We start from the raw sequence: 57554 nt of genomic DNA on the forward strand, positions 1-57554 counted from the left end.
GCCGCCGCGCCCTCCGTGCTGGAGCGGATGCGCCGCAACCGCATGGGGTCGCTGGTCGCCGCCCTGGTCGTCGGGATCGCGGTGGGGCTGCTGCTCGCGGTGCTCGTGCCGTCGGAGCCGAACCTCTACGCGATGGTGGTGCTCGGCGTGCTGATCACCGCCGCGGTGGGGTTCACGGTGCGCTACCTCTCGCGCTCGCGCGGGATCGGGGCGCAGGCGGTCGCGTTCGTGGGCACGGTGGTCGGGATCCACGTGATGGCCGTGACCGGCGCGGTCGACGGCATCGGCGCGGGCCGCCTGCTGGACATGATCGGCTTGAGCGGACCCGGCTTCGACGATGCGCTGCTCGCCGCGCTCGCGACGCCCGCCGTGTCGACGGGCGGGGTGCTCGCGGGACTGGTGGCCGCGATCATCGCGGGCTGGGGCCCGCGCGACGACGACTCCTAGCGGCTCACGGGCGTGACGCCCAGCGAGCGTCCCGCGAGGCCGCGACGGCGCGACGTGAGGGTGCGCGCGACGCCGCGGAGGGCCTGGGCGGCCGTCGAGTCGGGGTCGGACACCACCACGGGGGTGCCGGCGTCGCCGGCCTCGCGGGCCGCGATGTCGAGCGGGACCTGCCCGAGCAGCGGCACCTGCGTGCCGAGCACGCTCGACAGGCGCGAGGCGACCGTCGAGCCGCCGCCCTCGCCGAACAGGTGGAGGCGCGAGCCGTCGGGCTGCTCGAGCCAGGCCATGTTCTCGATCACGCCGACCACGTTCTGGGACGTCTGGGTCGCGATCGCGCCCGCTCGCTCGGCGACGCCGGCCGCGGCCGACTGGGGCGTGGTCACCACGACGATCTCCGCGTGCGGCAGCAGCTGCGCCGTCGAGATCGCGATGTCGCCGGTGCCCGGCGGCAGGTCGAGCAGGAGGACGTCGAGGTCGCCCCAGTACACGTCGGCGAGGAACTGCTCGATCGCGCGATGCAGCATCGGGCCGCGCCACACGACGGGCTGGCCCTCGGGCACGAACATGCCGATCGAGACGGCCTTCACCTCGTGGGCGATGGGCGGCAGGAGCATGTCGTCGAGCCGGGTCGGCTGGCCGGTCACCCCGAGCATGCCGGGGATCGAGAAGCCGAAGATGTCGGCGTCGAGCACGCCCACCTTCAGGCCGTCCTGCGCCATGGCGGCGGCGAGGTTGGTGGTCACGGTCGACTTGCCGACGCCGCCCTTGCCGGAGGCGATCGCGTAGACCCGCGTCATGTTGCCCGGCTGGGTGAACTGGATGACGGGCTCGGGCTTGCCGCCGCGGAGCTGCGCGCGCAGCCCCTGGCGCTGCTCGTCGCTCATGACGCCGAGCTCGATGCGGACGTCGTCGACCTCGGGAACCGTGCGCGCCGCGGCGTCGACGTCGCCCGTGATCCGGTCGCGCATCGGACAGCCCTGGGTGGTGAGGTCGATACCGATGACCGCGGTGGAGCCGTCGACCTCGACGGAGCGGACCATGCCGATCTCCGTGATGGGCCGGCGGATCTCCGGGTCGATGACCGTCGCGAGGGCGTCGCGGATGAGATCGGCGGTAGGCATGGCGTCCATCGTAGGCCGTGCGCGCCCGGCTCCGGTGCGGACCGGGCGGCGGTCGACGACGCGCCGATGCGGCGTTCGTCACAGGATGCTCGCGCACGACGTCGCGGGACGATACGGTGCGAGAAGTGCCTGAGGGGGCACGTCGTACGCATCGTGGCGTCACCATGCTGGGGGGAACCACATGTCGGAGCATCACTCCGTCGCGCCTGCGAGCGCGCGCGCAGCCGAGCCTGTGCGCGAACGCCCGCCGCGCCTGTTCATGCCCGAGGAGCTGCCGGACGAGCAGCCGGGCATCCGGTCGATGCCGCCCGCGTGGGACGCGGTGCAGCTGCAGATCGACTCGTCTCCGCGGCTCCCGGAGGCGGTGGTGGCGGAGCCTGCGCAGCCCCGGCGCGCGCCCGGGGCCGGCCTGCTCGCCGGTGCGGGTCTGGGGCTCGTCGCCGCCGCGGTGGTGGGCCTCGTCCTGGTGGTCGACACGACGATCGGCGGAGCGGTCTCGCCGCTGATCGGGGCGGCCGTCGGGTTCGGCGTCACCGGGGTGGTCGGCGCGATGCCGGCTCGGCTCGGTCTCGCGGCCGGCGCGATCGCGGCCCTCGAGTACGGCGTCGCGGTGCTGTGGGCCTCGACGCTCGCCGCGAGCGCGGCCGCGGGGCGCGTCGCGGACGGGGCCGTCCAGGTCACCGGGATGGAGGTGCACGCGTTGGTGGTGGACTGGTTCTCGCAGCCCGTCGCCTACGTGTTCCTCGTGATCGCGGTGCTGCCGGTGGTGGTCGCCCAGCTCGTGAGCGAGCGTCGGCGGGGCTGAGCGCGGTTCAGGAGGGGCGCGTCGGCGTGGCCTTGGTACGCCGCGCCGGCTTGCGCGCGGGCTCGGGGCGCTCCCCGGCGTCCTCCTCCGCCTCGTCCTCGGCGCGGAGCTCCTCGAGCAGCGCGCGCAGCTCGGAGCGCACGAAGTCGCGGGTCGCGGTCTCGTTGATCGCCTGACGGAGCGCCGCGACCTCGCGGGCGAGGTACTCGGTGTCCGCGAGGGAGCGCTCGGCCCGCTGACGGTCCTGCTCCGCCGCGACGCGGTCGCGGTCGTCCTGCCGGTTCTGGGCGAGCAGGATGAGCGGGGCGGCGTAGGACGCCTGCAGCGACAGCATCAGGGTGAGCAGGGTGTAGCCGAACTCCGCCGAGTCGAAGCGGAGGCCCTCGGGCGCCCACGTGTTCCACGCGAGCCACGCGGCGCAGAAGACCGTGAGGTACACGAGGAAGCGGGGGGTGCCGAGGAAGCGCGCGATGCCCTCCGACACCACGCCCACGCGGTCGGAGTTGCTGGAGCGGCGCCGGAACAGGCCGCGCTCGGCGCCCTTGGGGCGGTCGAGACGTGCGTCAGCCACGGGCACCTCCCGCCGCGGGCTCGTCCTCGTCCATGTGCTCGCGCCAGTCGCTGGGCAGCAGGTGGTCGAGCACATCGTCGATCGACACGGCGCCGACGAGGCGGTGGTCGTCGCTCACCACGGGCAGCGCGAGGATGTCGTACGCGGCCATGCGGCGGGCGACGTTGGACAGACGGTCGTCCGGGTGCAGCGGTGCGATCGCCGGGTCGACGAAGTTGCCGATCGGGTCATGCGGCGGCTCGCGGAGCAGGCGCTGGATATGCACCATCCCGATGTACCGACCCGTGGGGGTCTCCAGGGGCGGCCGCACCACGAACACCATGGAGGCGAGCGCGGGCGCCAGCTCCTGCTTGCGCACCAGCGCGAGGCATGTGGCGACGGAGGTCTCGGGACCCACGAGGACGGGCTCGGTCGTCATGAGGCCGCCGGCCGTGTCGTCCTCGTAGCCCAGGAGCTGCTCGACGTTGCGGGCCTCCTCGGGCTCCATCAGCTCGAGCAGCGCCGCCGCCTTGGCCGCCGGCAGGTCGCCGAGGAGGTCCGCCGCGTCGTCGGGGTCCATGGCCTCGAGCACGTCCGCGGCACGCTCGGACTTGAGCGTCGAGAGGAGCGTGATCTGGTCCTCCTCGGGCAGCTCCTCGAGCACGTCGGCGAGCCGCTCGTCGTCGAGCGCGGCGGCGATCTCCGCGGAGCGGGACGGCGCCATCTCCATGAGCGCGGCCGCGAGGTCGGCGGGCTTGTGGTCCTGGAACGCCTCGATGACCAGCGCGGCGCCCTGGTTCTTGTCGCGCACGGACAGACCCGTCACCTGGTCGGCATCGACCACCAGGGACTCGCCACGGCGCGAGAAGCCGAGGACGCCCCTGCGCCGCTCCGCCCGGCGCACGTAGAGCTTGGTGACGCGCCAGGTCTTCAGCTTGTCCTGCTCGATCGCGATGTCCTCGATGTACGCCGTCGAGCGGTCCTCCTTGAGCTTCACGGAGCGCTCGAACAGCTCCGCGATCGCGAGGGACTCGCCCTGGCGGGCCTTGAAGCGGCGCAGGTTCACCACCCCGGTGCAGATGACCTGGCCCGGGGAGATGGAGGTGACGCGGGTGAGCGGCATGAAGACGCGCCGGCGACCCGGCACCTCGACCACCAGGCCGACCGCCGTCGGCGGCTGGCCACCGGTGCGCCGGACGACGACGACGACGTCGCGGACGCGGCCCACCGCGTCGCCGATGGGATCGAAGACCGGGGTGCCCGCGAGACGCGCGACGTAGACGCGGTCGACTGCGGTGCTCATGCGCCCAGCGTAGTCCCGCGATCCGGCACGACCGGGGACCCCGGCGCGGGGCCGGACGCGCGCGTCAGCCGCGCACCCGGGTCCACGCGTCGAGGATCGCGGAGGCGCTCACGTGGACATCGTCGCGCGTGGTCGCCTGGTCCGACACGGACAGCCGCATCGCGTGGCGACCCTTCCAGACCGTGCCTCCGGCCCACAGGGCGCCCTCCTGCTGCACGAGGCCGATGACCGCGTCCGTCACCGCATCGTCACCGGTGCCGCCCGTCGCGGCGCCGAAGGCGACCAGCACCTGATTCAGCGCGACCGGCGCCAGGATCTCCGCGCCGCCAGCCTCGAGAAGCGCCGCCAGGTCACGCGCATGGGCGCAGGTGCGCCCGATCAGGTCGGCGACGCCGTCGCGCCCGTTCGCGGCGAGCATCGCCCACGTCTCGATCCCGCGGGCGCGCTGCGACATCTGCATCCCCAGATGCATGGCCTCCCGGTCGCCCGTCTCCGGGAGGTAGGCCGCACGCATCGACATCGCGCGCTCGAGGTCGGCGCGCTCGCGGACGATCGCGATGCCCGAGTCGTACGGCACGTTCAGCCACTTGTGGGCGTCGGTGCCCCAGGAGTCGGCGAGCTCCATGCCGGCGACGGCGTCTCGCAGCCCCGGAGCGACGGCTGCCCACATGCCGAAGGCGCCGTCGACGTGGACCCAGCCGCCGCGCTCCCGAACCCGGGGGATGATCCGCGCGAACGGATCCGAGGCGCCTGTGTTGACGTTGCCGGCCTGCAGCACCACCAGCGTGAGGTGGTCGGTGTCCCCGGGGAAGGCATCGGCGATCACCGCCCCGGTCGCGTCCGTGGGGACCCGCTCCACGCGGTCCACCCCGAGCCCGGCGAGGCGCAGCGCCTTGAGCGCCGAGACGTGGCACTCCTCGCCGGTGATCACGCGGATCGGGGGCGCGCCGAACAGTCCTTGCGCGGACGCGTCCCAGCCGGCGCGGGCGAGGAGCGCGTCGCGGCCGGCGAGGATCCCCGTGAGGTTGGCGAGGGTCGCGCCCGGGGTGAACGTCGCGGTCGCCCCGGCCGGGAGTCCGAGCAGGTCGACCACCCATGCGGCGGCGACCTCGTCGAGCACCGCGGCGACCGGTGACATCACCGGGAGCGCGGCGTTCTGGTCCCACTGTCCGGCGAGGACGGATGCGGCGCCCGCGGCGGCGTCGACACCGCCGTTGACGAACCCGAAGTACCGTCCGCGCGCCTGCGCCATCGTGGCAGGGGAGCCGAGCGCGTCGAGCTCCGCGAGCACGTCGCGGGCGTCGCGCGGCGCCGTCTGGAGAGGTCGGCGGAAGGCCGCCAGCGCCGCGACCGCATCGGCGGGCGGGGCGACGGGACGATGCTCGAGGCCGGTCAGGTACACGCCCGCGCGGCGGGCGGCATCGGCGACGAGCGAGGCGCGCGTGGCGAGACTCGCGGGCACGGCGGCGACGGTGGGTTCCGGGGCGTCCATCTCCCGATCGTATGCCTGCGGTGGCACCGCTGCTCCAGGGCCAGAACCAAAGGTCCTGGCCCTTGTTCTCGGGGGCCACTTCGCGCTGTGATGGACCCATGCGCACCACCGCCGACCAGCTCTCGGGAGTCCTCGACCACTGGCGCTCGGGCACGGGCCCGCTCTACCAGCAGCTCGCGGACGCCATCGTGGCGCTCGCGGAGGCCGGCTCGCTCGAGCACGGCGCGCGGATGCCGTCCGAGCGCGCGCTAGCGACCCGCCTCCACCTCTCCCGCAACACGGTCACTGCCGCGTACCAGCGCTTGCGTGACCAGGGATGGCTCGACGCGTCCCCCGGCTCCGCGCCTCGCCTGGGCACGCGGTCGCGCGGCGTCTCCGCGCTCACCGCGCAGGACCGCTTCTCGCGCATCCTCGTGGGCCAGCAGGAGCCGCTCGTGGCCCTCAACACCGCCTCGCCGCCGCCCGCCCCGGTGGTCGCCGAGGCGCTGGCCCGCCCCGAGGCCTTCCTCGGAGGGCTGGCCGCGATCGGCAACGGCTATGCGGCGCTGGGGGACCGCGACCTCACCCTGGCGATCACCGACCACCTGCGCGCGTCGGGCGTCCCCGCGCGGCCCGACGAGGTGGTGGTGACCGCGGGCGCGCAGCAGGCGCTGTGGCTGGCGCTCACGGCGCTCGCCGGGCCGAACACGCCGGTCGCGCTCGAGGGGGTGACCTACCCCGGGGTCTTCGACGCCATCGCCGCGGCCGGCTCGCGCCCGTTCGCGCTGCCGATGACGGAGCGGGGGCTCGACGTCGACGGCGCGGTCAAGATGCTCCGTGCGGCGCTGCCCGACGTCGCGTACGTCACCACGTTCAACAACCCGACCGGGACGGCTCTCGCCGAGGAGCAGGCCGTCCGCCTGCTCGAGGCCGCCGCGGCGAGCGAGACCACCGTGATCGACGACCGCACCATCGGGGAGCTCGCCCTCGACGGACGTCGGCGGCGCCCGTTCGCCTCGCTGGGCACGCGTGCGTCGGTGGTGACCATCGGCGGGATGTCGAAGGTGTTCTGGGGAGGGCTGCGGATCGGCTGGTTGCACACGAACGCGACCCTGGCGGCGCAGCTGCGTCATCGGCGCGCGGCGATGGATCTCGGCAGCCCGGCAATGTTCCAGCGCATGGGCGCGGTGCTGCTGCGCGAGCACTTCGACGCGGCGCTCGCGTGGCGCCTCGACAGCCTGCGGGAGTCGCTCGCGGCGACCGAGGCCGCGATAGGCGAGGCCGGACTCGACTGGGAGCACGTGCGGCCCGCGGGGGGTCCGAGCCTGTGGGTGCGGATGCCCGGCGTCTCCGCCGAGCGCTTCGCCGAGCGCGCCGAGCGCGCGGGCGTCCCCGTGGTCGCCGGCGCTGCCTTCTGCGTGGTGCCTGGTCAGGGATCGGACCGCTTCCGGCTGCCGTTCTACCTGCCGCCCGAGCAGATGCGGCTCGGCATCAAGACCCTCGCGGAGCGCGCGGCCTGACGTCCGGCCTCACGCGGCGGCGAGCTCCACGGACCGCAGCCGCGCCGCCGGGTCGAGCGACGGGTGCACGGTGATGAGCTCGTCGGCGCGGGCCTCCTCCGCGAACGACTCGAGGCTCGCGCGAACCTCGGCGGGGGTCCCGACCGCCGCCTTCGACATCATCGTGGCGATGGATGCGCCCTGCGGTGTGGCGAGGAACGCGTCGATCTCCTGGTCGCTGTGGTCCCTCGCGACGGGGCCGCGGGCGATCATCGAGCGCACCCGCTGGCGCCGGGCGGCTGCGAGCTGCTCCCGCGCATCGTCCCCGTCCTCGGCGGCGACCACGTTGACCCCGGCGATCACATACGGCGCCGGATGCGCGGGCGACGGCTGGTAGGTGCCGCGGTACAGGGCGACGGCCTCGGTGAGGGCCTGCGGCGCGAAGTGCGAGGCGAACGCGTACGGCAGCCCCAACCGGGCGGCGAGCTGCGCGCCGAACAGCGAGGATCCGAGCACGTACAGCGGGATGCGGGTGTCGGCGCCTGGGGTGGCTCGGACGCCGTCCGAACGGTCGTCGCCCGCGAGCAGCCCCTGCAGCTCGACCACGTCCGCGGGGAAGCGGTCCGAGGCCTCCGGAGACCGTCGCAGCGCCGTGTACACGGCGCGATCGCCGCCCGGCGCGCGCCCCAGCCCGAGGTCGATGCGCCCGGGGTGGAGCTCGGCGAGCGTGCCGAACTGCTCGGCGATCACGAGCGGCGAGTGGTGAGGCAGCATCACGCCTCCGGCCCCCAGGCGGATGGTCGAGGTGTGCGCCGCGACGTGCGCGATGACCACCGCCGGAGCGGACGAGGCGATGGTCGCCATCCCGTGGTGCTCGGCGTACCAGACGCGCGTGTAGCCGGCGCGCTCGGCGACCCGGGCGAGGTCCACCGAGTGGGCGAGGCTGGCGGCGGCGGAGCCGCCGGGCGGGATGAAGGCGAGGTCGAGCATGGAGAGGCGGGGCATGCCCGGCCCAACGCCCGCCCGGCGCGGGCTATGCCCGGGCGGCCGGAGCATCGTCACCGCGCGCCCGATCCCGCCGTGCGGGTAGCGTGCGAGAAGGAGGGCTGACGATGCTGCTGTTCTACGTGGACGAGTCCGGCGGGACGTCGATGAGCTTCACCACCCCGCGGCACGGCCGCACGCGGCCGCAGGGCTCGAGCGACCTGTTCGTGCTCGCGGCGGTGGGCATCCACGACTCGTCCCGCGCGCGGCTCGCGCTCGAGCTGCGGGAGGCGAAGTACCGCTGCTTCGGCGAGGGCGCGATGGACCGGCCGTGGAACGACACCGAGCTCAAGGGCACGTTCCTCGCGCACGTGGTGCGCCACCGCGACGGCGAGCGGATGGGCCGCCTCCCCGCGGGCTACTCGGCGTTGCTGGCGCGCGACAAGGTGGACGAGCTCCTCCACAACCTGGGACAGATCTTCGCGAAGTTCCGTCCGCTGGTGTTCGCGACGGTGGTGGACAAGCTCGCGATGGTCGAGCGGGAGGACACGTCGACGGTGATCGGCGCCGCCTACTCGCGGCTCTACGAGCGTGTCGCCCTCACCCTCGACCAGGTCAACGAGGGCGAGGGCGGGCTCTTCGTGGCCGACCAGCAGGACGAGCACGAGGCGTACTTCAGGTCCGGTGCCATGAAGGGCGACCTCGACGGGCTCGCCGCACGCCGCAGCACCAAGCCCAACTTCCGGCTCCTCATCGACAAGCCCGTGTGGATCGACTCGTCGCTGTCGACGTGGGACCGCGAGCTGATCCAGCTCCCCGACCTGGTGGCCTACGCGACCTACGAGTGGTACAAGGTCGGGGGTCCGCCGCAGGGGGCGAACTTCCTGTGGGACAAGATCGAGCCATGCTTCGCCGAGCACTGGAACACCACCAAGGTGCAGCGTGGCGGGATCATCGTGCATCCGGACCCGGGGCGCTACCCGCCGGTCGCGTGACCGTCAGCCGCGGAGGCTCCGCATCCACGCCTCGACGGCATCGGGGTCGCGCGGCAGCGCCGCGGACAGGTTCTCGACACCGTCCTCGGTCATGAGCACGTCGTCCTCGATGCGGATGCCGATCCCGCGCAGCTCCTCGGGGGCGGCCAGGTCGCCCTCCTGGAAGTACAGGCCCGGCTCGATGGTGAACACCATGCCCGGCTCGAGCACGCCCTCCATGTAGAGCTCGCGCTTCGCCTCGGCGCAGTCGTGGACGTCGATCCCTAGGTGGTGCGAGGTGCCGTGCACCATCCAGCGCCGGAACAGCTTCGACTCCGGGTCCTCGGATGAGGGGGCGATGCCCCACTCCGTGAGGCGCTTCTCGATCACCTCGACCGCGGCGAAGTGCACGTCGAGGAACCGGGCGCCGGGGCGCGCCGCGGCGAACGCCGCGTCGGCCGCCTCGAGGACGATCTGGTAGACGCGGCGCTGGAGCGGCGTGAACTCGCCCCCGATCGGGAACGTGCGCGTGACGTCGGCGGTGTAGAGGCTCTCGACCTCGACACCCGCGTCGAGCAGCAGCAGGTCGCCCTCGCGCACCTGGCCGGTGTTCGCGATCCAATGCAGGGTGGTCGCGTGCGGTCCGGCCGCGGCGATGGTCTCGTAGCCGACCGCGTTGCCCTCCTCGCGAGCATGGCCGTCGAAGGTCGCCTCGATGACCCGCTCGCCGCGCTTGTGGGCGATGGCGCGGGGCAGCTGGCCGATCGCGCGCTCGAAGCCGGCGACCGTGGCGTCCACGGCGTCGCGCAGCTGCTGGACCTCGTACTCGTCCTTCACGAACCGCATCTCCGCGAGCGCGACGCGGACCTTCTTGTGCGGCTGGCTCGCGGTGCGGATCTTGGGCAGCTCGGACAGGCGCGCCGTCGCGATCCCGGTCATGGCCGCGAACTCCTCGAGGCCCGGGCGGCGCCCGATCCAGAACTCGCCCGCGGCGGGGTCGGAGTAGAAGCCCTCGTCGCCGGGCTGCGCGGGCGGGACCAGGTACAGCGTCGAGTCGTGCCCGCCGGCCTCACGCGGCTCCATCACCAGGATCGCGCCGGGCTCGTGGTCCACGCCCAGACCGGTGAGGTACGCGAAGTCCGAGGAGGGGCGGAAACGGTAGTCCGTGTCGTTGGAGCGCGTCTTCAGGGTGCCCGCCGGCACGACGATGCGCTCGCCGGGGAAGCGCGCGCTGAGGCGCTCGCGACGGGCGGCGGCGTAGGGCGCCGCGGCGATCCTGGTGACCTCGACGTCCTCGTGCGGCGCCCAGTGCGCTCCCATGAAGTCCTTGAACTCCGTGGTGGTGGGGCGCCCGGTGCGGGCCTTGTTCGTCTGGTCCTTGTCGCTCACCCGGACATGGTCGCACGAGCGGGACCGGCCCCAGGTCCGAGCGCCTACGCTGGAGCCGTGCGCATCGACCTCCACACCCACTCGACCGTGTCGGACGGGACCGGCACGCCCGAGCAGGTGATGCACGAGGCGTACGAGGCGCGGCTCGACATCGTGGCCCTCACCGACCACGACTCGATCGACGGCTGGGGCGAGGCGTCCGAGGTCGCGTCGGGGCTCGGGCTCGGCTTCGTGCCGGGCATCGAGATCTCCGCCAAGGACCGCTGGGTCTCGATCCACATGCTCGCGCTGTGGCCCCGTCCCTTCGACGAGGACCTGGTGGCGATGCTCGCCCGCACGCGCGCGGCCCGGCTGACCCGGGCGCGGGAGATGGTGGGGCTCATCGCCGCCGACTACCCGATCACCTGGGACGACGTGATGGAGTTCTCGGGCGACGCCGCGACGGTGGGACGGCCGCACATCGCGGACGCGCTGGTCGCGCGGGGGTGCTTCGCGTCCCGCGACGCGGTGTTCGCCGACGTGCTGCACAACGGCTCGGCCTACTACGTGCCGCACTACGCGCCCGACGTCCACGACGCGGTGCGCGTGATCCGCGCCGCGGGCGGGGTGCCGGTGTTCGCCCACCCGGCCGCGCACGCGCGCGGCAAGGTGGTGCCCGACCGGGTGATCCGGTCGCTCGCCGCCGCGGGCCTCGCGGGCCTCGAGATCGATCACCGCGATCACGACGACGCCTCCCGGACCCGGCTGCACGACCTGGCCGCGAAGCACGGACTGGTCCCCACCGGCTCCTCGGACTACCACGGCGACGGCAAGCTCAACCGGCTCGGGGAGAACCTCACGTCACCGGAGGCCTACGAGGCGCTGCGAGCCCAGCGGGGCTAGGGTCCGCGACCCGAGCCCGCCCCGGATCCGCGCCCTCGCGCCTCCGGCCTCGTCCCATGAAGCGGATCGTGTCGATCTCGCGCGCCCGCGGCGCCCCCTGAAGAGATACGTGTCGGCGCAGACGCCGCAGGGGCGGGACCCGTACGGATCCCGCCCCTGCTGGTGCGTGTGCTACTCGCCGGCCGGCTGCGCCTGCGCGGCGTCGCCCGTGCCCGCGCCGCCCGAGCGGCGGCGACGGCGGTTGCGGTTCCGGCGCGGCTTGGCCTCGCCGTCGGCTCCGGCGCCGCCCTCGACGCGGGGCTCGCGCGGTGCGCCGTCGCCCTGGCCGCCCTGGCCGCGACCGCCCTGGCCGCCCCGGCCCGAGCCGCCGCGTCCGCCGCGACCACGGCCGCGCCCGCCGGAACGTCCCGCATCGTCACCCGAACGGCCGCCGCGACCACCGTCGCGACCGCCGTGCGACGGCGCGCCGGTGTGCTTGCCGGTCTCGCCCAGGTCCTCGAGCACCTCGGCCTCGAGGCCGGCACGCGTGCGCGCCTCCTTGGGCAGGCGGCCCTTGGTGCCGGCGGGGATGCCGAGGTCCTCGTACAGGTGCGGTGACGTGGAGTAGGTCTCCTGCGGCTCCGGGTAGCCCAGGTCGAGCGCCTTGTCGATCAGCGACCAGCGCGGGATGTCGTCCCAGTCGACGAACGTGACCGCGGTGCCGGTCTTGCCCGCGCGGCCCGTGCGGCCGATGCGGTGGAGGTAGGTCTTCTCATCCTCGGGGCACTGGTAGTTGACCACGTGCGTCACGTCGTCGACGTCGATGCCGCGCGCCGCGACGTCGGTGGCGACCAGGATGTCGATCTTGCCGGTGCGGAACGCGCGGAGCGCCTGCTCGCGCGCGCCCTGGCCCAGGTCGCCGTGGATCGCGCCGGCGGCGAAACCGCGGTCGCGCAGCTCGTCGGACACCTTCGCGGCGGTGCGCTTGGTCCGTGCGAACACCACGGTGAGGCCGCGGCCGTCGGCCTGCAGCATGCGCGCGAGCACCTCGATCTTGTCGAGCGCGTGCGCACGGTAGACCACCTGCTTGATCGCCTTGACCGTGGCGCCGTCGTCGTCCGGGTCGGCCGCGCGGATGTGGGTGGGCTGGGTCATGTACCGGCGGGCGAGCGCGACCACCGCGCCCGGCATGGTCGCCGAGAACAGCATGGTGTGGCGCGACGCGGGCGTCGCCGCGAGCAGCTTCTCGACGTCGGGGAGGAAGCCCAGGTCGAGCATCTCGTCCGCCTCGTCGAGCACCACGGTCTTGACGTACCGCAGGTCGAGGTGGCCCTGGTTGAGCAGGTCGATCATGCGCCCCGGCGTGCCGACGACCACGTCGACACCCTTCTGCAGGGCCTCGATCTGAGGCTCGTAGGCGCGGCCGCCGTAGATCTGGACGATCCGCACGGTGCGCTTGCGCGACGCGGTCTCGAGGTCGCCGGCGACCTGCACGGCGAGCTCGCGGGTCGGCGCGACGACGAGCACCTGCGGCTTGCCCTGCGCGTCGCCGAGCGCGTCGTACGCGGGCTCGCCCGGCGCGGCGGTCCGCTGGAGCGCGGGGATGCCGAATCCGAGCGTCTTGCCGGTGCCGGTCTTGGCCTGGCCGATGATGTCGTGGCCGGACAGGGCCACGGGCAGGGTCATCGCCTGGATCGGGAAGGGGGTGGTGATGCCCTTGTCGGCGAGGGCCTGGACGATGCGGGGGTCGACATCGAAGTCGGCGAACGTCCGGTCGGGCGTCTGCACGCTGGCGTGCGTCTCGGTCATGGTGCTCCGAATGAGAGGGGGCGCTGGGAAGGCGCCGGTACGGCGGGCAGCCGATCGCGAATCATCCGGGTCGCGGCCAGCGGCCGCGCGCGTCCGCCGTCTTCAGGCGGTTCCGCATTCACACATGACGACCGGTCAGCCCCGGGTCGTGGCCAAGTGTACCGGGTGGCACCCGGGTGCGGATAGGGGCGGTCGCCCTCAGGCGCCGAAACCGACGCGACGCTTGGTCTCCTCGCCGATGTCGACGTAGCCGAGCGCTCCCGAGGGCACGACGATCCGGCGGCCCTTGGTGTCCGTGAGGTCGAGCGTCCCGCCCCCGACCGCGGCGGCGACGGCGTCAGCCACCTGGTCCGCGGTGAGGTCGGTCTCCAGCGAGATCTCGCGGGACACGTTCTGCACGCCGATCCTGATCTCCATCAGGGCCTCCTTCGGTCTTCAGGCGGGGTCTAGGCCCCTATCCTAGAGCGATGGAGCGAGGGTCCAGGGGCCTGTTCGCGGGCAGGCGAATCCGCCGTCCGAGGCTGTGGGTGTCGGTGGTGACGGTGATCGCGGCCTTCGGCCTCGGCATCGGCGCCGGCTACGCGACCGGCCTGGTCCCCGGCCTCTACGCCCGCTGGACCGCGGCGCCGGAGGTGTCAGCGTCGCCGTCGGCGAGCGCGAGCGCGACCCCGACCGTGTCGGTGGGGCCCCTCGCGCCGATCGACCGCGAGCTCGACGAGGCGGACGGGCTCGCGGGCCTCATCTCGCTGGTGGTGCCCGACGAGGGAAACGGCACCTTCTCCGCCGTCCCCGGCACCACCGCGGAGGTCGACGGGGGCGGTCCCGTGCGCTACGTGAGGATCGACGTCGAGGACGGCCTCGACGTCGCCACCACGGCCTTCCGCGACTTCGTCATGGACACCCTGAACGACCCGCGCGGATGGGGATCGGAGGGGCGCCAGCAGTTCGTCCTGACCGACGGCGCCGCCGACATCCGCATCGTCCTCGCGAGCCCGGTCACGGCGGCCGGCCTGTGCGTGCCGACCGACTCCGACGCCGCGGCGGACGCGGACGGCGCGACGAGCCCGTCGTCGACCGCGGACCTGACGTGCGAGGCGCAGGGGATCGTGCCGCTGTCCCTCTACGACTGGGCCGCCGGGCTGTCGCGCTACGAGGACGACCGCACCGGGTCGCGTCGGTACCAGCTCGCCCACTCGGTCGGGTACGTCCTCGGAGACGAGGCAGGGACGTGCACGTCCGGCGAGGCCTCGGTGATGGTGGTCCAGGAGACCATGCCGGCCGAGTGCAGTGTGAATCCCTGGCCGTTCCCGGACGCCCCGGTGCCGGAGCCCTCGGCGTCCGCGTGATGGTCGCGATGTCCGACCCGCGTGCTTCCATGGCCGCATGACCTCGCTGCGGCTCGTGCCCCCGGCCGCGCCGCCACGCGTGCCGGAGCTGGACGCGCACCAGCGCGCGGCGCTCGCGGCGGTGGCCGACGGAGGCCACCACGTGGTGGTCGGCGAGCCGGGCAGCGGCGCCACGACCGTGGCCGCTGCCACCGCGCTGGAGGCGGTGGCAGCGGGCACCCCGGTCGCGCGCGTCCTGGTCCTCGCGGCGACGCGGGCGAGCGCCGCGCGTCTGCGGGACCGGGTCTCCTTGCTGCTGGACCGGCCGGTCGGCGCCCCCGTCGTGCGCACGGCCGCCTCGGCGTCCCATGCGATCCTCACCGCGCTCGCCGTCGCCGGGGGCCAGCCGCCGCCCCGGCTGGTGACCGGAGCCGAGCAGGACCAGATCCTCCGGGAGCTCCTCGACGGGCATGCGCGCGGCGAGGGCGCCGCCCCGGACTGGAACGGACTCGTGCCGCCCGAGGCGACCGCGCTCGCGGGATTCCGTCACGAGCTCCGTGACGTCATCATGCGCGCCAGCGAGGCGGGGCGGATCCCCGACGAGCTGGCCGAGCTCGGGCGCGACGTCGGCAGGCCCGAGTGGGAGGCCGCCGCGGAGGTCATGCGCGAGTACGACCAGGTGCTCGGCTCCTTCGCCTCCACCCCGGATCAGGGTGACCGCTTCGACCCGGCGGTCGTGGTCGCGCAGGCCGCCCACGTGCTGCGGTCCTGGGAGGAGCTGGCCGACGGCGAGGCCCCGGAGTGGGACCTCGTCGTGGTCGACGAGGCGCAGGAGCTGACCGCCGCAGGCGTCGACCTGCTGCGCGCATGCGCGGCGCGGGGCGCGAGTCTTGTCCTGCTCGGCAACGCCGACGTGTCCGTGCAGGGCTACCGCGGCGCGATGCCCCGGGTCCTCGACGATGCGACGGCTCCGGCGCCGCGAGGCTGGGGAGCGCGCCTGCACCGGTTGGGCCCGTCGCACCGCCAGGCGGGAGCCCTCGCGGCGGTGACGGCGGCGGCGACGGCCCGGATCCGCACCGTCGGGGAGGGGTCGCCGCGCGGGCGTGCCGAGACGGTCGACGATGCGCGTGGCGCTGTCAGGATCGTGACCGCCGCGCATCGCCACGCCCAGTCGCGGGCGATCGCGGGCGCGCTGCGTGCGGCCCGCCACGGGCTCGACGGGGCCCCGCCGGTGCCGTGGGGCGAGATGGCGGTGATCGCGCGGTCGACGTCGCGGCTGCGCGAGCTCCGCGCCGACCTCGCCGCGCTCGACATCCCGTGCGAGACGCTGGGCGAGGGCACCGCGCTCCATCTCGAGCCTGCGGTCGCGCCCCTCCTCACGCTGATGCGACGCGCGGCGAGCGCCGCCCGCGGCGACCGTCCCGAGTGGACCGAGGAGCAGTCCGTCGAGCTCCTCACCTCGCGGATCGTCGGACTCGACCCGGTCGCGCTGCGCCGCCTGCGACGCGCCCTCGTCAGGGTCGAGCGCGAGTCCGAGGGCACGCGAGGCTCCGCGGAGCTGCTCGTGGACGCGATGGCACGCGAGGACGGATGGGCGGCCGTGAGGTCCGCGGAGGCACGGATCGCGGAGCGCGCCACGCGCGCGCTCGCCGACGCGACCGAGGCCGCGCGCCTCCCGGGCGCGTCACCGGGAACGGTCGCATGGGCGGCCTGGGCCGCGCTCGGCGTCGCCGACTCCTGGCGCGCCGCCGCGCTCGCGGGCTCCGCGCGGGACGACGCGGACCTCGACGCGGTGATCGCGCTGCTGCGCGCCGCCCAGGGCTTCGCCGAGCGGATGCCGCACGCCTCGGTGGCGTCGTTCGTCGAGCACCTCGAGGGACAGGACTTCGCGGCGGACTCGCTCGGCGCGCGGGCCCGGGTCGAGGATGCCGTCGCGTTCTCGACGGCCGCGTCCGCGTCGGGTCGCGAATGGGACGTGGTCGTGGTCGCGGGGCTCGAGGAGGGCGTGTGGCCGGACCTGCGGCTGCGCGACTCGGTCCTGGGCGCGCAGCACCTCGCCGACGTGCTCGCCGGTCGCGCCGACCGCGCGCCGATCCCCGACGGCGACCGAGCCGTCCGTGCACGGGAGTCCCGCCGCGCCGTGCTCGACGACGAGACGCGGGCCTTCGCGGTGGCGGTGTCCCGGGCACGTCGCATGCTGATCCTCTCGTGCGAGGAGGGCGAGGACGCCCGGCCGTCGCGCTATCTCGCCTGGTGCGGGGAGGCCGCCGGGGTGCGAGCCGAGCGTGCCGACGACATCGTGACCGTGGCGGACCTGCGAGGAGCGGTCGTTCACGCGCGTGTCGCGGCGACGGACCCGGGCCTCGCGCCCACGGAGCGCGACGGGCATGCCGCGCTCGTCGCGCGCCTCGCCGATGCGGACGTCGCCGGCGCCGATCCGCGCGAGTGGCACGGGGTCCCGCCCACGTCCTCCTCGGTCGGCATGTGGGACGACGGCACCCCGGTGCGGGTGTCCCCGTCGAAGCTCGAGTCCCTCGAGACGTGCGCCCTGCGGTGGGCCCTGCAGAGCGTCGGCGGCACGCCGTCGGCGACTGAGAAGCAGACGCTCGGCACGGTGGTCCACGAGATCGCCGCGGAGCTCCCGCACGGGACCGCCGTCGAGCTGCTCGACGCGCTCGACGAGCGATGGGGCGACGTGGCCGGGACGGAGACGTGGCCCGATCGACGCCTCCGCGAGCGCGCAGAGGACATGGTCAGGCGCCTCGCGGGCTATGTCGCGACAGTCCCCGGCGAGGTGCGCGTCGAGCAGCCGTTCGCCGTCGACATCGGCGGGGCGAGGCTCGCGGGCAGCGCCGACCGGGTCGAGGTCGACGACGCCGCCGCGCGCATCGTGGACCTCAAGACCGGGAGCCCCGTGACTCAGAAGGAGGCCGAGGATCACGCCCAGCTCGCGATGTACCAGCTCGCCGCCGCCCACGGTGCGTTCCCCGGTGTCGAGGCCGCCTCGGGAGCGTCGCTGGTCTTCCTCGGCACGACGGCGCAGGCGGCGGGGGAGCGCGCGCAGCCGCCCGTGGATCTCGAGGCGACGCGTGCCCGCCTCGCGGACGCGGTCGAGGTGATGGCGCGGCCCGAGTTCCTCGCCACGCCCAACCCGAGCTGCACATTCTGCCCGGTGAGGCGCAGCTGCCCGGCGTGGCCGGAGGGGCGTCAGGTGAGCGACGGATGACGGCCCAGGACCCGGTGGAGGACGGGACCGTTCGCGGGCGCGCGCGCACCGCCGCCGAGCTGATGGCCCTGGTCGATCCCGACATCTCCGTCACGGCCGAGCAGGCGCGCGTGATCGAGGCGGGCCTCGAGCCGATGCTCGTGGTCGCCGGGGCCGGATCGGGCAAGACGGCGACGCTGTCGATGCGGATCGTCGCGCTCCTCGACCATGCGGAGCGCCTCTTCGGCACCCCCATCGCGCCGGACGAGATCCTGTGCCTGACGTTCACGCGCAAGGCCGCGGCCGAGATCGCCGAACGCGCGGAACGGCGGATCGCCACGGTCTTCGGGGCGGACGCCGGGCGCCCCCCGGTCGCTGTCTCGACGTACAACGCCTACGCCGCCCAGCTGGTCGCCGAGCACGGCCTGCGTCTCGGCATCGACCCGGACGCCGCCACGCTGACGCAGGCAGCGCTGTGGCAGCTGGCCGACGACGTGGTCGGCTCGTGGACCGAGGACCTCGATGTCGACGCCGCGCTGAGCACGCTCACGGCCGCGATCCCCAGGCTCGCGGGCCAGCTCCGCGATCACGAGAGCACCCCCGCCGAGCTGCGGAGCTGGGCGCGGGAGGCGATCGCCTGGATCGAGGCGCTGCCGGGGAAGGGTGATGACACGGTGCCCGGCCCGCTCGTGACCCGCAACGGCACGCCGAACGCCCATGCGAAGTCCCTGACCCGGTTCCGCACCCTTGCGGGCATGGCCGACCTGGTCGCCGAGTTCCAGCGGCGCAAGCGCGCGGCGTCGCAGCTGGACTTCGCGGACCAGGTCGGGTTCGCGGTCGACCTGTCGCGCCTGCCCGCGGTCCGGGCGATCGAGAGGGGCCGCTATCGGGCGATCCTGCTCGACGAGTTCCAGGACACGTCGCCCGGCCAGCTCCGGCTGTTCGCCCGGCTGTTCGGCCGGTCGCACCACGTGATGGCGGTGGGCGATCCCCACCAGGCCATCTACGGATTCCGTGGTGCGTCGGAGAGCGCCCTGCCGATGTTCGTCGAGGAGTTCGGCGGCCCCGGTGAGGTGCAGGTGGCGAGCCTGTCCGTCTCGTGGCGCAACGAGCGCGCGGTCCTGGACGTCGCCAACGCCGCCGCACGACCGCTCCGTGAGTCCTCACGGGTCCACGTCGACCCGCTCCGGTCGCGCGGCGAGGAGCTCGGGCGTCCCGAGCCCACCCGCCGCGCACCCGCCGTCGCGAGCCTCGTCGCCGAGGACCACGTGGTCGAGGCGTCGCGGATGGTCGAGTGGCTCAAGGCGCGCCTCGCGGAGCTGACGGATGACGAGGCCACCGCCACGGCCGCGGTCCTGTGCCGGCGCAAGGCGCAGTTCACGCCCGTGGTCGAGGCCCTGGCCGCCGCCGGGCTCGACTACGAGGTGGTCGGCCTCGGCGGGCTGGTCGACACCCCGGAGGTCGCGGACCTGGTCGCGCTCCTGGAGGTCGCGCACGACCCCTCCCGCGGAGACTCGGCGATGCGCCTGCTCACGTCGGAGCGCATGGCGCTCGGGATCCGAGATCTCGCGGCGCTGCATGACTGGGCGGAGGAGCTCGCCGGCCCGCGCGAGCAGCGCGAGACCGAGGCGGGGATCGTCGACGCGATCGCCTCGCCGCCGCCGCCGGGCTGGCGGTCCCGTCACGGACGCGAGCTCGGCGTCGTCGCACGCGCCAGGCTCGTCGCCCTCCACCACGCGATCGACGCGATCCGCACCCGTACCTACCTGCCCCTCGGCGAGCTCATCCTCACCGCGGAGCGCGCCTGGGGCCTCGACATCGAGGCCGCCGTCGCTCGCCCCGACGGTCGTGCGGCGCGCAACGTCGACGCCTTCATCGATGCCGCGCGCCAGTTCGCCGCCGGCGCGGACCACGTGACGCTCGGGGCCTTCCTCGCCTGGCTCGACGCCGCCCGGGGCGAGGAGTCCGGGCTCGAGCTGCCGGTCAAGGAGCCCGAGCCCGGCGCCGTCCAGGTGCTGACCGTGCACGCCTCGAAGGGTCTGGAGTGGGACGTCGTCGCGGTGCCGGGGCTGGTCGACGGGCACTTCCCGTCCGTCGACGCGCCCACCCCCACCCGCGACTGGTACTCCGACGGCGGCTGGTACTCGGGTCGGGGGCTCGAGCTCCCCTACGAGCTCCGGCTGGACCGGGACGACCTGCCGCTGTGGGAGTGGCGCGAGGCGATCGATCAGCAGACGTTCGCCGCGTCGATCGGCGAGTTCAAGCGCGAGTGCGGGTCCCACCGCGTCGAGGAGGAGCGCCGACTCTTCTACGTCGCGGTGACGCGCGCGCGGTCGCACGTGCTGCTCTCGGCCTCCTGGTTCACCGACGGGGTCAAGCCGCGCCGGCCCTCGAGCTACCTCGAGGAGCTCGTCGAGGCAGGCCTCATCGATACCTCGGCGTGGGCGCCGGCGCCAGCGGACGACGCGCGCAACGAGCGCCACGCGCCGCCCGAGACGTGGCCGCGTCCGCCGACCCCGGCCCAGCTCGCGAGGCGGGAGCTGGCGGGCCGCGTCGAGCGCATCCGGGCGTCCGGCGACCCGTCGCCTGCATGGGCCGCGCTCCCATCCGGCGCGCAGGTGGAGGCCATGCTCACCGAGCGCGCTCAGCGTCGCGCCGGGGCGGGCGACGTGCGCACGCCCGCCCACCTCTCGACGTCCGCGCTCGTGTCCATCCGACGTGATCGCGAGGCGTTCGCCGCCCAGCTGCGCCGCCCGCTCCCGTCGGAGCCGACCGATGCCGCCCGCCGCGGAAGCCTCATCCACGCCTGGATCGAGTCGCGCTACGGCCACACGCCGCTGATCGAGCTGGCGGACCTCGGCCCGGGCGAGGACGACGACGCCATCGAGGAGCTCAAGGCCGCGTTCGAGGCGTCGCCGTGGCGGCTCCGCACGCCGAGCCACATCGAGGTCGACGTGGAGGTCCCCCTCGCCGGCGTGACCGTCCGCTCGCGGATCGACGCGGTGTTCCCGCCCGGCGACGGGCTCGAGCGCGTCACCGTGGTCGACTGGAAGTCGGGGGCACCCCCGCGCGACCCGGCCGAGCGCGCCGCACGCGAGGTGCAGCTCTCCGTCTACCGCCTGGCCTGGGCGACCTACACGGGCGCGGCGCTGGAGGACGTGGACGCGGCCTTCCACTACGTCAGGGACGGGCGCACCGTGTTCCCGGAGCAGCTGCTCTCGCGCGACCAGATCGAGGGCCTGATCCGCGGCAGGAGCTGACCGGCTCAGTCCTCGGTGTCGAACAGCATCGCCTCGAGATCGGCGAGCATGCCCTCGCCGTCGGCGATCACGTCGGCGTTGTCGGTGCGGACGCCGTACATCAGCCAGCGCATCAGGGCCATCTCCGACGCGAGCCGCGCCCTGTCGATCAGGTGAGGATCGCGCATCTCGCGCCGGCTCACGGTGTAGGCCTCGACCACCGAGTCGAGGACGTCCTCGCCTGCGGACGCCACCAGCCACGCCAGGTCGTCCGCCGGGTCGGCGACGCGGGCGTCCATCCAGTCGACGATCCCCACCACCTCGTCGTCGGCGACGTACAGCTGGTGCTCGCCCATGTCGCCGTGCACCACGGTCGGGTCGAAGCGCCACCAGGAGACGTTCTCGAGCTGGTGCTCCCAGCGGTCGGCGAGCCGTGGCGGGACCTTGCCGGTCTGGATCCCGGCGTCGAGCTCCGCGAGCCGGCGCTCGCGGTACTCCTCGGCGGAGTACGACGCGAGGCCCTGGTCCTCGACCACGGCGATCGGGAGCTCGTGGATCTGCGCGAGCGCGCGTCCGAGCGACGCCGCCAGTCCTGGTCCGGGCTGCACGGCCGCCAGCATGAGGTGAGCGCCGCGCACCTCCGTGTAGACCACGGCCCGTCCTTCGTCGCGACCGAGCTCGACCGCCCCGACGGGATGGGGGACGTCGAAGGTCACCAGCCCGGCCTCCTTCGCCCGGGCCAGGGCGGACAGCAGCCCCTTCTCGGCCTCGAGCGCCGCGCCCGCCGCGGCCCGCTTGGGAGCACGCACCAGCCAGCGCTTGCCGGTGGCGTCCTTCACCACGACCACCTCGAAGTCGGCGTCGGTGTGCGGGCTGCGCAGCACGTCGTAGACGTCGAGCCCGGGCACGGCGACCGAGGCCAGGGCGGCGAGCGCGAGAGGTGAGCGGGGCACGCCCTCACGGTAGAGCGTGAACGGGGTGCACGCCACGCTCCACGCCGCACGGGTCCCGCACGGTCCGGGAGGAGGCGACGGGTACGGTGATCGGGTGAGGAATCCCTGGCCACTGGACCTGCCCTCGACCGTCGACCGCGCCGCGGAGCGCCGAGACGCCGTCGACCTCGCCGCATGCGACGCGATCGTGGTCCGCGACGGGCGCGTGCTTGCTGCGGAGGGGCGGCTCATCGAGCTCGCGCCCGCATCGCAGCCCCCCGCGGATCTGCGCGTCTACCTGGGACGGGACGGCACCCGCGACCTGGTCGCGCTCGTGCCCTCCGACCCCGCGTTCGGAACGGACCACGACGGGATCGGCGGGGAGACGATGCGGGGGCTCAGGGACCTCCTCGCGGGCTTCTGGGACCGGGGCGCCGAGGGCGCGCGCGATCACGAGCTCGCGACCACCGCGATCGCGATCTCCCAGTGGCACGCGAGCCACCCGCGGTGCTCGCTCTGCGGCGAACCGACCGCCCCGACCCTGGGCGGCTGGGTACGCCGGTGCGACGCCTGCGGACGCGACCACTACCCGCGGACCGACCCGGCGATGATCGTCGCGGTCACCGACCCGGACGACCGGCTGCTCCTCGCTCATGCCGCGCACTGGTCCCCACGACGGTTCTCGCACCTCGCGGGATTCGTCGAACCAGGTGAGACCTTCGAGCAGGCGGTCCACCGTGAGGTGTGGGAGGAGGCGCGGCTCGAGGTGACCGACGTCGAGTACCTCGGCTCCCAGCCCTGGCCGTTCCCGGCCTCGGTCATGGTCGCGTTCCGCGCCCGCACCGCGACGACAGCGATCGAGGTCGACGGCCTCGAGATCGCGGAGGCGAGATTCGTGGCGCGCGAGGAGATCGGTCCCCAGGTGCGCGACGGGATCATCGTGCTCGCGCCCAAGGGGTCGGTCGCGCGCCGGATGCTGGAGGAGTGGTACGGCGGGCCGCTTCCGGAACCGCGCGCCGGAGGCCCGGTCGACGTCTAGACCGGTACCCTCGCCGCACGGCCCGCGCGCGTGGGGACGGACACGACGGGTGCGACGGGAGGGGCCATGATCGAGCTCGGCGCGTTCGCCAGCGTGATGGCCGTGGTGACGGGGCCCCTGGCCGCAGGCGTCGAGGGACGCGGATACGGCGTCGCGGCAGTCCAGAACGGCGCGTCGGCGCACGAGCTCCGGGTGTTCATCGAGAACGGACTGCTCGGCTTCTGCGTCGCCACGGACTGGGAGATCGTCAGCATCGCGGCGTACCCGGCCGTGGAGCGTGCGGCGTGGAACCGATGGTCGATCACGCCCGACGCCTTCGCGCGGTGGCGCGGCGAGCCCCCGCCCGCCGACCAGGCAGGTGCCGAGACCGTCGCGCGGTTCGTGGCCCGCGTCGGCGAGCTCGAGGCGCTCGCGCGCGACATCGGCCGGTGGCAGGACGTGCGTCGCGGCCGGCTGCCCCGATAGGTCGCCGCGGCCGTCCCCCGCTCGCCGTCCGAGGGCATCGAGTGTCCGACGGTCCTGACACAATGACCGCGATGTCCGCCGATCAGATCCTCGACGCCCTCGACCCCGAGCAGAGGGAGGTCGCCACCGCGCTCCACGGGCCCGTGTGCGTGCTCGCGGGCGCGGGCACGGGCAAGACCCGCGCGATCACCCATCGCATCGCGTACGGGGTCCGCGTCAACGCCTACGCGCCCCAGTCCGTGCTCGCCGTGACGTTCACGGCTCGCGCGGCGGGGGAGATGCGTCAGCGCCTGCGCGCGCTCGGCGTCGCGGGGGTCCAGGCCCGTACCTTCCACGCCGCGGCGCTGCGCCAGCTCAGCTACTTCTGGCCCGAGGTCGTCGGCGGTCAGATGCCGTCGCTGGTCGAGCAGAAGGCGCCGCTGGTGGGACGCGCCGCGAACGCGTCGGGGCTTCGTGTCGACCGGCTCATGGTGCGTGACCTCGCGGCCGAGATCGAGTGGGCCAAGGTCTCGCTCGTCGACCCGGCCGACTACGCGTCGACCATCGCACGGCAGGGCCGACCGTCGCCCGCGGGCCTCGCACCCGCGCAGGTCGTGGACGTGATGCGCGCCTACGAGGAGGCGAAGACCGACGCGGTCGTGCTCGACTTCGAGGACATCCTGCTGCTGCTCGCCGATGTGATCGGGCGCCACCACGAGGTCGGCGATCAGATCCGCCGGCAGTACCGCCACTTCGTGGTGGACGAGTACCAGGACGTCTCTCCGCTGCAGCAGTTCCTGCTCGAGCAGTGGCTGGGCGGCCGGCGGGAGCTGTGCGTGGTGGGCGACCCCGCGCAGACCATCTACTCGTTCGCCGGCGCGAGCCCGCAGCACCTGCTCGGCTTCGGTCGCACCTACACGGACGCCACGCAGGTCCGGCTGGTGCGGGACTACCGCTCGACGCCGCAGGTCGTGAGCCTCGCCAACGGCCTCATGAGGCGCCGCGGGGCGGCGGGCGCGGGCGTCGAGCTCGTGGCCCAGCGGCCCTCGGGGCCGGCGCCGTCGTTCACCGCGTACGACGACGACGAGTCGGAGGCCGCGGGCGTCGCCACCCGCATCGAGGCGCTGATCTCCGCCGGGGTTCCGGCCTCGGAGATCGCCGTCCTCTACCGCGCGAACAGCCAGTCGGAGGCGCTCGAGGAGGCGCTCGCCGAGCGCGGCATCGGCTACCTCGTGCGCGGCGGGCAGCGGTTCTTCGCCCGCGAGGAGGTGCGGCGGGCGATCGTCCTCCTGCGGGGGGCCGCGGTCGCCGCGGACGACCGCCCTCTGGGCGAGCAGGTGCGGGATGCGCTCACCGGGGTCGGCTGGACCGAGGAGCCGCCGACAGCGCGCGGCGCGGTGCGCGAGCGCTGGGACGCCCTGCAGGCGCTGGTGAACCTCGCGGACGACGTGGCGGCCGATGCCGGGGGAGCGGCGACCATGCGGGAGTACGTCGAGCACCTCGCGGAGCGGGCCCAGGCGCAGCACGCCCCCGCGGTGGAGGGGGTCACGCTCTCCTCGATGCACGCCGCCAAGGGCCTCGAGTGGGACGCCGTCTTCATCGTCGGCTGCTCGGAGGGCCTCCTGCCCATCTCCCTCGCCGAGACCGACGAGGCGGTGGAGGAGGAGCGGCGCCTGCTCTACGTGGCGATCACGCGCGCGCGTGAGCACCTCGCCTTGAGCTTCGCCCGCGCCCGCAAGTCGGGCGGCAAGGCCACCCGGTCCCGCACGCGGTTCCTCGAGCAGCAGTGGCCCGACGTGCGGCCGGGTCGCACGCCCCGCAAGGCGGCGAACGCCAGGCTCGCCGACCTGGGCCCGGACGACCTGCGCCTGTTCGAGACGCTGAAGGCGTGGCGGCTCGAGACCGCGACGGCGGACGCCAAGCCCGCCTTCACGGTGCTCGTGGACACATCCCTCGTGGAGATCGCGCGCTCCCGGCCGTCCACCCTGGGCGACCTCGCCCGCGTGCAGGGGATCGGGGCTTCGAAGCTCGACCGGTACGGCAGGGCGATCCTCGAGATCGTCGAGCAGCATCACGCCGAGCGGGCGTAGCCGTCGGGCTCACGTTCCGCCGCGCCGCACCCGCAGGCCGGCTCCGCCGCGAGCGACAGCGGTGAGGGGCGCCCGGCCTCGACCCGCCATCCCGGGGGCAGGCCGCCTCGCGCCAGCGTGAGCGCCGCTGCCGCGGCGAGCCCGCCCGCGACCGCAGCGTCGCGGGGATCGGCACGCGGGGCGAGGGGCTCGCACTGGCGCAGCAGGAGCGGCCACACCGGGTCGAGCCGGGTGCGGACGATGTCGCGGCACCGCACGCACGCGGTGATCCCCGGCGTGACCGGCAGCAGGGTCACCCCGCGCTCGTCCACGAGCACGGCCACGTGGGGGACGTCCGCCACCATCAGGCGGTGCAGGTCGACCGGAGGCAGCGATCCGACCGCGACCGCCACCTCGCTGTCGACCGCGCGGGAGCGGTCGAGATCCACGCGGACCCCGGGGCGCAGCTCCCGGACCAGGCGCGAGGCGCGCTCGGCGCGGGTGCCCCGGCCGAGCGCGGGAAGCACGCCGGGCTCGGCCGTGCCCGCATCGTCCACCGCCGGGTCCACGAGGGTGAGCGAGGCGCCCGCGCGCGCCAGCGCCTCGGCGGCGGCGACCCCGGAAGCCGACAGTCCGCTGACCCGGACCCGGACCGGTGCGAGCGGCTCCGGCGCCACGAGCCCGGCGCGCGACAGCCGCGCCGCCAAGCGGGGCCTGTCCCGCGGCACGGCGCCACCGGATCGCGCGAGCGCGCGCGCATCGTCGCTGTCCAGCGGGAGCGCGCGAGCGAGCCCCACCTGGTGACGATCGCCGCCGCGCCACAGGAGCGCGGCGCCCGGGAGCAGCCGCATGCCCTCACGCTGGCACGGGCCGGGCACATGGGACCGGCTGTCCACAGGGTCATGTGCCCCGGAGACGAGGGAAGGCCCGGCCCCCTGAGGGGCCGGGCCTTCGCCTGAGATCCTGGGGCGCTTACGCCTTGCCGAGGATGCGGTTGAGCTTGGTGCCGCAGACCGGGCAGGTCGCCTTCGCCATGCGACGGCCGTTCTCCGAGATGACCACGTCACCCTCGGTCTCGCGCTTCTCCTTGCACTTCACGCAGTAGAACTCGCCCGAGTACTTGTCAGCCATGTGGCTCTCCTTCTTCTCGTTGGCGCGGCGGAACGCGCCGCACGTCGATGGGCTGAGGGCCCTTGGTCCCTCAGCGTAGACGTGCGACGCACCTTTTTCGCTCGATGCGCGCCGGGTGTCGCCGCACGGTCCGCCGCATACCTTACGCGCACGATCCGACGCCGCAACCCCGGTTCAGGACGTGGGCGGCTCCTCGTCCCCGCCGAGCAGGCGCTCGAGCTCGCGGTCCACCTCGTCCGAGGCGCCCTCGCCGCGCGCCACGTAGGCGTCGACCCAGGCGGCGTACGAGGCCAGGTCGTCCGACGTCGGCAGCAGGTCCGGGTGCGACCAGACGCCGTCCCGTCCCTCGGGGCCGATCCGCGATGCGAGCAGCGCCCACAGGGCGGCCGCGTCGCGCATGCGGCGCGGCCGCAGCTCGAGCGACAGCAGGTTCGCGAACGTGTCCTCGGCGGGTCCGCCGGTGGCCCGTCGGCGGCGCATCATCTCGCGCAGGGCGCCGATCTCGGGCAGGTGGGGAGCCGCGGCGCGCACCGTGACGTCGTCGACCCAGCCCTCGATCAGGGCGAGCAGGGTCTCGATGCGCTCGAGCGTCTCCTTCTGCTCCTCGGTGTGGTGCGACGCGAAGATCCCGCGGTTGAGGGCCTGCTGGAGCTTCGCGGGATCACCCATGCCGGCGTCGCGCACGGCGTCCTCGAGAGCCTCCAGGTCGATCGTGATGCCCTGCGCGTAGCGCTCGACCAGCCCGTGCAGCTGCCCGGGCAGCCAGGGTGAGGCCTGGAACAGCCGGACGTGGGCGGCCTCGCGGAGCGCCAGGTACGACCGCACCTGGTCCTCGTCGATCCCGAGCCCGTCGGCGAACTCGGCGATCGCGGACGGGACCATCACCACGCGGGCCTCGTCGAGCAGCGGGATCCCGAGGTCGGTGACGCCGAACGCCTCGCGCGCCATCCCGCCGGCCGCCTGACCCATGTGCATCCCGCAGACCGTCGGGCTCACGGAGGAGATCAGCCCGGCGGGGTCGATGCCGCCACGCACCTCGTCGCCCAGCGCGTCGTCCCGATCGAGCTCGCCGCGCAGGATCCCGGTGAGGGCTCGCGACACGCTCACGGCGACGGGGCCGGCCAGCGTGCGCCAGACGGGCAGAGTGGCCTCCACCCACTCCGCGCGGCTCCACACGCGTGGCTCGAGCCGCGACGGGTCGAAGTCCGTCGCGGCGTCGAGCCACAGTTCGGCGCGCGACACGGCGGCGCGGTGGGCCGATGCCTGGGCCGCGCTCACGGTCGGGTCGCCGCCCTGGGCGGCGACGCCCCGCGCGACGTCGTGCGCGAGGGCCCAGTTCACGTCCTCGCCGGCGGACTGCGCCACCAGCGCGCGGATCTGCCCCAGGACGTGCTCCATCATCGCGGGGCTCGCGGCCATCCCGGAGGTCGCGGCGAGCGCCTCGGGGTCCATGCCCATGCGCTTGAGCTCCTCGAGGGCCATCTCCGCGTCGTCCCCGAAGAGCTCGCGCAGCAGCCGCATCCACGGCGTCGATTCGTCGCTCACGCTCACTCCGTCCGGGCGCGCGTCTCACGCCCTCTCCACGGTAACGAAGGAGGCGCCGTCGGCGCGTCCACGTTCGCTACCAGCATTGCCCCAGGTGTCGGTCGTGCCGCCGCGATGGGGGAGAATGGCCCGGTGACCACCTCCGAGGCCATGCCCCCCGTCCCCGGGACGGAGGACGCCCCGAGCCGGCGGTCCACCGTCATGTCGGTCACGGGGCTGGCGGCGAGCGCGCTGATCGCGGTGCTCACGGTGCTGCCGGCGGCCTACGCGATCGGCGGCGCCGGACCCACCTTCGACACCCTCGGCGAGGTCGACGGCGAGCCGCTCGTCAGCATCTCCGGTGCCCCGACCTACGACTCGTCGGGAGAGTTGCGCCTCACCACCGTCTCGGTGTCGCGGGCGGGGTCGCAGCCGTTCACGCTGGGTCGCGTGCTCGCGGGATGGGCCTCGCCGCGGCAGTACGTGGTGCCGGAGGAGCAGGTGTTCGGCACGCCAGAGGAGGAGGAGCAGGTCGAGGAGCAGGCCCAGGTGGACTGGGTGACCTCCCAGGAGTCCGCGACCGTCTCCGCCCTCGAGGCGCTCGGCGTCGACGTGCCGGCCACGCTCACCGTCCGCGGGACGTCGAGCGACTCGCTCGCCGACGGGCTGCTCGTCGACGGCGACGTCATCACGGCGGTCGACGGCGCGGAGGTGACCTCGTTCTCCGCGCTCGCCGACGCGGTCGGCGGCCGCGCTCCGGGCGAGGACATCACGGTGACCTACGTGCGCGACGGCGCCGAGCGCAGCGAGACGTTCGCGACCATCGACGACGGCGCGGGCGGCGCGGTGATCGGCGTCTACGTCGATCCGGACTTCGACCTGCCGATCGACGTGACCGTCGCGATCGACTCCGTCGGCGGCCCGAGCGCAGGCCTGATGTTCTCGCTCGGGATCATGGACCGGCTCACCCCCGAGGACGAGCTCGCCGGTGCCCTGGTCGCGGGCACGGGCACCATCAGCGCCGCGGGCGATGTGGGCGCGATCGGCGGCATCCGCATGAAGATGTACGGCGCGCTCGACGACGGCGCCGACTGGTTCCTCGCCCCCGTGGCGAACTGCGCCGACGTGCGCGGCAACATCCCCGACGGCCTGACCGTTGTCGCGGTGGACACCCTCGACGAGGCGTACGACGCGATCGTGCGCATCGGCGAGGGGGACACCGCGGGTCTGCCGTCCTGCTGACTGTGGCACGCTGGTAGCCACGCCGACCGAGTCCCACCAACCATGAAGGACCCGCTGTGACGTTCGACGACGACCGATTCTCCCGACCGATGCGCCCCGCGCCGGTGCCGCAGCGACGCTCGCCGCTCGCGATCACCGCCGTCGTGGTCGGTGCGCTCGTGCTCGCGGCCATCGCCACCGCCAACGTGTGGACCGAGGTGGTGTGGTTCGACCAGCTGGGATTCAGCGAGGTGTGGCGCACCCAGTGGATCGCACGGATCCTGCTGTTCGCGGCGGGTGCCGTGATCGCCGGCGGGGCCGTCTGGCTCAACCTGTGGATCGCCAAGCGGGTGCGGCCCGCGCGCCTCGGCGGACGGACCCAGCTCGACCAGCTCCGCGAGCAGATCGCACCGCTCGAGCGGTTCGTGATGCTGCTGCTGCCGGCGGTCGTCGGGCTCGTCGCCGGGCTCGCGCTGTCCTCGCAGTGGTCCATGGTGCTGGCGTTCCTCAACCGGCAGGAGTTCGGCGAGGCCGACCCGATCTTCGGTCTCGACGCGTCGTTCTACGTCTTCACCCTGCCGGTCCTGGACCTGGTGCTCACCATGATCCTGACGCTCGCGGTCGTGTGCGCGGTGATCGCGGCGTTCGTCCACCTGCTCTACGGCGGCATCGCGGGCTCCGGACGGTCCTTCATCGCGTCCCGCGGCGCGCGCATCCAGCTCGCGATCCTCGGCGCGATCGTGATGCTGGCGATCGCCGCGAACTACTGGCTCGACCGCTACGGCCTGCTGACCAGCTCCGGCGAGAAGTTCTACGGCGCGTCCTACACCGACGTGAACGCGATCCTCCCGTCGCGATCGATCCTCGCGGGCATCGCGATCGTGGTCGCGCTCGTGTTCCTCGTCGTGATCTGGCGCGGCGACTGGCGCATCCCGGCGGTCGGCATCGCGCTCATGATCGTCGCGGCGATCGCCGTCGGAGGCATCTACCCGTCGATCGTGCAGCGCTTCCAGGTGAGCCCGAACGAGCAGGAGCTCGAGACTCCCTACATCCAGAACAACATCGACGCGACGCTGTACGCGTACGGGCTGGACGGCATCGAGACCACCCCGTACCGCGCCACCACGGAGGCCACGGCCGGCGCGCTCCGGGCCGACGCGGAGACGACCGCCCAGATCCGCCTGCTCGACCCCAACGTGGTGTCTCCGGCGTTCCAGCAGCTCCAGCAGAACAAGCAGTACTACAACTTCTCGGACCTGCTCGCGGTGGACCGCTACATGATCGACGGCGAGCTGCAGGACACCGTGATCGCGGTCCGCGAGCTCAACCTCGACGGCCTGTCGAACGAGAACCGCAACTGGGTGAACGACCACACCGTGTTCACGCACGGCTTCGGCGTGGTCGCCGCCTACGGCAACCGCACCACGTCCGACGGCCAGCCCAGCTTCTTCGAGGGCGGGATCCCGTCGAGCGGCCTGCTCGGCGAGTACGAGCCGCGCGTGTACTTCGGCACCACCCTCCCCGACTACTCGATCGTGGGCGCCCCCGACGGCACGGCGCCGTGGGAGCTCGACTACCCCGACGACGACTCCGCGAACGGCCAGGTCAACACCACCTACACCGGCGACGGCGGGCCCGGGATCGGCAACATCTTCGCCAAGCTGATGTACGCGATCCGGCTCGGCGAGGAGCAGCTCCTCTTCTCCGACCGCGTCACCACCGAGTCGCAGATCCTGTACTACCGCGACCCGCTCGAGCGTGTCGCGCGCGTCGCCCCGTACCTCGAGCTCGACAAGACCACCTACCCCGCGGTGGTGGACGGCAAGATCGTCTGGGTGGTCGACGGCTACACCACGACGGACCAGTACCCGTACTCGGCGCCCGTCACGGCGACCACGCTCTTCGCGGACGCCGCCTCCTCGCCGCTCGGCACCACGCTGAACTACATGCGCAACTCCGTGAAGGCGACCGTCGACGCCTACGACGGCTCGGTGACGCTCTACGTGTGGGACGAGGACGACCCGATCATCGAGACCTGGGCGAACGTGTTCCCCGCGTCGTTCGAGCCGATGAGCGAGATCTCAGGGTCGCTCATGAGCCACCTTCGCTACCCCGAGGACATGTTCACCGTGCAGCGGTACCAGCTGACCCGGTACCACGTCACGGACGCCGCGGCCTTCTACTCCGGCCAGGATGTGTGGGAGAACCCCGACGACCCGACCGACAGCACGCGCAAGCAGCCGCCGTACTACCTGACGCTGCAGATGCCGGGGCAGGAGTCCTCGACGTTCTCGCTCACGAGCACGTTCATCCCCGGCGGAAACAGCAACCGCAACATCCTGACGGGCTTCCTCGCGGTCGACTCCGAGACGGGCTCGTCGGACGGTCAGGTCGCTGAAGGGTACGGCACCCTCAGGCTGCTCGAGCTGCCGCGTGACACGACCATCCCCGGCCCCGGCCAGGTCCAGAACACGTTCAACTCGGACTCCGAGGCGCAGACCACGCTGAACCTGCTCCGCCAGGGCGAGACGGACGTGATCAGCGGCAACCTGCTCACGCTCCCCGTGGGCGGCGGCCTGCTCTACGTCCAGCCCGTCTACGTGCAGGCCAGCACCGGCACCCAGGTGCCGCTGCTGCGCAAGGTGTTCGTGGCGTTCGGCGACGAGGTCGGCTTCGCGGACACCCTGCCCGAGGCGCTCGACCAGGTCTTCGGCGACGGCGCGGGCGACGGTGCCGCCGGCAGCGAGACAGACGGCGGCACCACGGACGAGGGCACGACCGACGAGGGCACCACCGACCCGACCACGGAGGCGGCGCTGCGCGACGCGCTCGATCGGGCGAACCAGGCGCTCGTCGACGGTCAGGCCGCGCTGGCGGACAACGACTGGGCCGCGTACGGCGAGGCGCAGCAGCGCCTGCAGTCGGCGCTGGAGGACGCGATCGCGGCCGAGGCGGCGCTCAGCGGCGAGCCCGAGGTGTCGGCGTCCGCCGAGCCGTCGGCCTCGCCGAGTCCGACCCCGGAGGCGACGTCCACCGAGGAGTCGACGCCGACCGACGAGTCGACCACCGACGCCCTCTGACGCGACGGCGCGACGCGGCCCGCATCCCGATCGGGATGCGGGCCGCAGCGGTCTCCGGTGCCGGCCGCGGTGCGGCCCGGCGGTGTCAGGGCTCGAGGTGCGCGGTGGTGGACCGTCGGATCAGCAGGACGAAGAGCACGAGCGCGAGCACCAGCACCGGCGCGGAGGCCCACATGAGCGGGGCGTACGCGTCGACCAGCTCGGGCCGGACCAGCTCGCCCGACGTGGCGTCGATCGCGAAGCTGGGCACGGCTCCCGCGATCCCGCTCAGCGCCTGCGCGACGGTCCACGACGCCATCCAGCCGACCAGGAGGCCGACCGGAGCCTTGTGACCTGACACGCGGCGCAGACCCATGGGCACCAGCACGAGGCCGACGAGCGGCACGAACCAGCCCCACCACTCGACGCCGGCGAGGCCCGGCTTGTCGCCCATCGCGACGCGGTTGCCGCGCATCCGACCGGCCCAGAGCCCGTATGCGATGAAGGACAGGATGAGCACGGGCGTCGACAGCAGCGAGATGAGCAGGCCGACGGGCAGCGACGCGAACTCGCCCGTCTCGAGCGCGTCGAGCAGGACCGCGGCGTCGTTGCCGGCGAGCGACGCGACCACGAGGCCGATGAGCGTGTAGGCCCCGGCCGATCCGATCAGGGCCCACGACAGCGACGTGGGGGCCGTCAGCGGGTTGCCGCGTGCGTCCCGCAACGGGCCTGTGGTCGACTGCTGCCAGGGCGCGGGGGTCGCGTCCGCCGGTGCCGCCGCACCGGGGATGAGGCCCGGGGCGGACGCGCTCGCAGGGGCTGGCGGGGCGGGCGGCTGGGCGCCGGGGATGATGCCGGGAGGGGTCGGTTCGGTGTTGTCCGTCATGTCCTCGACCCTAGCGACGGGAGGGCGATTTGGTCGGAGGCGGCGGCTCGGGTACAGTTATCAGGCCGACGCGGGGTGGAGCAGTTCGGTAGCTCGCCGGGCTCATAACCCGGAGGTCGCAGGTTCAAATCCTGTCCCCGCTACGAATCGACGAAGGCCCGGACCTCAGGTCCGGGCCTTCGTCGTCTCCGCGGGGAGCGTCGCGCCCGGGCCGCGCGGCAGCGCCGGGGATGGGACGATGCGGGGGACGGCGGGCGCGAGGGGGCACCCGGGACCTCCGGTCGCCGCGCAGGCTTGTCGAGCGTTAACATTGCTTGCGTACCGGGGGAGCCCCAGAACACGAAGGAGTGGTGGCACGATGGCTCAGCAGCAGGTGGACGCGGTCGACGCGATCCAGTCGGGACAGACGTCGCTGGGCATCGAGCTCGGCTCGACCCGCATCAAGGCGTGCCTCATCGGGCCGGACCACGCGGTGATCGCGACGGGCAGCCACGGCTGGGAGAACCAGTTCGTCGACCGCATGTGGACCTACTCGGTGGAGGCGATCTGGGAGGGTCTCCAGGCGGCGTTCGCCGACCTGGTCGCGAACGTCGAGGCGGCGCACGGCGTCCGGTTGACGTCGGTCGGCGCCCTCGGAGTCTCGGCGATGATGCACGGCTACCTCGCCTTCGACGCCGCGGACGAGCTCCTGGTGCCCTTCCGGACCTGGCGCAACACCACCACCGAGGCGGCCGCCGCGGAGCTCACCGAGGAGCTCGGCTTCAACTTCCCGCTCCGATGGTCCGCGTCGCACCTCTACCAGGCCGTCATCGACCAGGAGCCGCACGTGGGCGAGGTCGCGTTCTTCACCACGCTCGCGGGATACGTCCACTGGCGCCTCACCGGCCGCAAGGTGCTCGGCGTGGGCGACGCGTCCGGCATGTTCCCCATCGACCCTGCGACGCGCGACTACGACGCGGCGATGCTCGAGCGCTTCGACGCCCTCGTCGCCGGCAGGCAGCCGGGGATGACCGCATCGTCCCTCCTCCCGGAGGTGCTCGTCGCGGGTCAGGATGCCGGCGCGCTCACCGCCGCCGGCGCCGCACTGCTCGACCCGACGGGAGGGCTCCAGCCGGGCGCCGTCGTGTGCCCGCCCGAGGGCGACGCCGGCACCGGCATGATCGCGACCAACGCGGTCGCCCCGCGCACGGGCAACATCTCCGCCGGCACCTCGATCTTCGCGATGGTGGTCCTCGAGAGGCCGCTGACGAGCGTCCACGAGGAGCTCGACATCGTCACCACGCCCGCGGGCGACCTGGTCGCGATGGTGCACTGCAACAACGGCGCGTCGGAGCTGGGCACGTGGGCGGGCGTCTTCACCGAGTTCGCCGCCGCGATGGGCGTCGATGGCGGCCCCGACGCGGTCTTCGAGACCCTGTTCCGCGCCGCGCTCGAGGGCGAGGCAGACGGCGGCGGCCTGCTCGCCTACAACTACCTGTCCGGCGAGCCGATCACCGGCCTGGCCGAGGGCCGGCCGCTCGTGGTGCGCACGCCGGGCAGCCGCCTCACCCTGGCGAACTTCATGCGCACTCAGCTGTACGCCGCCTTCGGCACCCTGAGCCTGGGCATGCGGGTCCTGCACGACGAGGGCGTCGAGCTCGACTCGATGTTCGCGCACGGCGGCATGTTCCGCACCGCCGGCGTGGCGCAGCGGCTCCTCGCGGCGGCGATCGACGCCCCTGTCACCGTGGGCGACACCGCCTCGGAGGGTGGTGCGTGGGGCATCGCGGTGCTCGCCGAGCACCTGCGCGCCGGTGCGGGCGCGGACCTCAGCTCCTACCTGGCGGGGCAGGTCTTCGCGGATGCGGCGCTGGACGTCGCGGCGCCTGTCGCGGCGGACGTCGAGGGCTACGGAGCCTGGCTCGCGCAGTACGAGGCGGGTCTCGCCATCGAGCGCGCTGCCACGCAGGCGATCCACTAGCCTCGCCGGCCTCTCCGTCGGGCCCGCGGGCGGGCCCGGCCGTCAGATCGTGACGCGGAACCGACAGGTTGGTCCGTGGCGGCGTCGCGACGGTCTCGCGCTCGCTAGCGTCCCTCGGGTCGCGCCTCGTCGGCGTGCACGACGAGGACCGGAGGGACGATGCACGGGTCAGAGGGAGTCCGAGGATGGTGGGGGCGCGTCGCCGCCGCGCATCCGCTGATCGCGGAGATGGCGACGTTCGGAGGGCTGTCGTTCCTGATCGCCGCGCTGCAGTACCTGCTGCTGACGTTCCTCCCGGAGCTGCTCTTCCGCACCACCGGGTGGGGAGCCGTCCCGGCCCAGTACCTGCACGTCAGCCTCGGCCCGATCGACACCTACGTCTTCGACCACCCTGTCACCGGGGACGCGCTCGGCGGGCTCAGCTACTTCGTGGCGTTCGTGCTGATGCTGGTGATCTCGCAGGGCGTGAACTTCCCGCTGCAGCGCAACGTCACCTTCCGGTCGCGCGGCAACGTGTGGTTCCAGCTCGGCTGGTACGTGGTGGCGCTCGTGCTCATCACGATCGCGTGCAGCCTGCTGATGAGCCTCTACGTGCCGGTGCTCCAGCAGCACCTCGACCCGACCGTGTACAACCTGGCGGTGACGGTCATCAACGGCGGGGTGCAGCTCGTGATCTACTTCCCGGTGTTCAAGATCATCTTCCCGGCCGAGACCACCGCCCCCACCGCCCCCGCCGCCGCCGAGGAGCGCGAGCCGGTCGCGGCTTGACGGGTGTCCTCCCTGGACCCGTCGGGGTTAGCCTGAGCCGGTGACGGACACCTCGACCCGGCCCCGGATCGCTCTCGCGCTGGGCAGCGGCGGCGCGCGCGGCTACGCCCACATGGGGGTGCTCGACGAGATCGCGGCCCGCGGCTGGGAGGTGGTCGCGGTCGCGGGCACGTCGATGGGTGCGGTCGTCGGCGCGCTGCACGCCGTCGGCGGGGTCGAGGCGTACCGCGCGTGGGTCGAGCCGATGGGCCGCCGCGAGGTGCTCCGGTGGATGGACCCCGCGTTCAAGGGGGCGGGGGCGATCCGCGCGGACCGGCTCATGTCGCGGCTCGACGGGATCCTCGGCTCGAGCAGGATCGAGGATCTGCCGATCCCCTACACCGCGGTCGCCACCGACCTGCTGTCCCAGACCGAGGTGTGGTTCACCTCCGGGCCGGTGATCGAGGCGATCCGCGCCTCGATCGCGATCCCGACGGTGTTCACCCCCGTCCAGCGGGACGGCATGCTGCTCGCCGACGGCGGCATCCTCAACCCGGTCCCCGTGATCCCGCTCGCCTCGGTGCGTGCGGACGCGATCATCGCCGTCAACCTCGCCGGCACCACGCGGGGCGGCAACGCCGCCCAGCCCCCCGTCGACTCCGGAGGGCCGCTCGTCCGCCTGCCGCGGCTGCGGCTGCCGTCCTTCCACGTCGCCGAGCCGCGCCTGGTCGGCATGATCACGGACCGCCTGCGGGCCCGCGGCGAGCAGGGGGACGATGCGCTGGTCGAGGCCTCTCCGGTCGAGGCCGAGCCCGGGGGGCCGACGCTCGCGGTCAGCACGCTCGACGTGATCGACCGCTCGCTCCAGACGCTGCAGAACACGGTGCAGCGGTACCGGCTCGCCGGCTACCCGCCCGACGTCATGGTCACGGTGCCGTCCGACGCGTGCGGGACCCTCGACTTCCACCGCGCGACGGAGATGATCGCGCTCGGACGGGCGCTCGCCCGTGAGGCCTTCGATGCCTGGGAGGGCGCGCCCGGCTGAGCCTGGGAGATGAGTCCCGGGGGGCGCCCCCGGGGAGGTCTAGGGTGTCCTACGGTGCAGACGCGACGCGCTGCCCGACGTCCGACAGATGGAAGGGGTCGCGTGACCCGTCCCACCGCGCAACGCGCCGGCTCCCGCTGGCTGCATGGGCGCACCGCGCTCCTCCTCGCGTTCGCCTTCTCCGTGATGGCGGATCCCGTGTCCTCGGTGGCGTACGCCATCGAGGCGGCCCTGCGTGCGCTCGACGGCAATCTGGCGCTGCTGCTGCCGGCGATGGCCGCCGTGGTCCTCGTGGTCGGCCTGGTGGTGGCGAGCTACCACCAGCTGGTCGCCCGGTTCCCGGAGGGCGGCGGTTCCGCGGCCGCCGCGGGCCGGGCCTTCGGCGAGGGGTTCTCGTTCGTGCCGATGGGCGCGCTGGTGGTCGACTTCGTGCTCACCATCGCGATCTCCGTCTCCGCCGGCTCCGCGGCGATCATCGCCTACCTGCCGTCGCTGGCCCCGCACCGCGTGCTGCTGGCGCTGGCGTTGCTGCTCGTGGTCGCCGGGCTCATGTGGTTCGGGCATCTCGGGCGGGCGGTGTTCGCGCTCCTCACCCTGATCTTCATCGGTGCGGCCGTCGCGGTGCTGCTGCCCATGCTGGGCGTGACCGAGGCGCCGACAGCGCCGGTGACGGGCCTGACCCACTCCGCGCCGATCGCGGTCGCGCTGGCCTTCCCCGTCGCGATGGCGCTCGCGACGGGCATCGAGGCGCCCTCGTCGGCGATCGCCCAGCTGGGCCAGCTCGATGACGACGGCCGTCGCAGCTTCGGGCGCTGGGCGCTCTGGCTCACCCTCGGGATCGTCGGCACCCTCACCCTCGCGATCACCGCCGCCGTCGTGCGGCTCGGCCTCGAGGTGCCCCACGAGGACACCACGCTCGTCGCCGAGCTCGCGCGCGCCATCGGCAGCCCCGCGATCTTCGCCGCGTTCCAGGGCGCGACGGCGCTGCTGCTGCTCTCCGCCGCATCGTCCTCGTTCCAGGCCGGCCCCGGCCTCCTCAAGGCCCTCGCGCGCTCCGAGGACGGGAGCGCCCGTCACGGGGTGCTCCCCGCGGTGCTGGGACGCACCAACGTCCATCACGTCCCCGTGGTGGGCGTGCTGGTCTTCCTGGTGATCTCCGCCTGCGTGGTGGCCATCGGAGGCGCGAGCGAGCAGCGGCTGGTGCTCTTCTACGCCGTCGCCGTGTTCGTGAGCTTCCTCATGGGCCTGATCGCGATGGCCACGTTCGCCTGGAGTGAGCGCCGGCCCGGCTGGGTGGTCCTCAACGGCGTCGCGGCCCTCGCGGTGGCCTTCACGCTGGTCGCCAACATGACCCGGCCGGCTGCGGTCGGCTCGCTGGCCGCCACCCTCGTGGTCGCGGGCGGCCTGTACTGGGCATGGGTGCGCGCGGGCCGGCCCCGCGGCGCGGCCAACGCCGTGGCGGAGTCCGAGGCCGCCGAGACGCACGGGGACGAGCAGATCCACGACCAGGTCGCCCCGCCCGCCGGGGTCGAGACCCGCTGAGGGGAGCGGCCATGTCCACCAGGCGCGTCGGGCTGGTCGGGGCCACCGCCATCGGCGTCGGCTCGATGCTCGGCGCCGGAGTGTTCGTGGTGTGGGGTCCGGCGGCGTCCCTCGCGGGAGCGCTGCTGCCCGCGGCCGTGCTGGTCGCCGGGCTGGTCGCGCTGCTCAACGCGGGGTCGACGGCGCAGCTGGCGGCCGTGCACCCGGTGGCCGGCGGGGCGTACGCCTACGGCCGCGCGGAGCTCGGCGCATGGCCCGGCTTCCTCGCCGGCGCCGGCTTCGTGCTGGGCAAGACGGCGTCCGTGGCGGCGGTGGCGCTCGCGATCGGGCGCTACCTCGCTCCCGATCACGCCGCGCTCGTCGCGACGGCCGCGATCATCGCCTCGTGGCTCCTCAACTCCCGGGGCGTCACCCGGACCGCGGGCGCCGCCGTGGTGCTGGCGTCGGTGGTGGTCGCGGTGCTCGTGGCCGCGGTCTACGCGATCGCGGCCGCGGGGCCGGCCGACGCCGCGTTCCTCGGGATCGTCGGACCCGAGGGGGGCGCGGTGCCGGGCGTCGTCGGCGGGGTGCTGGCGGCCGCCGCGCTCGTCTTCTTCGCCTTCGCGGGCTATGCGCGCATCGCCACGCTGGGCGAGGAGGTCAGCCGCCCGGCGCGCACCATCCCATGGGCGATCGCGGGGGCGCTCGTCGTGGCGCTCACCGCCTACCTGCTGCTGTCCCTCGCGCTGCCCGCACGGCTCGGCGAGGGCCTCGTCACCTCGACCGCGCCGATCGCCGACGCCGTCGACGGCACGTGGCTGCCGGTGCCGCTGGTGACGTTCGCCGCCGTGGCGGCGGCCGCCGGCTCGCTGCTCGCCCTCACGGCGGGCGTAGGACGCACCGCGATGGCGATGGCCAGGGAGGGCGACCTGCCCCGCGCGCTCGCGCGTGCGAACGGGCGCGGCGTGCCCGCGCTCGCCGAGGGGCTCTCCGGGCTGGTGGCGATCGGCCTCGTCTGGGTGGGCAGCCTCACCTTCGTGATCGCGATGTCCTCGTTCGCGGTCCTGCTGTACTACGCCGTCGCGGGTGCCGCGGCCTTCCGGGCGGCGGGCGCCGGTCACCTCGAGGGATGGCGCATGCCGCGGGCGGCCAGCGCCTCGGGCGCGGTCCTGTGCGTGCTCCTCATGATCGCCCTGCCGTGGCCCGCGCTGGTCGCCGCCGTCGCGACCCTCGCGCTCGCGGCGGCCGTGCGCATGGCCGCGACCCGCGCATCGTCCCGCTGACGGGCTACGCCAGCGCGTCGGCGACGGCGAAGCCCGCCGCCGCGGAGACGAGGCCGAGGACCAGCGTGCCCGCGAGGTACGCGGTGGCCGCCGTGCGGCGGCCGTCGCGCCACAGCACGAGCGCGTCGACCGCGAGCGAGGAGAAGGTCGACAGGCCCCCCGCGACGCCGGTGCCGAGCGCGAAGGTCGCGCCGGGGGAGAGCGCGCCGCCATCGCTCAGCGCGAGCACCGCGCCGAGCAGAGCCGAGCCGAGCAGGTTCGCCAGGATGGTGGGCCACGGGAACGTCTTGGGGCGGTCGAGCCACCCGAGCGAGAACCGCACGCACGCGCCCACGCCGACGCCGAGCGTCGCCGCCAGGTACGCCCACACGCTCACTCGTTCTCCTCCTCGAAGATCGCGCGCTCGTCGATCGGGGTCGGCGGCCGGTCGCCGAACCACCATCCGACCGCCGCGCCGAGCACCGCCGCCGCCATGGTCGCGGCCAGGACCCCGGCCGAGGCTGCGGTGCCGAGGCCGGCCGACCACTGCAGGCAGGCGATCGAGGAGAACGTGGTGAAGCCGCCGAAGAACCCCGGACCGATCGCGGGGAAGTACGGCAGCGGCCCCTGCGACCGCGAGTAGGCGACGGCGGCGCCGAGCCCGGCCGAGCCGATCACGTTGATGAGGAGCAGGTCCCAGGGGAGGGTCGCGGCCAGGTGCGGGAACAGCTCGCCCACCGCGATGCGGGCGGCGCCGCCGAGGGTCCCGCCCACCAGGACCAGGGCGAGCTCGCGCGCGCGGCTCACCCGGCGAGCCAGGCGTCGGCCGCGGCCATCTCGGCGGCCATCGCCTTCTCGACCGCGCCCCCGACGGCCTTCTCGATCATCGCGCCGACCAGCGGCACGTTGGAGATCACGTCGCCGGCGGCGAGGATCTCGGTCCCGGACCCGTCCGCGGTGATGCCGATCGCGCCCGCGACGTGGCCCGGTGCGCCCGCGACGTCCACCGCGAACGTCCCGACACGGTCCGTCTCGCCCAGCGGCTCCCAGGCCTCCGTGTAGGTGATCGCGAGGTCCGTGCCGACGAACGACCTGAACTCCGCGGGGATCGAGCTCGCGGGTACGGAGGCCTTCAGACAGACGACCAGGGCGCCGCTCGAGCGGCGGTCGACATCGATGTCGAGCACCGCCGAGCCCATCGCCTCGGCACGCACCCGCGCGAAGTCCTCGTCCTCGAGCATCGCGCTCACACGCGCGAGCTCCGCGTCGAACCGGTGCCGGTGGATCAGCTTCACGTCTACCCCCTGGTGACAGGCTATCGCGGCGCGCGGGTCGGCTTAGGCTGGTCCCCGTGGCAACCTTGCGCGAGACCATCGAGGAGCACGGACCGATCACGGACGCCGAGGCCGACTGGCTGGCGATGCTGGTCGCCGACTGGCAGATCATCGCGGACCTGTCGTTCGCGGATCTGGTGATGTGGCGGCAGGACGGCGACGGCTTCGTCGCGGTCGCCCAGTGTCGACCGTCGACCGGACCGACCGTCCATCTGGACGATGTGGTGGGCTCGGCAGCGCCCGGGGGTCGCGTCGCGCACCTGAGCCGCGCGCTCGAGGAGGGCGGGATCGTCGCGTCGCGGGAGCCGCGCTGGGATGAGACGTACGCGGTCCGCGAGGACGCGCTGCCCGTCGTGATGGACGGGCGACCCATCGCGGTGGTGACCCGCGAGGTGTCGCAGGCCGTGTCCCGCTCCTCCAGCCGCCTCGAGCTGAACTACAAGGGCGCCGCGGACGATCTTCTCCGGATGGTGACGCGCGGCGAGTTCCCGTTGCGGAGCTCGGCTACCGGACCACGACGCGGTGCGCCGCGCGTCGGCGACGGTGTGCTCCGGCTCGACGCGGTGGGCCACGTCACCTACGCGTCTCCCAACGCGCTGTCGTGCTTCCATCGCCTGGGAGTCCACGGCTCGCTCATGAACAAGTCGCTCCCGCGCGTGACGAGCGAGCTGCTCGAGGACCAGGGCGTGGTCGACGAGACGCTCGCGATGGTGGTCGCCGGCCGCGCCGCGTGGCGCACCGACCTCGAGGCGAACGGCGCCTGCCTGTCGCTCCGCGCGATCCCCGTGACGGAGCGCGGCACCCGGGTGGGCGCGGTGCTGCTCTGCCGCGACGTGTCCGACCTGCGCCGCCGCGAGCGTGAGCTGGTCACCAAGGACGCGACCATCCGCGAGATCCACCACCGCGTCAAGAACAACCTGCAGACCGTGGCGGCGCTGCTGAGGCTGCAGTCGCGCCGTGTCGAGGCGCCGGAGGCCAAGGAGGCGCTCGCGGAGGCGATGCGCCGCGTCGCCACCATCGCGCTCGTGCACGAGACGCTGTCGGGAACGCTCGACGAGCTGGTGAACTTCGACGAGCTGGTCTCGCGCTCGATCCGGATGGCGGCCGATGTCGCGTCGCCCGACACCCAGGTGAGGATCATCAACTCGGGGGAGTTCGGGCTCATCCCCGCGCAGTACGCGTCGTCGCTCGCGCTGGTCATCACGGAGCTCGTGACCAACGCCGTCGAGCACGGCTTCGACGGCCGCGAGCGCGGCACCATCACGGTGGACGCGCAGCGCGACGGGCATGCGCTCCACGTCACCATCGCCGACGACGGCGTGGGCCTCGCGGGCGAGCCGACAGGGCTGGGGTCGCAGATCGTCCGGACCCTGGTCCAGAACGAGCTCTCGGGCTCGATCGACTGGACCCGGGCGGAGGTCGGCTCGGTGGTCGACGTCCGGGTCCGGGTAGAGGAGAAGGCCTCCGATCCGCGTCTGTGACGGGATCGAAGGCCTTCTGACGGGGTGCGTGCCTACTTGGCGGCGCGGCGGGCGCGCGCGGCGCGCCGCTTGAGCGAGCGACGCTCGTCCTCGGACAGCCCGCCCCAGACGCCGGAGTCCTGGTTGTGCTCCATCGCCCACTGGAGGCAGGTGTCCCTCACGGTGCAACCGTTGCAGACGGTCTTGGCCTTCTCGATCTGCACCAGCGCGGGGCCGGTGTTGCCGACCGGGAAGAACAGCTCCGGGTCGTCGACTTCAAGGCAGGCTGCGCGGTCGCGCCAATCCATGGGTGCTCCTCAGGGTTCGCAGGGGACGACGACACCTACGGGGGTATGGGGGGTGGTGCCGTCGCGTCATCGCGTTTCGACTTCCTTTAGGTTCGCATAAGTAACGAACATGTTTCAAGAGTCTTTTTCTGTGGGTTCGCTCACAGCATGAAGGGAGAGCCCATGTCGGGCACCGAAACCGGACCCGGGTCCCGGGTCCAGAGCCTCCGGACGGCCGCCGCGGTGGCCCTCTGGATCGAGGCCGCGGGGCTCGCGGCGGCGGGCGTCGCGTACGGCGTGCATGCCTTCTCGCTCCCGCAGCCCATGTTCGCGATCGGGCTCGCGATCTTCGCGGTGTGCATCGCGGTCGGGCTCGCCTTCGCGGGCCGCGGGCTCCGTCGCGGCGCACGGTGGTCCGTCTCGGCGGCGGTGACCTGGCAGGCCCTGCTCACGCTCGCGGGCGTGTCGCTGGTGCAGTCACGACCCGCGGTCGGCCTGCCCGCGGCCGCCGTCGGCGCGGCGATCGGCGTGCTCGTGATCGTCGCGTCACGGGACGTGGTCGCGCCTCGCGGCTGACGCGGGTGCGCTCGTCTCGACGCGGAGCTGAGCCGCCTCCCAGCCTCCCGAGGTGAGCAGCAGCACCCGTCCGGTCACCGGCTGGGGGTCGATCAGCCCGGGTGGCACGCGCACGCCCCAGCCGCGCAGCAGCGCGGGCGAGGGCGCCGGCACGATCGTCGCGTCGACCACGCCGGCTCCTCCGGGCGCCGCCGCGACCCGCGGCTCGATGCCGTGACGGCGGAGGGTCTCGACGGTCAGCGACCGGTGGGGGTGCGGCGGACCCGCCACCTCGACCTCCCCCGCGAGCCGGAGGGGTGCCGCTTCATCGCCTCGCACGCCGAGCGCGTCCGCCGCGAGACCCGGGCCGCACCGTAGAGGCGCGACCAGGGGCGTGGCAGGCCGCCACGGGCCGGCCGCCCGGAGCGCGACCGCCGCCGCCCCGCCGGCGCCGATCGCGACGGAGCACGCGTCGGCCGCCCCGTCGGCCTGCAGCTCGGCGGGCACCCCCCAGAGCGACCGCTCGGTGGCGTCCACCTCGGGCAGCACCACCCGCAGCGCGGCACGCGCGCTCCAGCGCACGGGCCAGCCGGGTGCGCATCCGAGGATCAGCGGCACGCGCCGCGCCAGCTCCTCCAGGGCCTGCTCGCCCGGCGCACGAAGGCAGTCCTCGAGCGCCTGCCGCGCACGTTCGGCATCCTCGACGGCCACCGCCCGCACGGCGCCGGAGGCCGCGAGCTCGAGCGTCCGGACCGCCTCGCGGGGATCCTCCGGCAGGGCGAGCGTGCCCGGGGTCGAGGCGGCGAGCGCCGCGATCGCCGCCGCCCGGCGCGCGCCGCGGGGCCCGAGCACCAGCGCCGGTCCCTCGCCCGGATCCCAGACCAGCGGCGCGCGACGCCGCTCGGCGGGGAGGTCGAGCCAGCCCGCCGAGCCGGGCAGGGGATCCGTGTCGAGCGACGCCGGAGGCAGCCACAGCGCTGTCGCAGGCGCGTGCTGCGCCCACCGTCGCGCGGCCTCCGACGCGAGCGCCGTCCCTGGGGCCGCGGGGCTTCCGACCAGGCGTGCGGGTGGTCGCGGCTCGACCACCGGAACCGCGGCACGGAACACCGTGCGGCGGCGGGCGGTGAGCAGCACGGCCGCGCCCGGCGCGTCGGCGGGCAGCCGGTGCGCGGCGTCGTCGCCGAGCAGGTCGTGGGACTCGGCCGCGCCCGATACGCGCAACGCGATCACCGCGCTCACATTCGCGCGGATCTGCGGCGTGACGACCCCGGCGGGTCGTTGCGTCGCGAGCACCAGGTGCATCCCCAGCGAGCGCCCCTGCGCGGCGAGCGTCGCCGCCTGCGTGAGGAACCCGGGGTCCGCGGCGGCGAGCTCCTGGAACTCGTCGATCACCACCACGAGCCGCGGCGGCGCGCCACCCGCGGCCTCCCAGGCGTGCCAGGAGGGCAGCCCGGCCTGCCGCAGCGCTCCCTTCCGCTGGCGGAGCTCGTGAGCGAGGCCCTGCAGCGCGCGCCGCGCGAGTCGTGGCTCGAGGTCCGTGAGCAGCCCGCCCACGTGGGGCAGGCCCGCGCAGGGGCCCAGGCCGGCGCCGCCCTTGAAGTCGATGAGGGCGAGCGCGAGGTCCTCAGGGGCGTGGTCGTGGGCGAGCGCGGAGACCAGCGTCTCGAGCAGGAGCGACTTGCCGGATCCCGTGGTCCCGGCCACCAGCAGGTGGGGGCCGTCGGCGTCGAGGTCGAGGATCACATCGCCGCTCGCGTCCCTCCCGATCGCCGCCCGCAGCGTCCGTGCCCGTGCCGGACCCGACCGGGTGACCGCGGCGAGCTCACCCCAACGTACGTCGCGCACGGGCTCGGTCCCCGTCCCGCGGGCGGCGCGCGCGAGCGTCTCCGCGGTGCGTGCGCTCATCGACGCCGGCGTCCAGGCGCGCGGCTCGCCGCGCACCGTCAGCAGTCCTCGGTCGAGGTCGAGCACGGTGACGGCCTCGGAGGGCACGAGGTCCGGCGAGGCCACGAGGACCAGGCTCCCCGGCGCGGCGTCCGAGGCCAGCCAGCGCTCCCACCGTTCGCCGGCCTCGCGATCCCACGCGCGATCCGCGACCACGGCGACCGCCCGTGCCGCCGCCGCGGCCCGGTGCCGCGGTCCGACGATGGCGAGGGGCAGCGGGAGCGAGCCGAGCCGCTCCAGCCCGTCGCGATCGCGGGCGGCGTGGCGCGGCCGGCCCCGCGCCCACGCCACCGCCGCCGATGCGGCCGTCGCCGCTGCCAGCAGCGCGCCGAGCCACCAGCGGCCCGACATCACGCCCATCGCGGCCGCGCCGACCGTAGCGCCGGCCAGCGAGCCGAGGGACCGCCCGTGCGGGATCGACGACCGTGGGCCCGGGGCGTCGGCGAGCGGCTCCCTCCAGGCGAGGACGCTCGCCCCGACCGAGATCACGTCGTCGTGGCGCAGGGCGATCCGGCGTCGCCCGACCCGCCGCCGGCGGCCCCGCCGCACCAGGACCGTCCCGTTGCCGGATCCCAGGTCCCGGAGGCGTCCGCGCTCGTCCACCTCCGCGTGGCGGCGGCTGACGGCGGGGTCCGCGATCACCAGCGCGGCGTCCGGGGACCGGCCCACGGCGGCCCGCGCGGCCGGCGCGAGCCCGAGCCCCGCATCGGGGCCGGCGATGACGGCGAGGTGCGGCCGGCCGTCGGGCGGCGGCGACGCCTGAGGTCCGGAGGTGAGCAGGGCGGCGTGGACCAGCGGCGGCCGGCCGGCGCGATGCCGCGGGTCGAGACGTGCGCCGCCGCACCACCGCGCGGCCGGGGCGCCCGCCGCCGCGAGGATCAGGCTGACGGGGGTGCCGGGCTCGACCTCGAGGTCGCCCACGCCGTCGACGGAGATGATCACCCCGCAAGTCGACGCGGTGGCGCGGCGGGCCACCGCGCGGACGCCGTCCGCTGTGGACGGGGCCGGGGCCGATCAGGGGCTGGTGACGACCGCCTGCCCGCCCGGCGCGACCGGCTCGAGGGTCCCGTCGGCCTGCACGATGCCCGCGTACCAGTCGTAGGTGCGGGTGAAGTAGGTCCGTGGGATCTGCTGGAGGTCGTAGCTCGCCTGGTCGATGGTCGAGTGCTGCACCACCACGGGATCCGCGGACCAGGTGAACCACTCCGGGTTCCGCGTCAGGACCACCGGCGCCACGTCCCAGACGGCGGCCATGTCCGCCACCTGGGCGGGAGCGAGCTCGGCGAGTGCGAGCACGGTGGGCTCGTCGCATGTCACCCGGAGCGACCCGAAGTGCGACGACGTCCCGGCGAGGATGATCGGCCGGCCCGGCGCGAGCGCGCACAGGTCGGCCAGCTGGTCGCGCGCGCCGCCCATCTCGCGCACGAACACGGGCACCGCGGCCGCCACGGGCTGCGTGTCGCCTGGCTTGATCGACACCCACGTGGTCAGCGGCAGCACCGCGAACGATGCGGCGGCCACCAGACGCAGGCGCTGCTCCGTGCGAGGACGCGCGTAGCGCGCGACGAGCCACCACGCTGCGATCGCCGCCGCGATGGCGAATCCCGGCAGCGTGGCCGGTTCGAATCGCCGGAACGCCCACAGCTGGTCGGGGACCACCTCCGGGTTCCAGAAGTACAGGAGCGACGTGGGGAGCGCGGCGCCCAGCAGGAGCGCCCACTCGGGACGGCGCCGCAGCGTCCAGGCCGTGGCGAGGCCGAAGCCGAGGATCCCCAGCAGCACCAGGGGCCACGTGAGGTAGTAGGAGAGCCACGCGACGGTGTGCTCGGCATACGTGCGTGTCGGGTCGATCTCGAGGCCCTGCGACGCCTGGAAGGCCTCGACGACCGAGTTGGTGAAGCGGTCGACGCTGGTCTCGGTCCCGCGGTGCGACACCCACCACAGCGGACGCGATGCCAGCACCGCGAGCACCGCCATGACGGCGACGCCGGCGCCGATCGCGCCGCGCCGGCCGAGCCTGTCCCGTACCCGGGTCGCGATCCGGTCCCCGCCGGCCAGCCACGACAGCACCCACGCCGCGAGCACGAGCGTGATGCCGCCGTACGCGAGCATGATGCGCTCCGCCTGGTCGCCCAGCCGCTCCGCGTAGGCCTCGCTCCACCGCCAGAGCGCCGCATAGCTCCCGGCGAGCACGGCGGCCTGGAGCACCAGCAGCACGAGGGCGTCCCGCGCGCGGCGGCCCCGCGGGCCGTCGCCGAGCGCCAGCGCGAGGACCCCGGTCGCGAGCAGTCCGAGCGCGAAGGCCGCGCCGTCGATCCGGATCAGCGCGATCGCTCCGCTGGTCACCGCGCCGAGGGCGACCAGCGCCGCGCGCCGGTCCGCGATGCCGCGCCAGAGCCACAGCGTCGCCGCGAGCAGGGTCACGAGGGTGAGCGGCTCGCTGTAGGCCGACCGCGACAGGCCGATGTGGGAGACGGAGACGGCGACGGCCGCCATCGGCGCCAGGGAGGCCAGCGGACCGAGCATGCGACGGGAGAGCGCGTACACCGCGAGCAGGCCCACCGCGCCGATCACCACGTTCGCCACCAGCACGCCGCGGTCGCCGCCGATCCAGCCGCCCACGGCGATGACCGCGGGGAGCATCTTCGCACCCTGAGGCTGCACCGTGTCGCCCCGCAGGTTCCACGCCTCCGAGGCATCGGCGAGAACCGTGCCGTCGACCGCCGCGGCGTCGACGGCGCCGAGCGACGGGATGTCGGTGCTCGGGTGGTCGACGAGCCACAGCCCGGACAGGGTCAGGAAGCCGGGGTCGCGCACGACCACCAGGTACTCGGCGGAGAGCACGGCGTTGGCGACGGCCCAGACCGCCGCCCCGGACAGCGCCGCGATCGCACCGGTGCGTTCCGCCGGGGCCACGGCCGCCGGGCGCGGCACCAGCCGCCACGTCACCGCCACGCCGATCAGCGCGGTGGGGAGCACGGTCCACGGCTCGTGGGCGCCGACCGACACCCAGAGCCCGGCGGACAGCGCGAGCATCACGAGCGTGAGGACGATGCGCTCGGGGGCGGCCACCAGGCCCGCGGCGGCGCGCTCGCCCGTCAGCAGGGTCCCGAGGTCCGGGCGGCGACGCGTCACGCGACCCAAGCGTAGTGGCGGGGCACCGCGCGCCCGCGCGGTGCGGCGGCGCGGCGCGGCCGGCGTTGATTTCCGGCAAAGGGCGGGTAATGTATCGGCATGACGCGAATTGTTTTGGTCGAGGATGACCCGACCATTTCAGAACCCTTGACCCGTGCTTTGGGTCGCGAGGGGTACGACGTCGAGTGGCACGGCACCGGCGTGGGAGGGGTCGACGCCGCGGACGACGCGGACCTCGTCATCCTCGACCTCGGGCTGCCGGACATCGACGGTGTCGACGTGGCTCGACGCATCCGGGACAAGGGCCTCCAGGTGCCGATCCTGATGCTCACGGCGCGCGCCGACGAGGTGGATCTCGTGGTGGGCCTCGACGCCGGCGCCGACGACTACGTGACCAAGCCCTTCCGGCTCGCGGAGCTGCTGGCGCGCGTGCGCGCGTTGCTGCGCCGTCGCACCGGCGCCGAGCCCGGCGGCGAGCTCGAGGTGGGACGGGTCCGCATCGACGTCGCGGGCCACCGCGCCTACCTCGGGTCCGACGAGCTCCAGCTCAGCGGCAAGGAGTTCGACCTGCTCCACGTCCTCGTGCAGCACGCGGGCTCCGTGGTGTCGCGGGAGCAGCTCATGCGCGAGGTGTGGTCGGCGGATGCCGGGGCGCCGTCGAAGACCCTCGACATGCACGTGTCGTGGCTGCGCCGCAAGCTCGGGGACGATGCCGCGAGCCCCCAGTACATCACCACCGTTCGCGGCATGGGCTTCCGCTTCGAGAACGACGCCTAGGCGGGGCGCGTGCGCCGCCGCGTCCTCGCCGCGACCGTCTCCGCGCTCGCGGTCGCGGTCATCATGCTGGGCATCCCCCTGGCGGTCGCCGTGGTGCAGATCATCCGCGACGACGCCCTCCGTGACCTCGAGTCGCGCGCGTCGACCGCGGCCCGCGCGCTCGACGTCCGCTACCAGTCGGGCGAGTCGATCACCGAGGAGAACGTCAACTCGTTCGTGAGCCGCACGCCCGGCTCGCCGTCCTACATCCAGGTCACCCTGCCTGACGGCACGGTCGTGACCGGCGGCGAGGAGCCGTCTCCCGCGTACTCCGAGAGCTACGCCACCGAGTCGGGGATCCGCGTGCTCGCGTACATCTCGTGGTGGGACGTGTTCTGGCAGGGCGCCAGGATGATCGCGCTCGTGGTCGCCTCCGGCACCGTCGCGATCGTCGCCGGGATCGCGATGGCCGTCTGGCAGGCGAACCGTCTGGCGGCGCCGCTGGTGTATCTCGCGGCGTCGGCGGAGCAGCTCGGATCCGGCCAGGTGCGGCCACGGCTCGAGGCCACGGGGATCGAGGAGATCGACATGGTGGCGGACGAGCTCGCGCGGAGCGCCGACCGCATGGCCGCCCGGCTCGCGACCGAGCGCCAGTTCGCCGCCGACGCCTCGCACCAGCTCCGGACGCCGCTCACCGCGCTCACGATGCGGCTCGAGGAGATCACGTTCATGACGGATCAGGCCGAGGTCCGCGAGGAGGCGGAGCGCTCCCTCGAGCAGGTCGAGCGCCTGGTCGGAGTCGTGGACGAGCTGCTCGGCAGGTCGCGCCGCGCCCTCGGGTCCGGCACCGAGCTGGTGCAGCTCGACGAGGTCTTCGAGCAGCAGCGCGAGGAGTGGTCGGGGCCCTTCCACCAGGCCGGCCGCACCCTGGTGATCGAGCCGACTCACTCGACCGTGTTCGCGACCCCCGGCGGGCTCGCGCAGGTCCTGGCCACGCTCATCGAGAACTCGCTCAAGCACGGCGGCGGGGTGACCCGGGTGGTCGCGCGGGAGTCCGGACAGAACCACGCCGTGGTGATCGAGGTCGGGGATCAGGGGGACGGCGTCCCCGAGGACCTCGCCGGTCGCATCTTCGAGCGCGAGGTGACATCGGGGAAGGGCACGGGGCTCGGCCTCGCGCTCGCGCGCGACCTCGTCACCGCCGACGGCGGACGGCTCGAGCTCGCGCAGCGCGTCCCCGCCATGTTCGCGGTCTTCCTCCAGGGGGTGCCCCGCATGGTCGACCTCGAGGAGATCGTGCCGCACGGACGCGCGGTGGACCCGCGGCGCCGGCGGCGCTGAGGCGCGCGCGGCGCTCGGCCTCAGGAGGCGTCGGACGCCTGTCCCGTGCGTGCCGCGTCGTCCGCATCCGCGAACACGAACAGCGAGTAGCCCGCGTAGCGGGTGATGGTCCCGAGGCCGATGCCGATCACCGAGGCGACGTTGTCCGCCCAGAGGCTGGTGAGGCCCCACCAGTGATGGCTCACCGCCACCGCACCGGCCTCCACGGCCAGGGCGGCGGCGTTGACCAGGCCGAACAGCACCAGCTCGCGGGCCGGGCGGTGCCGTCGGCGCCCTCGGAAGGTCCAGCCGCGATGCGCGACCCAGGCGAACAGGATCGACACGAGCGTCGCCACCACCTTCGCCGTCACCACCCGGTCGTCGTCGCCCGCGACGGTCGAGTCGGGCGCCAGCGGACCGAGCCGCAGCAGGTTGAAGACGCCGAGGTTGACGACCACGCCGGCGACGCCGACGACGGAGAAGCGGGTCAGCTCGCCCGCGCGCCTGCGCACCCAGCCCGTGATGGTCACGAGGGTCGAGCCTAGCGCCGCCCGGACCCCGGTAGGTTTGACCCCATGACCCCGATCGTCGCCGTCGTCGGCGGCGGGCAGCTCGCCCGCATGATGGCCGCACCCGCCACCGCGCTGGGCCTGACCCTGCGCGTCCTGGTCGAGTCGCCCGAGGCCGCCTCCGCCCTGCCCGCGCACCAGACGGTGGTGGGCCTGCCGACGGATCCCGATGCGATCCAGCGGCTGCTCGCGCATCCCCGCCCCGCCGCGCTGACGTGGGAGCACGAGCACATCCCGGCGGACGTCTTCGACGCCGCCGAGGAGTGCGGCGTGCCCGCGCGTCCCGGGCTCCACGCCCTGCTCTTCGCACAGGACAAGATCGAGATGCGCACGCGGATGGATGCGCTCGGCCTGCCGAACCCGGCGTGGACCCACGTCGACACCGAAGGCGACGTCGAGGACTTCCTCGCCGTGCACGGCGGAGCGGGCGTGCTCAAGACCTCCCGCGGCGGCTACGACGGCAAGGGCGTGCGGGTGATCCACGCCCCGCACGAGGCCGCCGACTGGCTGCGCGCCGCGGCCGACGGCGGCCCGCGCGTGCTGCTCGAGGAGAAGGTGCCGTTCGACCGCGAGCTCGCCGTGCTCGTCGCGCGACGTCCATCGGGCGAGATGCGGGCGTGGCCGACCGTCGAGTCGATCCAGCGGGCCGGGGTGTGCTCCGAGGTGATCGCGCCGGCTCCCGACCTTCCCGGCGACGTGGCGGCCGAGGCCGCGCGCATCGGCGAGGCCGTCGCGGAGGGCCTCGGCGTCACCGGCGTGCTCGCGGTGGAGCTCTTCCTCGCCGGCGACCGCATCCTGGTCAACGAGCTGGCGATGCGTCCCCACAACTCGGGCCACTGGACCATCGACGGCGCGGTCACCAGCCAGTTCGAGCAGCACCTGCGTGCGGTGCTGGACCTGCCGCTCGGCGACACCGCCCCGACGGCCCCCTGGACCGTGATGGCCAACGTGCTCGGCGGTGCCCGCGCCACCCTCACCGATGCGCTGGCGGAGATCGGCGACCCGGGCGCGAAGGTGCAGCTCTACGGCAAGGGCGTACGCGCGGGGAGGAAGGTCGGCCACGTCAACGTCTCGGCCGCCACGCGGGACGAGGCGTACGGCCGCGCCGTCGCCGCCGCCGCTATCGTGAGGGACGGAGGTGCGGCATGAGCGCGATTCGGGTGGGCATCGTCATGGGCTCGGACTCCGACTGGCCGACCATGAAGGCCGCAGGGGAGGCGCTCGCGGAGTTCGGCATCGCCTTCGAGAAGGACGTCGTCTCCGCCCACCGCATGCCCGAGCAGATGATCGCCTACGGTCGCGAGGCCGAGTCGCGGGGCCTGCAGGTGATCATCGCGGGTGCCGGCGGCGCCGCGCACCTGCCGGGCATGCTCGCCTCCGTGACCACGCTGCCCGTGATCGGCGTGCCGGTGCCGCTGAAGCACCTCGACGGCATGGACTCGCTGCTCAGCATCGTCCAGATGCCCGCGGGCGTGCCGGTCGCCACCGTGTCGATCGGAGGAGCGCGCAACGCGGGCCTGCTCGCCGCCCGCATCCTGGGGGCGGGCGAGGGCGCCGAGGCGGCGCGACTGCGCGAGCGCATGCGGGAGTTCCAGGAGGAGCTCCGCGATCTGGCCTACGCCAAGGGCGAGGCCCTGCGCCGCGCCTGACCCGCATCGTCCCCCGACGCGAGAGGGGCCGCCCCGACGCTCGGGGCGGCCCCTCTCACGCGCGGCGGGCTACTGGTCGATCACGCAGGAGTCGAGGATGTCCTGCTCGGTCTCGCGCTCGGGGCTGGGCGTGATGCTGGGCGTCGCCGACGCGCTCGAGGTCGCGGACGGCGAGGCCTCCGGCGATGCCGTCGCGCTCGCGCTCGCGGTCGGGTCGGTGGCGTCGGCCTCGGGGATGATCGACTCGTCGGCCATGATGGCGTCGAACATCGCCTGCGCCTCGGCCTCCTTCCACACGACGTCGCCGGTGCCGTCGCCGGGGTACTCCCACGGGATGGTCGTCATGTAGAGATTCTCGGTGTCGAAGTTGCGCAGGCTCCACGCGAGTCCGAGCAGGTAGTGCGAGTCGCCGAACTCGGGGTCCATGGTGAGCGACTCCGCCACCGCGGTGATGAAGGCGGTGCCCTTGGTCGCGTCGGTCAGCAGGTTCAGTCCGAGGGCCTTGCGCGCGATGTTCGTCAGCAGCTCGTGCTGACGGTCGATGCGCATCAGGTCGGAGCCGTCCCCGAGCCCGGTGCCGGTCCGGGCCCGCGCCCACGCGAGCGCGGTCTCGCCGTCGAGCACCTGCGCCCCGGCCTCCAGATCGAGGTGCGCCTTCTTCGAGTACACGTCGTTGGGGATGCACATCGGCACGCCGCCCAGCGCGTCGACGACCTCCGTGAAGCCCTCCATGTCGACCACCGCATAGTGGTCGATCTCGAGGCCCAGGAGGTCGTACAGGGTGGTCGCCACGCATGCCGCCGCCTCGGCGACGTTGCCGTTCCTGCCGCCGTTCGCGAAGGCGATGTTGAACTTGCCGGTCCAGCCCTTCACGGTGCTGCCGTCGAGCATCCTGCAGTCCGAGATCGCCACCCGCGAGTCGCGCGGGATCGACACCATCTCGATCCTGCTGCGGTCGGCGGAGATGTGCATCACGATCGTCGTGTCGTTGCGCATGCCCTCGACGTCGCCGCCGCCGAGCTCCTGGTTGTCCTCGCCGAGGCGGGTGTCGGAGCCGAGCAGGAGGATGTTCAGGGCCTGGCCCGCGGCCGCGTCCTCGGGGTCGGCCGAGGCTGTGGGGGTCACCTTGGGCAGGAGCGCCGAGATGTCCTGCGTCGTGAAGCTGTCGTTGATCCGGTTGAGGCTGGTCTCGACGAACACGATGCCGAACCCGGCGAACGCGGCGATCACCGACAGCACCGCCGCGAGCGCGCGATGAGCGGGGATGCGCGTGGCATGCCTGAGGCGGCGGCTGCTTCGAGGGTCGGTCACCTCGGCGGTCATTCATGCTCCTGTGGTCGGCGTGCGGGCACGCTGCGGTGGTCCGGCGACACAACGCCCGATGCGTGCCTCGGGTTCCGAGCCGTGCTCAGCGGCACTCCAGCAGGAGGTCGGCTGCCCCGGATCCCGAGCCACCGTCGCCGTCATCGGGGTCGGTCGAGGCGGCCGGCGCGGGGGTCTCGGAGGTCTTCCTGCCGTCGTCCCACGCGGAGCTCGCATCTCCCTCGGCGGTGACGGACAGCGGGCGGTCGTTCCGGATATCGTCCCACATCTGCTCCGCCTCGGGCAGGAGCTCCACGTCGAGGAAGTCCGGGGTGTACTGCCAGGGGACCGTCGCGAAGGTGATCTCGCCGGGATCGATGCCGCGCAGCGCGTAGGCAAGACCGATGATGTACGAGGTATCCGCCAGCTCGGGATCCATGGTGAGAGACTCCGCCGCCGCGCGCACGAACTGTGTGAGATCGCCCACGTCGGTGAGCAGGTTCTTCGCGAGCACCGTCCTCGCCACCTGGCTGAGCAGCTGCTGCTGCCGGGTCACCCGTTGGAGGTCGGAGCCGGAGACGCCGCCGACCTCCGCCTTCCTGAGCCGGGCGTAGCCGAGCGCCTCGTGACCGTCGAGGATCTGCGGCCCTGCCTCGAGGTCGAGGTCGGCCTCGCGGGAGACGATCCTGGTCGGGATGCACATGGGGACCCCGCCGATCGCGTCGACCATGCGGATGAAGCCGTCGAAGTCCGCGACGGCGTAGTGGTCGATGTAGACGCCGGTCAGCTGCTCGACCGTCTTGATGGTGCACGCCGCGGCCTCGGCCGCGTTGCCCTGCGCGCCCCCGTTCGAGAACGCGATGTTGAAGTCGCCGGTGCCGCCCGGGTGGGTGCCGCCGTCGAGGTAGGTGCACTCCGGGATCTCCACCTGGGCGTCGCGCGGGATCGACACGGCGTCGATGCGGGTGCGGTCACCGGAGACGTGGACCAGGATGGTCGTGTCGTTGCGCATGCCCTCGACGTCGCCGCCGCCCACCGCCTGGTTGCCGGCGCCGATGCGCGTGTCGGACCCCATGAGGAGGATGGTCAGCGGTTCGCCCGCCGCACCGTCGGTCGGCGTCGCCGACTTGCTCGGGCGGGCGCCGACGATGTGGTCGACGTCCTGCGCGTTGGCGGTGAGGGTGGTGTCCAGCTGGGTGACCAGGGTGTTCGCGTACACCGCGAGGAACCCGAGGACGGCCACCCCGGCCATGGCGCCCCACCACAGCCATCGGCGCCACCTGTCGCCGCGGGAGTGCCGCGCCGCGACCAGCACCTCGTCGAGCATCGTCCGCCTCCGGCCCCCGTCCTGCCGGTCAGTGTAGGCGTGGGCGAGCGCGATCCCGGCCGCGCCCCACCGCGGCTCGGAGATGCTCGATGCGCGCATCACGGCGCTATGGCGCGGTGCCGGGCGGCGGGGCCGCGCGACACGCCCGGGCGCGCGTGCGGGACCGTCGTGACGGATCGCGCACTTCGACTTGACGGGGCGTGCTTACACGGGTGTAATTCCTCTAGGCGGGAGGTACGTCCCGTCAGCGAGATCGGCAGTTCTCGTGGTGAACGGAGGTGGGGGCCATGTGGAATATCTACGACGGTTCGATGCCCTCCGACGCAGGCAAGCCGGCCTCGACGCTCGCGTCGGTGGTCGACATCTTCGACGGGACGGACGATGACGGTCCGCTCTCGTGGCAGGAGCGCGCGCTGTGCGCCCAGACCGATCCCGAGGCGTTCTTCCCCGAGAAGGGCGGCTCGACCCGCGAGGCCAAGAAGGTGTGCGCGTCGTGCGACGTGCGCTCCGAGTGCCTCGACTACGCGCTCGCGAACGATGAGCGCTTCGGCATCTGGGGCGGCCTCTCCGAGCGTGAGCGCCGCAAGCTCAAGCGGCGCGCTGTCTGAGCGGAGAGTCTGCGTGGGAGCGCGATGAGCTCTGCGCGCCTGCTGGTGCGCGCCGTCGTCGTCTCCGACGGTCGCTCCACCCTGCTTCCCGAGGTGCTCGCGGCCGTGGCCGCCCAGTCGGTGAGACCCGACGTCGTGCACGTCGTGACCCCCGCCGGCGAGGACCACGGGGCGGCGCCTGAGGGCCTCGAGGTCGACCGGAGCGTCGACCTGGCCGCCGACTACGGCGCGTCCGTCGACGCGGTGCTCGCCGCCCACCCCGCGCACTCCCGCGAGCTGCTGTGGCTGCTGCACGACGACACCGCGCCCCTGCCCGACGCGCTGGCGCTGCTGGTCGCCGCGGCGAAGCGGCGCACGGCCGCGGCGGTGATCGCTCCCGCGCAGGTGCGGTGGGACGACACCAGCAGGCTGGTGGGTCTCGGCATCAGCACCACCCGCGTGGGCGCCCGCCGCATCGATCTGGTCGACGAGGACGACATCAACCAGGGCCAGTACGACGAGCGCGAGGACGTGCTCGGGGCCTCGCTCGCGGGCGCGCTCGTGCGTCGGGAGGCCTGGGAGCGGCTCGGCGGTGTCGAGCCCGCGTACCGCGGCTACGGGTCCAGCCTCCATCTGTGCCGCCGCGCCTGGAGCGCCGGCGACGACGTCGTGATCGTGCCGACCGCGCTGATGCGTCACGCGCAGGAGGGCCTCGACGGGCTGCGCCATGGCGGCCGCGGCCGTGCCGCGACCTACGGGCTCCGGCGCACCGGCGAATGGCTCCACGCGCTGTCCTGGAGCCGGCTGCCCTGGGTGCCGGTGCTGCTCGTGTGGATGTTCCTCTCGGCGCTGGCGCGCGCGGTGCTCCGGATCGCGCAGAACGAGTCCCGGATGGTCGGGGCCGACCTGGCCGTGCCGTGGCGCGTGCTGGCGCGCCTGCCCGCCGTCCCCGGCATGCGCGCGCGGATCCGCCGCGGCGCATCGCGCCCGCGCTCGGCCGTGCGCCCGTTCCTGGTGGGCGTCCGTGGCGTCGCGACGCACGTGAGGTCGCGCGAGCTGCGCGCGTACGACCGCTGGAAGGCGGCGTCCGCGCCCACCGACATGGTCGCGCAGGAGATCGCTGCGGCCGGCCTGCGGCGGCGTGCCGCGCTGGGCGCCGTGCTGGTCGCGGCGATCACGGTCTCCGTGCTGCTGCACGGCACCTGGCTGCGCGCGCTCATCGGCGGACGCATGCTGGCCGGCGAGGCGCTCGGGGTGACAGACGTGCCGCTGTCGTACCTGTGGGAGCGCACCTGGTCGGGCTGGACCGTCGAGGGCCTGGGCGCCCCTTCGCTCGACGGCGCGTTCGCCGCCCTGATGCTCCCCGCCGCCGCCCTTCCCGGCGGGACCCGCGTGTGGATCGGCCTGCTGCTGGGTCTCGGGGTCGCCCTCGCGGCGATGTCCGCCTGGTTCGCCTCGGGCGCCGCGACGCGCTCGCTGTGGGCACGCGCCCTGATCGCGCTCGCGT

The 57554-nt window shown here is 73.9% G+C and carries 48 protein-coding genes and 1 tRNA gene (2 of these 49 only partly in view); 27 read left to right on the plus strand and 22 right to left on the minus strand.

Translation table 11 applies throughout. The features are described from left to right. Positions 1 to 447 carry the 3' portion of a hypothetical protein gene (locus QQX13_RS04690; RefSeq protein WP_301119786.1) on the plus strand. It extends 132 nt beyond the left edge of the window, so 447 of the gene's 579 nt are visible here — the last part of the coding sequence; its start codon lies off the left edge, out of view; it ends in the stop codon at positions 445 to 447. Here the strand turns inward: QQX13_RS04690 and QQX13_RS04695 are convergent. Then, on the minus strand, positions 444 to 1568 hold the full coding sequence (locus QQX13_RS04695) for an Mrp/NBP35 family ATP-binding protein (protein ID WP_301152636.1): 1125 nt from the start codon (positions 1566 to 1568) through the stop codon (positions 444 to 446). The genes QQX13_RS04690 and QQX13_RS04695 overlap by 4 nt on opposite strands. A gap of 181 nt (positions 1569 to 1749) precedes the next feature. Here QQX13_RS04695 and QQX13_RS04700 point away from each other — a divergent pair, with 181 nt between their 5' ends. Continuing rightward, positions 1750 to 2373 (plus strand): hypothetical protein, encoded by a 624-nt coding sequence (locus QQX13_RS04700; RefSeq protein WP_301152638.1) that lies wholly within the window; start codon positions 1750 to 1752, stop codon positions 2371 to 2373. A gap of 7 nt (positions 2374 to 2380) precedes the next feature. On the opposite strand, the gene QQX13_RS04705 is transcribed toward QQX13_RS04700, so the two are convergent. From QQX13_RS04705 to QQX13_RS04715, 3 genes are all read right to left on the minus strand, one after another. Beyond that, positions 2381 to 2944: a DUF1003 domain-containing protein gene (locus tag QQX13_RS04705; RefSeq protein WP_301119792.1), complete on the minus strand. Its 564-nt coding sequence runs from the start codon at positions 2942 to 2944 to the stop codon at positions 2381 to 2383. Further along, positions 2937 to 4226 carry a magnesium transporter MgtE N-terminal domain-containing protein gene (locus QQX13_RS04710; RefSeq protein ID WP_301119794.1) on the minus strand — a complete coding sequence of 430 codons (1290 nt, stop codon included), beginning with the start codon at positions 4224 to 4226 and terminating at the stop codon, positions 2937 to 2939. Before QQX13_RS04710 ends, QQX13_RS04705 begins: the two co-directional genes overlap by 8 nt. A 64-nt stretch (positions 4227 to 4290) precedes the next feature. After that, positions 4291 to 5718 (minus strand): pyridoxal phosphate-dependent decarboxylase family protein, encoded by a 1428-nt coding sequence (locus tag QQX13_RS04715; RefSeq protein WP_301152640.1) that lies wholly within the window; start codon positions 5716 to 5718, stop codon positions 4291 to 4293. A 98-nt stretch (positions 5719 to 5816) separates the two neighbouring features. Between QQX13_RS04715 and QQX13_RS04720 the strand changes: the two genes are divergently transcribed. After that, complete coding sequence (locus QQX13_RS04720; RefSeq protein WP_301119798.1) at positions 5817 to 7217, plus strand: aminotransferase-like domain-containing protein; 1401 nt, start codon at positions 5817 to 5819, stop codon at positions 7215 to 7217. 9 nt (positions 7218 to 7226) lie between these two features. On the opposite strand, the gene QQX13_RS04725 is transcribed toward QQX13_RS04720, so the two are convergent. Continuing rightward, on the minus strand, positions 7227 to 8201 hold the full coding sequence (locus QQX13_RS04725) for an LLM class flavin-dependent oxidoreductase (protein WP_301152642.1): 975 nt from the start codon (positions 8199 to 8201) through the stop codon (positions 7227 to 7229). Positions 8202 to 8308: 107 nt separating this feature from the next. On the opposite strand from QQX13_RS04725, the gene QQX13_RS04730 reads away from it, so the two are divergent. Continuing rightward, positions 8309 to 9175 carry a DUF3800 domain-containing protein gene (locus QQX13_RS04730; RefSeq protein WP_301119802.1) on the plus strand — a complete coding sequence of 289 codons (867 nt, stop codon included), beginning with the start codon at positions 8309 to 8311 and terminating at the stop codon, positions 9173 to 9175. A 3-nt stretch (positions 9176 to 9178) separates the two neighbouring features. Here QQX13_RS04730 and QQX13_RS04735 read toward each other — a convergent pair whose 3' ends face one another. Continuing rightward, complete coding sequence (locus tag QQX13_RS04735; RefSeq protein WP_301119804.1) at positions 9179 to 10543, minus strand: aminopeptidase P family protein; 1365 nt, start codon at positions 10541 to 10543, stop codon at positions 9179 to 9181. Positions 10544 to 10600: 57 nt separating this feature from the next. On the opposite strand from QQX13_RS04735, the gene QQX13_RS04740 reads away from it, so the two are divergent. Continuing rightward, positions 10601 to 11425, plus strand: a complete 825-nt coding sequence (locus QQX13_RS04740) for a PHP domain-containing protein (protein ID WP_301152643.1) — start codon at positions 10601 to 10603, stop codon at positions 11423 to 11425. Positions 11426 to 11596: 171 nt separating this feature from the next. On the opposite strand, the gene QQX13_RS04745 is transcribed toward QQX13_RS04740, so the two are convergent. Next, the gene (locus QQX13_RS04745) at positions 11597 to 13213 is read right to left on the minus strand and encodes a DEAD/DEAH box helicase (RefSeq protein WP_301119808.1); all 1617 of its coding nucleotides are present in this window, start codon (positions 13211 to 13213) and stop codon (positions 11597 to 11599) included. Positions 13214 to 13411: 198 nt separating this feature from the next. Then, positions 13412 to 13630: a DUF3107 domain-containing protein gene (locus QQX13_RS04750; protein ID WP_301119810.1), complete on the minus strand. Its 219-nt coding sequence runs from the start codon at positions 13628 to 13630 to the stop codon at positions 13412 to 13414. A gap of 50 nt (positions 13631 to 13680) precedes the next feature. On the opposite strand from QQX13_RS04750, the gene QQX13_RS04755 reads away from it, so the two are divergent. Genes QQX13_RS04755 through QQX13_RS04765 form a run of 3 tightly spaced genes read left to right on the plus strand, consistent with a single transcriptional unit; the run spans position 13681 to position 21003 of the window. After that, positions 13681 to 14559: a DUF3152 domain-containing protein gene (locus QQX13_RS04755; protein ID WP_301119812.1), complete on the plus strand. Its 879-nt coding sequence runs from the start codon at positions 13681 to 13683 to the stop codon at positions 14557 to 14559. A gap of 37 nt (positions 14560 to 14596) precedes the next feature. Then, complete coding sequence (locus tag QQX13_RS04760; RefSeq protein WP_301119814.1) at positions 14597 to 17764, plus strand: UrvD/REP family ATP-dependent DNA helicase; 3168 nt, start codon at positions 14597 to 14599, stop codon at positions 17762 to 17764. After that, on the plus strand, positions 17761 to 21003 hold the full coding sequence (locus tag QQX13_RS04765) for an ATP-dependent helicase (protein ID WP_301119816.1): 3243 nt from the start codon (positions 17761 to 17763) through the stop codon (positions 21001 to 21003). Before QQX13_RS04760 ends, QQX13_RS04765 begins: the two co-directional genes overlap by 4 nt. A 5-nt stretch (positions 21004 to 21008) precedes the next feature. Here the strand turns inward: QQX13_RS04765 and QQX13_RS04770 are convergent, their stop codons facing one another. Continuing rightward, positions 21009 to 21935 (minus strand): phosphotransferase, encoded by a 927-nt coding sequence (locus tag QQX13_RS04770; RefSeq protein ID WP_301119818.1) that lies wholly within the window; start codon positions 21933 to 21935, stop codon positions 21009 to 21011. Positions 21936 to 22029: 94 nt separating this feature from the next. Between QQX13_RS04770 and nudC the strand changes: the two genes are divergently transcribed. The 3 genes from nudC (at position 22030) to QQX13_RS04785 (ending at position 25487) form a co-directional block, all read left to right on the plus strand. Then, entirely contained in the window at positions 22030 to 22953 is a 924-nt protein-coding gene (gene nudC / locus QQX13_RS04775; RefSeq protein ID WP_301152644.1) for an NAD(+) diphosphatase, read from the plus strand. Between the two features lie 66 nt (positions 22954 to 23019). After that, the gene (locus QQX13_RS04780; RefSeq protein ID WP_301152645.1) at positions 23020 to 23418 is read left to right on the plus strand and encodes a hypothetical protein; all 399 of its coding nucleotides are present in this window, start codon (positions 23020 to 23022) and stop codon (positions 23416 to 23418) included. 71 nt (positions 23419 to 23489) lie between these two features. After that, positions 23490 to 25487, plus strand: a complete 1998-nt coding sequence (locus QQX13_RS04785; protein ID WP_301152646.1) for an ATP-dependent helicase — start codon at positions 23490 to 23492, stop codon at positions 25485 to 25487. Here QQX13_RS04785 and QQX13_RS04790 read toward each other — a convergent pair. The 3 genes from QQX13_RS04790 to QQX13_RS04800 all read right to left on the minus strand — a co-directional run bounded on the left by QQX13_RS04790 (position 25469) and on the right by QQX13_RS04800 (position 28142). Continuing rightward, positions 25469 to 26317 (minus strand): hypothetical protein, encoded by an 849-nt coding sequence (locus QQX13_RS04790; protein ID WP_301119826.1) that lies wholly within the window; start codon positions 26315 to 26317, stop codon positions 25469 to 25471. The genes QQX13_RS04785 and QQX13_RS04790 overlap by 19 nt on opposite strands. A gap of 121 nt (positions 26318 to 26438) precedes the next feature. Further along, entirely contained in the window at positions 26439 to 26597 is a 159-nt protein-coding gene (locus tag QQX13_RS04795; protein ID WP_301119828.1) for a DUF5679 domain-containing protein, read from the minus strand. Between the two features lie 174 nt (positions 26598 to 26771). Then, positions 26772 to 28142, minus strand: coding sequence for a zinc-dependent metalloprotease (locus QQX13_RS04800; RefSeq protein ID WP_301152647.1), 1371 nt, complete (start codon positions 28140 to 28142; stop codon positions 26772 to 26774). A 132-nt stretch (positions 28143 to 28274) separates the two neighbouring features. Between QQX13_RS04800 and QQX13_RS04805 the strand changes: the two genes are divergently transcribed. Both QQX13_RS04805 and QQX13_RS04810 read left to right on the plus strand, forming a co-directional pair. Further along, entirely contained in the window at positions 28275 to 29363 is a 1089-nt protein-coding gene (locus QQX13_RS04805) for a YlbL family protein (RefSeq protein ID WP_301119832.1), read from the plus strand. Between the two features lie 56 nt (positions 29364 to 29419). Then, positions 29420 to 32422: a UPF0182 family membrane protein gene (locus QQX13_RS04810; RefSeq protein ID WP_436968555.1), complete on the plus strand. Its 3003-nt coding sequence runs from the start codon at positions 29420 to 29422 to the stop codon at positions 32420 to 32422. A gap of 85 nt (positions 32423 to 32507) precedes the next feature. Here the strand turns inward: QQX13_RS04810 and QQX13_RS04815 are convergent, their stop codons facing one another. After that, complete coding sequence (locus QQX13_RS04815; RefSeq protein ID WP_301152649.1) at positions 32508 to 33287, minus strand: hypothetical protein; 780 nt, start codon at positions 33285 to 33287, stop codon at positions 32508 to 32510. Between the two features lie 69 nt (positions 33288 to 33356). On the opposite strand from QQX13_RS04815, the gene QQX13_RS04820 reads away from it, so the two are divergent. From QQX13_RS04820 to QQX13_RS04845, 6 genes are all read left to right on the plus strand, one after another. Continuing rightward, positions 33357 to 33430, plus strand: a tRNA-Met gene (locus QQX13_RS04820). A 215-nt stretch (positions 33431 to 33645) separates the two neighbouring features. Beyond that, positions 33646 to 35247: a xylulokinase gene (locus QQX13_RS04825; protein ID WP_301119836.1), complete on the plus strand. Its 1602-nt coding sequence runs from the start codon at positions 33646 to 33648 to the stop codon at positions 35245 to 35247. 159 nt (positions 35248 to 35406) lie between these two features. Continuing rightward, positions 35407 to 36015 carry a hypothetical protein gene (locus tag QQX13_RS04830; RefSeq protein WP_301152651.1) on the plus strand — a complete coding sequence of 203 codons (609 nt, stop codon included), beginning with the start codon at positions 35407 to 35409 and terminating at the stop codon, positions 36013 to 36015. Positions 36016 to 36055: 40 nt separating this feature from the next. Further along, positions 36056 to 37039, plus strand: coding sequence for a patatin-like phospholipase family protein (locus QQX13_RS04835; protein ID WP_301152652.1), 984 nt, complete (start codon positions 36056 to 36058; stop codon positions 37037 to 37039). A gap of 102 nt (positions 37040 to 37141) precedes the next feature. Continuing rightward, positions 37142 to 38581 (plus strand): amino acid permease, encoded by a 1440-nt coding sequence (locus QQX13_RS04840; RefSeq protein ID WP_301152653.1) that lies wholly within the window; start codon positions 37142 to 37144, stop codon positions 38579 to 38581. Between the two features lie 11 nt (positions 38582 to 38592). After that, entirely contained in the window at positions 38593 to 39843 is a 1251-nt protein-coding gene (locus QQX13_RS04845; RefSeq protein WP_301119844.1) for an APC family permease, read from the plus strand. Between the two features lie 4 nt (positions 39844 to 39847). Here the strand turns inward: QQX13_RS04845 and QQX13_RS04850 are convergent, their stop codons facing one another. Genes QQX13_RS04850 through QQX13_RS04860 form a run of 3 tightly spaced genes read right to left on the minus strand, consistent with a single transcriptional unit; the run spans position 39848 to position 41117 of the window. Continuing rightward, on the minus strand, positions 39848 to 40219 hold the full coding sequence (locus QQX13_RS04850) for a FluC/FEX family fluoride channel (protein WP_301152655.1): 372 nt from the start codon (positions 40217 to 40219) through the stop codon (positions 39848 to 39850). Then, complete coding sequence (locus QQX13_RS04855) at positions 40216 to 40629, minus strand: FluC/FEX family fluoride channel (protein WP_301119848.1); 414 nt, start codon at positions 40627 to 40629, stop codon at positions 40216 to 40218. The genes QQX13_RS04850 and QQX13_RS04855 overlap by 4 nt, the downstream gene beginning before the upstream one ends. Next, positions 40626 to 41117 (minus strand): DUF2505 domain-containing protein, encoded by a 492-nt coding sequence (locus QQX13_RS04860; RefSeq protein WP_301119850.1) that lies wholly within the window; start codon positions 41115 to 41117, stop codon positions 40626 to 40628. Before QQX13_RS04860 ends, QQX13_RS04855 begins: the two co-directional genes overlap by 4 nt. A gap of 56 nt (positions 41118 to 41173) precedes the next feature. Between QQX13_RS04860 and QQX13_RS04865 the strand changes: the two genes are divergently transcribed. After that, positions 41174 to 42637: a sensor histidine kinase gene (locus QQX13_RS04865; RefSeq protein WP_301119852.1), complete on the plus strand. Its 1464-nt coding sequence runs from the start codon at positions 41174 to 41176 to the stop codon at positions 42635 to 42637. Positions 42638 to 42669: 32 nt separating this feature from the next. On the opposite strand, the gene QQX13_RS04870 is transcribed toward QQX13_RS04865, so the two are convergent. Continuing rightward, positions 42670 to 42924: a WhiB family transcriptional regulator gene (locus QQX13_RS04870; protein ID WP_301119854.1), complete on the minus strand. Its 255-nt coding sequence runs from the start codon at positions 42922 to 42924 to the stop codon at positions 42670 to 42672. A 162-nt stretch (positions 42925 to 43086) separates the two neighbouring features. Here QQX13_RS04870 and QQX13_RS04875 point away from each other — a divergent pair, with 162 nt between their 5' ends. Continuing rightward, entirely contained in the window at positions 43087 to 43479 is a 393-nt protein-coding gene (locus tag QQX13_RS04875; RefSeq protein WP_301119856.1) for a hypothetical protein, read from the plus strand. Here the strand turns inward: QQX13_RS04875 and QQX13_RS04880 are convergent. Then, positions 43450 to 46344 carry an FtsK/SpoIIIE domain-containing protein gene (locus QQX13_RS04880; RefSeq protein WP_301152657.1) on the minus strand — a complete coding sequence of 965 codons (2895 nt, stop codon included), beginning with the start codon at positions 46342 to 46344 and terminating at the stop codon, positions 43450 to 43452. The two genes, QQX13_RS04875 and QQX13_RS04880, sit on opposite strands and share 30 nt — an antisense overlap. 72 nt (positions 46345 to 46416) lie before the next feature. Further along, positions 46417 to 48537, minus strand: a complete 2121-nt coding sequence (locus QQX13_RS04885) for an ArnT family glycosyltransferase (protein WP_301152658.1) — start codon at positions 48535 to 48537, stop codon at positions 46417 to 46419. Between the two features lie 99 nt (positions 48538 to 48636). Here QQX13_RS04885 and QQX13_RS04890 point away from each other — a divergent pair, with 99 nt between their 5' ends. Beyond that, complete coding sequence (locus tag QQX13_RS04890) at positions 48637 to 49314, plus strand: response regulator transcription factor (protein WP_301119862.1); 678 nt, start codon at positions 48637 to 48639, stop codon at positions 49312 to 49314. Positions 49315 to 49323: 9 nt separating this feature from the next. Next, positions 49324 to 50634, plus strand: coding sequence for an ATP-binding protein (locus QQX13_RS04895; RefSeq protein WP_301119864.1), 1311 nt, complete (start codon positions 49324 to 49326; stop codon positions 50632 to 50634). Positions 50635 to 50654: 20 nt separating this feature from the next. Here the strand turns inward: QQX13_RS04895 and QQX13_RS04900 are convergent, their stop codons facing one another. Next, positions 50655 to 51143, minus strand: a complete 489-nt coding sequence (locus QQX13_RS04900; RefSeq protein ID WP_301119866.1) for a GtrA family protein — start codon at positions 51141 to 51143, stop codon at positions 50655 to 50657. 45 nt (positions 51144 to 51188) lie between these two features. Between QQX13_RS04900 and QQX13_RS04905 the strand changes: the two genes are divergently transcribed. Then, positions 51189 to 52331, plus strand: a complete 1143-nt coding sequence (locus QQX13_RS04905; RefSeq protein ID WP_301119868.1) for a 5-(carboxyamino)imidazole ribonucleotide synthase — start codon at positions 51189 to 51191, stop codon at positions 52329 to 52331. Further along, positions 52328 to 52831: a 5-(carboxyamino)imidazole ribonucleotide mutase gene (gene purE / locus QQX13_RS04910; protein ID WP_301152659.1), complete on the plus strand. Its 504-nt coding sequence runs from the start codon at positions 52328 to 52330 to the stop codon at positions 52829 to 52831. The genes QQX13_RS04905 and purE overlap by 4 nt, the downstream gene beginning before the upstream one ends. A gap of 69 nt (positions 52832 to 52900) precedes the next feature. Here the strand turns inward: purE and QQX13_RS04915 are convergent, their stop codons facing one another. Together QQX13_RS04915 and QQX13_RS04920 are read right to left on the minus strand one after the other, a co-directional pair. Beyond that, entirely contained in the window at positions 52901 to 54154 is a 1254-nt protein-coding gene (locus QQX13_RS04915; RefSeq protein WP_301152660.1) for an LCP family protein, read from the minus strand. Positions 54155 to 54239: 85 nt separating this feature from the next. Next, complete coding sequence (locus QQX13_RS04920; protein WP_301119874.1) at positions 54240 to 55559, minus strand: LCP family protein; 1320 nt, start codon at positions 55557 to 55559, stop codon at positions 54240 to 54242. A gap of 188 nt (positions 55560 to 55747) precedes the next feature. Between QQX13_RS04920 and QQX13_RS04925 the strand changes: the two genes are divergently transcribed. Together QQX13_RS04925 and QQX13_RS04930 are read left to right on the plus strand one after the other, a co-directional pair. Further along, entirely contained in the window at positions 55748 to 56068 is a 321-nt protein-coding gene (locus QQX13_RS04925) for a WhiB family transcriptional regulator (protein ID WP_301119876.1), read from the plus strand. A gap of 24 nt (positions 56069 to 56092) precedes the next feature. Continuing rightward, positions 56093 to 57554, plus strand: partial view of a glycosyltransferase gene (locus tag QQX13_RS04930; protein WP_301152662.1) — the beginning only. 1655 nt of this gene lie beyond the right edge of the window; only the first 1462 of its 3117 coding nucleotides appear in the window; its start codon is at positions 56093 to 56095; its stop codon lies beyond the right edge, outside the window.

This window comes from Demequina lignilytica (assembly GCF_030418375.1).
Taxonomy (GTDB): domain Bacteria; phylum Actinomycetota; class Actinomycetes; order Actinomycetales; family Demequinaceae; genus Demequina; species Demequina lignilytica.

What these genes read in the sequence shown, in the direction of transcription:
- QQX13_RS04695 (WP_301152636.1), bottom strand. Translation starts at nt 1,568, where the DNA reads ATGCCTACCGCCGATCTCATCCGCGACGCCCTCGCGACGGTCATCGAC.
- QQX13_RS04700 (WP_301152638.1), top strand. Translation starts at nt 1,750, where the DNA reads ATGTCGGAGCATCACTCCGTCGCGCCTGCGAGCGCGCGCGCAGCCGAG.
- QQX13_RS04710 (WP_301119794.1), bottom strand. Translation starts at nt 4,226, where the DNA reads ATGAGCACCGCAGTCGACCGCGTCTACGTCGCGCGTCTCGCGGGCACC.
- QQX13_RS04715 (WP_301152640.1), bottom strand. Translation starts at nt 5,718, where the DNA reads ATGGACGCCCCGGAACCCACCGTCGCCGCCGTGCCCGCGAGTCTCGCC.
- QQX13_RS04720 (WP_301119798.1), top strand. Translation starts at nt 5,817, where the DNA reads ATGCGCACCACCGCCGACCAGCTCTCGGGAGTCCTCGACCACTGGCGC.
- QQX13_RS04725 (WP_301152642.1), bottom strand. Translation starts at nt 8,201, where the DNA reads ATGCCCCGCCTCTCCATGCTCGACCTCGCCTTCATCCCGCCCGGCGGC.
- QQX13_RS04730 (WP_301119802.1), top strand. Translation starts at nt 8,309, where the DNA reads ATGCTGCTGTTCTACGTGGACGAGTCCGGCGGGACGTCGATGAGCTTC.
- QQX13_RS04745 (WP_301119808.1), bottom strand. Translation starts at nt 13,213, where the DNA reads ATGACCGAGACGCACGCCAGCGTGCAGACGCCCGACCGGACGTTCGCC.
- QQX13_RS04750 (WP_301119810.1), bottom strand. Translation starts at nt 13,630, where the DNA reads ATGGAGATCAGGATCGGCGTGCAGAACGTGTCCCGCGAGATCTCGCTG.
- QQX13_RS04755 (WP_301119812.1), top strand. Translation starts at nt 13,681, where the DNA reads ATGGAGCGAGGGTCCAGGGGCCTGTTCGCGGGCAGGCGAATCCGCCGT.
- QQX13_RS04760 (WP_301119814.1), top strand. Translation starts at nt 14,597, where the DNA reads ATGACCTCGCTGCGGCTCGTGCCCCCGGCCGCGCCGCCACGCGTGCCG.
- QQX13_RS04765 (WP_301119816.1), top strand. Translation starts at nt 17,761, where the DNA reads ATGACGGCCCAGGACCCGGTGGAGGACGGGACCGTTCGCGGGCGCGCG.
- QQX13_RS04780 (WP_301152645.1), top strand. Translation starts at nt 23,020, where the DNA reads ATGATCGAGCTCGGCGCGTTCGCCAGCGTGATGGCCGTGGTGACGGGG.
- QQX13_RS04785 (WP_301152646.1), top strand. Translation starts at nt 23,490, where the DNA reads ATGTCCGCCGATCAGATCCTCGACGCCCTCGACCCCGAGCAGAGGGAG.
- QQX13_RS04790 (WP_301119826.1), bottom strand. Translation starts at nt 26,317, where the DNA reads ATGCGGCTGCTCCCGGGCGCCGCGCTCCTGTGGCGCGGCGGCGATCGT.
- QQX13_RS04795 (WP_301119828.1), bottom strand. Translation starts at nt 26,597, where the DNA reads ATGGCTGACAAGTACTCGGGCGAGTTCTACTGCGTGAAGTGCAAGGAG.
- QQX13_RS04815 (WP_301152649.1), bottom strand. Translation starts at nt 33,287, where the DNA reads ATGACGGACAACACCGAACCGACCCCTCCCGGCATCATCCCCGGCGCC.
- QQX13_RS04825 (WP_301119836.1), top strand. Translation starts at nt 33,646, where the DNA reads ATGGCTCAGCAGCAGGTGGACGCGGTCGACGCGATCCAGTCGGGACAG.
- QQX13_RS04830 (WP_301152651.1), top strand. Translation starts at nt 35,407, where the DNA reads ATGCACGGGTCAGAGGGAGTCCGAGGATGGTGGGGGCGCGTCGCCGCC.
- QQX13_RS04845 (WP_301119844.1), top strand. Translation starts at nt 38,593, where the DNA reads ATGTCCACCAGGCGCGTCGGGCTGGTCGGGGCCACCGCCATCGGCGTC.
- QQX13_RS04870 (WP_301119854.1), bottom strand. Translation starts at nt 42,924, where the DNA reads ATGGATTGGCGCGACCGCGCAGCCTGCCTTGAAGTCGACGACCCGGAG.
- QQX13_RS04875 (WP_301119856.1), top strand. Translation starts at nt 43,087, where the DNA reads ATGTCGGGCACCGAAACCGGACCCGGGTCCCGGGTCCAGAGCCTCCGG.
- QQX13_RS04890 (WP_301119862.1), top strand. Translation starts at nt 48,637, where the DNA reads ATGACGCGAATTGTTTTGGTCGAGGATGACCCGACCATTTCAGAACCC.
- QQX13_RS04905 (WP_301119868.1), top strand. Translation starts at nt 51,189, where the DNA reads ATGACCCCGATCGTCGCCGTCGTCGGCGGCGGGCAGCTCGCCCGCATG.
- purE (WP_301152659.1), top strand. Translation starts at nt 52,328, where the DNA reads ATGAGCGCGATTCGGGTGGGCATCGTCATGGGCTCGGACTCCGACTGG.
- QQX13_RS04915 (WP_301152660.1), bottom strand. Translation starts at nt 54,154, where the DNA reads ATGACCGCCGAGGTGACCGACCCTCGAAGCAGCCGCCGCCTCAGGCAT.
- QQX13_RS04920 (WP_301119874.1), bottom strand. Translation starts at nt 55,559, where the DNA reads ATGCGCGCATCGAGCATCTCCGAGCCGCGGTGGGGCGCGGCCGGGATC.
- QQX13_RS04925 (WP_301119876.1), top strand. Translation starts at nt 55,748, where the DNA reads ATGTGGAATATCTACGACGGTTCGATGCCCTCCGACGCAGGCAAGCCG.